Source organism: Chryseobacterium sp. Leaf405 (genome assembly GCF_001425355.1).
Classification (GTDB): domain Bacteria; phylum Bacteroidota; class Bacteroidia; order Flavobacteriales; family Weeksellaceae; genus Chryseobacterium.
Genome location: NZ_LMQN01000021.1, coordinates 69017 through 126687 on the forward strand (window position 1 = coordinate 69017; position 57671 = coordinate 126687).

Below are 57671 nucleotides of genomic sequence, written 5' to 3' on the forward strand. Positions count from 1 at the left end.
AAAACTAATGTCTATACTTATTTACTCCAATTTCTATTGGGAATTGCTTGCATTTCCTGTTCACAAAATAAAAGTATAAACGCTTATTTTTCGGAAGAAAAATTTGTCGATAGTATGAATATTGGCTTAAAAGGGAAAACTAAAGTTGAGATTGAAAAATTTCGAAATGATAGTACACAAGATAATATGATTATTTTAAACTTTTATGAACAAGACAGTGTTTGGAATTATAAAACACAGAAAAACATTGGAAATATATGGAGACAAATTAACAGATTCTATTTTGATAAAGATGGAATTACAGGTATAGGTGCTAAAATTTCAGATTTTAATAATGATGGTTTTAAAGATCTTACTTATCAAAGTGGTATTGCGGGCAGAGGTGGGAATGCAATTCAAACATTATTTATCTATGATCCAAAAAGCAAGAACTTCATTCATATTAAAAATTCAGATCATTACCCGAATTTGAGCTATAATCCAAAACTAAACTGTATCAATTCTGTAATACTTACAGGATCTACCACTACAAGTTTTCTTAAAATTAATAACGATTCTCTAGATGAGTTTGCAAGAGTAGATGTTTCAGATTCTATTTTAGTAACAGAGAAAGACGCTGTTGGGAATTTTAAAATTATTGAAAAGAAAAAGTTTGAGGGTAATGATATTGATTTTTATAACGTATTTCGAAATTATAAACCTCTTGAATACTAAAGCAAATAATTACAAAATATTATGGAACAACAATTTTTCAAAGACTTCGACTTTGCCGGTTTCTGGAATGAAAGCAGTTATTCGGAAAGAGATTATATCGAAGAATTTCCCGATGATGAAATGATAACTTCAATTGAGCAAGAATTAGGGTACAAACTTCCTGCATCTTATATCGAATTAATGAGAATTCAAAACGGAGGCTTAGTTGATAAATCCTGTTTTCCAACAACTGAAAACAATTCCTGGGCAGACGATCACGTTGCCATTACGGGAATTATGGGAATCGGGCGGGAAAAAACCTATTCTGTATGTGGAGAATTGGGGAGTCAGTTTATGATCGACGAATGGGGATATCCGGCAGACGGAGTTTATATTGCAGACTGTCCTTCAGCCGGTCACGATATGATTCTTCTGGATTATTCAAAATGTGGAAAAAACGGAGAGCCCGAAGTAATGCATGTTGATCAGGAAGATGATTATAGGAAAATTTTTCTGGCAAAGGATTTTGAAACTTTTATTAAAGGATTAAAAGACGAAGAAGAATTTGAGACAGAATAAATAAACTGTACCTTTAATTATTAATTCAACCTAATTTAAAATATTATAAAAATGAACGAAAACTGGATGCAGAAGTATGAAGAAGTAAAAGATATTTTGGTTTGTCCGACTGACTTGGAAACTTACTTTACTTCAGATGAAATTGCAGGGCAGCAATTAGAAACGATGAAAATCGGAAATGTTTCTCTTCCATCGGGAAAAGTTGTGGTAAGAGATCCTCTTGTTTCTCTGAACGGAAATCAGTCTCCATATTTTATTCAGGCTCCGAAAGGGAATTTCCCAGTGACAATCGCCGTGGTAAAATCTGAAGACTGGGGTGACCGTTATGCTGTGGTAAAAGTTGAATTTACAAAAGAAAAACCTGTTATTTATAGGGAAGCTTTAGTCGGGATTGAAGAACTGGAAGACGTAACCGAAGACGATTTTTTTGGATTTGGAGTGGATGCCGGTTTAGGCTGTATCACCGATGCGGAAGTACTTCCTTTTGTGGATAAGTTTGTAGATGAATCAGATGTCGACAATATGTACGATGATTATTTTGCCGAACTTTTTGAACAAAGCTATAGGGATAATCCCAACAATCAGAGAGAGGCAGGTGACTGGATCAACTGGATAGTTCCAAATACCGAGTATCAGATTCCGATGTTTGCCAGTGGTTTTGGGGATGGTACTTATCCTGTGTATTTCGGGTATGATGCTAATGAAAATGTTTGTGGTTTATACATTCAGTTTATTGATATTGAATTGGCTTTAAGCGAAGAAGGTGATGACGAAGACTATGATGACGATGATAGTGATGATCAACCTGAAAATTTCGTTTTTCTTAAAGACTAAATATGAATAAAACTTTTGCTGAAGAAGTTGTAGAATTTAATCAGAACTTGAAATATTCTGGGAAATTACCGGATGATTTTCAGGTTTTAAACCCGTATTGGGATAATCCTGAAACATTGGTTGTCATGCAGAGGTTCTATGAAAAATATTATAATGATTCAGAGCAAAGGAAATTCTTAATAGGCATCAATCCGAGTCGTCATGGAGCAGGAGTTACAGGAGTTCCGTTCACCGATACAAAACGTCTGGAAAGTGTCTGCGGAATTAAAATGGAATCTGCTTATACGCATGAAGTTTCTTCGGTTTTTATCTACGATATGATTTCAGAATATGGCGGAGCGGAAGAATTTTACAAAGATGTTTATATCAATTCTCCGTTTCCTCTGGCAATTGTAAGAAAATCAAAAGGAAGCTGGATTAATGCCAATTATTACGATGATAAAGAATTGTTCAATGATGTAAAAGATTTTATGATTGATTCTTTGAAGAAACACCTCAGTTTAAATCTCGATACTTCCGAAGTATTTATTTTAGGAAAAAAGAATGCAGATTTTATTTCAAAATTAAATAAAGAGGCCAATCTTTTTGAAAGAATGACCGTGTTGGAGCATCCAAGATATATTCAGCAATATAAATCGAAAGAGAAAAAATTGTATATCGACAAGTATATTTTAGCCTTGAAAAAATAAAAAATCCCCTGAAGATACTTCGGGGGATTTATCACACTTATGTATTAGAATCTTTCAGGATACAATCATATGAATATTATTGTATCAAAAGGTTTAATGGTTATTAGTTCTTTTTTGATAAGTTCTTATTGCTTAATGATCTTATAAGATTCGGAAGGAGACTTTATGATATAATTTCCTGTTGGCAATTCTGAAATATCGGCTTCATTTTCACCTTTTCTAGCTTCGATGGTTTTCACCAACTGAGCTGACTGGTTGTATACCTCCAATTTCGAATTATTCTCTGATGTAATATATAAAGGTCCTTTCGTTGGGTTAGGATAAATATTTACTTCTTTTTTTACAGATTTTGCTTCGTTGGTTGCCAGAACAATTCCGCTGTCTTTTACCCAGGTAAAGGCATCGAGACCTCCATAAGTATAAGCTCCGCCCAGTGTTATCTGAAGCTGATCTATCACAATATTACTGTAGTTCTGCCCGTTCAGGTTGGTCAGATCAATAAGCGTATATCCATTTGTAGCTCCAAGAGAGGTGACAAATCCTGTCGTTTTGGTTTGCGTATACTTTGTAACACCGGATAATTTTCCTGTGATGGTAAGTGTTCCGACAACAGCTTGGTTCAGGGTGGTATTAGATAAGAATATCCAGAATCTGTTTACTTTAAACAAATTAGAGGTAGTTTTTATACTGAATGACGCGCCTGTAGCAATATTTCCCGTTCCGGAATTATCGATATATCTGTTGTCATTAGCTGTTCCGCTCCATCCTGTTCCGGGATAATTTCCCTGGATATCAAACCCACCTACGTGGGAAATGATGTTGAAAATCACTCCATTATCCGTGAAGCTGGTACTTCCGTGACTTTCAGTTTCAAATAATTCTGTACTGGTCTGTCCAAATGAGAAAATCGAAATGAAAAGACTACAGATTGTAAAGAGTAAGGTACTTTTCATAATTTTTAGGTTTTAAATTTTTAGTTTTTTTATGATCTTGAAGGGTAAATCCCTGAAGTGCAAATAATATAGTTGATCCCCAGGTAAGGCGACATATTATTTACCGGTTGATTGCCCCCTGTAAACGTCACGGAAGCTGCATCAATAACAGTATTCGGAGCATCATCTACAAAGCTTGGCACCGCCGTAAAGTCTCTTCCTACCGTAGTTCCTGATACAGCAAGTGATGAAGCTGCAGAGGGTGTTGAAGAAGTTGCATTCACGTTGGATACTCTTAGCTGACTCATGATCGGAGGTAAGTTTTGGCTAAGAATTGTTGTCGTTGGCGATCCGCCTTCTTCTCCAAGAAGAACATTCATTCCTGTAGTAGAGTTTCCTGCGCCGATAGGTGCACGCCCGTTCAGGTTGGGTAAGGCAAAAGTTGTGGTGCCGTTTCCTCCGTAAGTCATTCCCAGAAGCGAAAAAAGAGCCTGGTTTTGTGCAATACTTAATATTGCTCCGTTGCAGAACAAATAGCCTTTCGGTGCAAAGTTACCGGCGAACATTTTAATGGTTCCTAAATATTCATCCATGATATTTAATTTTTGGTTATTAATACTGGTTTTAATTATGGTCTTGAAGGGTAAATTCCTTCTACACAGATGATATAGTTCATTCCTAAATACGGAGACATATTATTAATCGGGATGTTTGCTCCTATGAACATCACAGATTGTGGGTTTATTGTCACCTTTGTAGAAGGATCTGCATTATCTATAAAACTTGGCACCGCTGTAAAGTCTCTTCCTACGGTAGTTCCCGATACTGCTATAGATGAATTTAGAGAAGGTGAAGATGAAGTCGCATTAGAATTTGAAACCTTCAGTTGGCTTGCAAAACTTGGTAGGTTAGCTGTTAAAATTGTATTTTGCGTTGTTCCTGCCTCTTCTCCTAATTTATAGGTTTGTCCCGTATTGGCAGTTCCGGCTCCGATAGGCGCACGCCCGTTAAGATTTGGTAAAGCAAAAGTAGTGATACCGTCACCTCCATAAGTGGTTCCTAAAAGTGAGAAAAGCGCTGAGTTTTGAGCAATGCTTAAAAGCGCTCCGTTGCAGAACATAAAGCCTCTTGGCGCAAAGTTTCCTGCAAAAGATTTAATTACTCCGATCATTTCTTCCATGGTTAATATTTTTTCAGTTTTTAATAAATTCCTACTCTATTTTTGGCTTTTCGGATTTCGCCGTTATCTTATAAATAGTTAAATTTTTTGTGTTATTTAACTGTTCAAAGAAACAACTTAAAAGAAAACTGCAATAGAGTAGAAAATACTAAATTCAAAATTACGTATTTCTACGGTACGGTGAATTCTTTTTGAAAAATTATTTTATATTTTTTAATTTATATCTATTTATAGTGCGAAAATAATATCGTTTATCGATTTTGTTTGTATATTTAATAGTGGTAAATTTTTATTATGTTAAAAATAATGATCCGTTTCATGACAGTTTTACAAGCAAATTCTTTACGATGTCTATAAAATATTAGATATTGATGAGCCAAAATTCATTAAATTTATACTTACAATGACCGCTGAAAGTTTCGTATTTAGTACTTTTGTATAAATCCAATTAAACTAAAAATGAACGAATTCGTAGTTTCAGAAATTAAAAATAATATCGCCGAAATCACTTTCGGAACTCCAAAAAGTAATGCCCTCCCTGGAGCTATTCTTGAAAAATTAGCCCAGACTATTTTGGATGAAGGTGCAAAAGATGAGGTAAAAGCAATTTTGTTAAAAAGTGAAGGTGAAAAAGCTTTCTGTGCAGGGGCAAGTTTTGATGAGCTTTTAGCGATCGAAGAACTGCAGGCTTCTACAAAATTCTTTGGCGGTTTTGCAAAAGTTCTGAATGCGATGAGAAACTGCGGTAAAATTGTTGTAGTTAGAGTTCAGGGAAAAACAACTGGAGGTGGAGTAGGTTTGGCGTGTGGTGCTGATTACTGCTTTGCAACGAAAGATTCTGCTTTGGCTTTAACGGAGATCAATCTGGGAATCGGACCATTTGTGATCGGACCTTATGTAGAAAGAAAAATCGGAAAATCTCAGTTTGCTGCAATGGCTATTGATGCAGATTTCAGATCGGCAGACTGGGCAGAACAACATAATGTATATCACTCGGTTTCTGATAATATTGAGGAAATGGATGTTAAATTAGAGAAATTTATGCAAACATTAGCTTCAAGAAGCAGTGATGCTTTAGCCTTAATCAAAAAAGTTTCGTGGGAAGGGACAGATCATTTCAATGAATTGATGCCCGCAAGAATTCACATGAGTGCAAGTTTGATTCTTGAAGATTCTGCAAAGAAAAGCATTGAATCTATTAAAGAGAGATTGAGAGCAAAATAATTTCAATCATCTAAAATTAAATATAGCCGTTGAAATTTTCAGCGGCTTTTTTGTTTAATAAAAATCTTTCTACATTTTTGAAAAAATAGTTTGCAGTTTAAAAATAAATAATAACTTTGTATTTCAAAGTTCTTTTTATGGATTCAAAAAACTATCACGAAGACTTATCACATATTCGTTCTATGATGGAGCGTTCTTCCAGATTTATTTCACTGAGCGGGTTGTCCGGAGTTGTTGCTGGTTTGGCAGCGCTTATTGGTGCCTGTTATGTGTATGTTGTTTTTCAGAGAGAGGGAATTAACTATTTTGATGGTAACAGAAATATCTTTAGTCCGGCTTTAGTTCGTGAATTGGTTATTATTGGAACTTTGATCCTTTTTGTTGCTGTTCTCAGCGGATATTTTTTCACAGCGAATAAAAGCAAAAAGAAAGGGCTTAAAATCTGGGATGCTACAACCAAACGACTGTTATTCACATTTTGTGTTCCTTTAATCACGGGTGGATTGGTTTGTTTAGCACTTTTATACCATCACTTTTTTGTTTTGGTAGCACCCGCAACATTGATTTTTTATGGATTGGCTTTAGTAAATGCCGAAAGATATACTTTAACAGACGTAAAATACTTAGGATATTGTCAGATTGCTTTAGGATCACTTTCCATATTTTTCTTAGGATGGGGATTGTTGTTTTGGGCGTTTGGCTTTGGAGTTCTGCATATTGTTTACGGATTGATAATGCATAAAAAATATAAGTAAACATTTTACCATTCGGATATTCCAACCTTTTATTTATTTCTTAACTATGATCAATATAAATCAACTCAACAAAGAATTCGAAAGCCGTGTAAGATTGGGCATTATGTCCATTCTGATGGTCAACGACTGGGTTGATTTTTCGGAAATGAAAAACCTGCTGGAAATTACAGACGGTAATCTGGCGAGTCATAGCAATGCGTTAGAAAAAGTTGGATATATTGAGGTTAAAAAAGAGTTTGTAGGTAAAAAACCGAGAACATCGTATCGGGTAACCCAAAGTGGAAGAGAAGCTTTTACAGAACACATTAATGCATTAGAAAAATTAATAGGCAGGTAAAAGTATATTTTTTTGTTTTTTAACTTTGTAATTCAAAGTTCTTTGTTTAATGATAATTAAATGTAATGAATAGAAAAACTTTTTTGAAAAGATTGGCTCAGCTTTCCGTAATCGGAGCTTTTCCGATGTTGTATTCGTGGCAGGTCGAACCCTTTTGGCTGGAATTTGTGGAAAGAAAACTTCCGATCAAAAATTTACCTGAAGAATTGGAAGGGAAAATTCTCATGCAGATTTCAGATCTCCATGTTGGAACCCGTTTCGACTGGAATTTTTTAATTGATTCTTTTCAGAAAGCGAAAAAATGCAATCCGGATTTTGTAGTCTACACCGGCGATTTTACAAATCACGGCAATGCCGACGAAAGAGAAGATCTTAAAAAAGTAATGAAACATTTGGTCTTAGGAAATCTGGCAACTTTCGGAATTCTCGGAAATCATGATTACGGAATCGACTGGAAGGAATTGGATGTTGCGGATAAAATCTGTGAAATTGCGGAAAACTCCGGAATTACCATGCTTAGAGATGACCAAAAAGAAAGTCACGGATTACATTTTATTGGTTTCGAAGATCTATGGTCGCCCAATTTTGCGCCACAAAAAGTAATGGAAAACTACGACTCATCCAAAGCAAATATTATCCTTTGCCATAATCCCGATGCTTGTGATGCAGATGTCTGGAATAATTATCAGGGCTGGATTTTAAGCGGTCATACGCATGGAGGACAATGCAGAATTCCTGGAGTGATAACACCGCTTCTTCCTGTGAAAAATCGAAATTATACTTCAGGAGAAATTGATCTGAAAGATGGGAGAATGCTTTACATCAACCGTGCGTTGGGACATTCTTTTCAGGTTCGGTTTATGGTTCGCCCGGAAATTACTGTTTTTAAACTTTGTTTAGAGGAGAATGTATAAAGTAAATAAAATTGTGCTTATCTATTTCTGTATGAGCTGGCTAATCGGACTAATTATTCTTCTTGCAATATTTGCAAATGCTATAGAAGAAGTATTTAATTTTTTTGTTTTCATTTCTTCAATTAATATCATTATCAATATGATTTTGATGCTTATACTCTTTGTATTTTATCACCTTTTTCCCGAAAATAAAATTGAGTTTAAGAATTCTGTTGTTTTATTGATTTTTAATTTTCCGATTTTGAGTCTTCTGTACTTTTTAATATTAACAATTTAAAAATATAAACTATGAAAAAACTACGTGTAAAATTTCTTCTTTTCGTGTACGATAAAACTCAAAAATTATACAGAAAATATTTTAAGAAAAAGAAAAGGCAATGGCAGTTCACAGAAAAGCAGTTGTTGGAATTTCAGGAAGATTCTTTAGGACGAAAATTGGGTGAATTTTACAAAAAATATGGCTTTACCATGATTCCGAAAATGGAAGACCACGATGTTCATCATCTGATCACGGGTTGCGGAACTAACTTCGAGGATGAAATCGCCATGCAGTTTCTCCTTTTTGGAAACGGAAAGTTAAATGCTCATCTTTTGGCAGCTATCGTTTTAGGCTCACTGATTTTACCGGAATATTACAAAATCTACAGAAAAGCATATCAGAAAGGAAAAAATATGCGGCCGTTCTATCATTGGGATTTTGAGGCGTTGCTTTGGCAGAATTTCGAACACCTGAAAGATTTTATTCAACAGAAAAATGCTCCGGTTTTATATTAATAAGCATATAGTTTAAGACTTCTCAATATTTGTGAGTCTGCTGTATTTTTTCGTTGATTTTCTAAATCTCTCAATTTCTAAATCTTTTAATTAAAACAACATGAAAACACATCATTATATATTTCTTACCACCTTATTATTTGTCATTGTATTTTACGATCAGAATGTCGGACCGAATCTTGGTATTATTGGAATAATCTACGCCATATTGACGCTTGTTAAAACGCCGGAAAAAAATAAAACCAAAACCTTTCTTTTTCTTTTCGTAACGAGCATTTTGTCGAGTATAGCTTTTGCATGGTATGGCGATTTTCCTTCCTTTTTAGCTGTTGTAAGTTCAATTTTGCTATTAGGATACAAATCGAAAAACAGAAGAATGAAGATCCTTTTTCTGATTCCCGTTTTTGTATTGAATTGTATGACCTCATTTTGCCGGGTTTTCAGTTTTGATCAATGGCTTCCGAAAAAAAATGTTCCCGGATTGTGGCAGAAAACATTGGCTTTTGTTTTAATTCCGTTGATTTTAATTTCTGTTTTCTTCGGAATTTATTCTGCAGGAAGCGATCATTTTGCCAGTCTTTTTACCGATTTCGAATTAGATATTAATTTCTGGCAGCTTGTTGCGATGATTGCTTTAGGATTTTTTATTGCTTTTAATTACTGGAATTATGCGGTCGAAAAATTCATCTACAAAAACAATTATATGTTGGATAATGATTTTAAGGAAAAAGATAAAATCCAAAAACCAACGTACTCTTTTCTTGATTTGGATGCGGAACGAATGAGCGGCGTTATTTCTTTCTTTTCATTAAATATTTTGTTGATCTTCTTTATCATTACTTACAATTATGAACAGTTTTATGAAGTAACGAAAACGTCCGTAAAGCTTTCTGAAGAAACTCATGAAAGAGTCAATGCGGTCATCATGTCGATTGTAATGGCAATTCTGGTGATTATGTTTTACTTTAAATCTAATTTTAACTTTGATCCGAAAGCCGGAAAAATGAAAATTTTAGTCAACATCTGGATTTTTCTGAATGCCGTTCTGGTAATTTCTGCGATGATAAAAAATTCAGAATACATTATGAATTACGGTTTTACCTATAAAAGATTAGGCGTTTATGGGTTTTTAATTTTATCGTTAATTGGCTTGATCATGACTTTCATTAAAATTCAGACGAAGAAAAGAAACGCTTTCCTTTTCAATACGATGACCTGGTACGTTTACGGTGTAATACTCATTTGCAGCTACATCAATTGGGGCGGAATCATCACTTCCGAAAATATGAGACGTAAAAGTTTTGATATAAGTTATCATCGTGACGAAGTTAATTTCAGTGAAAAATTGCTTTTAGAATATGCAGAACAGAAGAATGATTCATCACTAAAGACTGAAATTTTAAACAAAGTAAAACCTCAGAAGGAAGAAAAATTTTTATCTAAAGTTTTGTACTATCAAACGATGAAATAAAACCGTTTGAATCGAAATTCTAATAATTTTTTAAGAATAAAAACTAAGTAATGGAATGGTTTTAGCTTAAAAACAGTATCATTTAAAATAAACAGTATGAAAAAATCCTTATTGCTAATCCCTTTGATCATTATTTCATGTAAGAAAGATCCCAATGTAGAACCTGCGGAGAGAAAAGATTCAATTGTGATTACGGAACAACCCGATACTGCGTTGAAAATGGATTCTGCTGCTGTTCGGCTAAAGGATTCTGTTATCAATAATGCTCCGAAAACCAAAGAAGTGTTGAAAACCGGAGTGATGAGAAATGTGAAAGAGGGACAAATCATCAGAATGGTAGATGCGGAACAGTTTCCTTTGACGCTGGGTGAAGAATTTACGAAAGATGATCAGGAATTTATTTTAAAAATAACAGATTTCGACAAACCAAATATTAAGGCAAAAATCAATACCAAACAAAAAGATTTTAATATCAGATTTAATCAGATCAAATTACCGAATGGTGATTACGACGGACCTTTCGGCAGAGAAATTACTTATGATGTAAAGGGGAAAGGAGAAGTCTGGCTGATGATCGGAAAAAGCAATATGGCTTCAGGAAATACGAAAGGAAGCTTTACGGTGAGCTTAGAATAATTTCAACAGATTTGGTATAATTTGTGCAAACAAAACTTTAAAATTTATCATTATGAAAAATATATTTTTGACAGCGGCGGTGGCTTCAGTAGCATTGGTGAGTTGCGGTACCGTACAATCGTTGGTTCAGAATACATTTCCCTATACTGCCAATGTGTTAGTATCCACGGGAGTTCCTGCGGATAAAGAGGTTTCTTCTACATCTACTGCTACCAATGTTCAGACTTGGTTTGGTGGTAATAACAATGCAAAGATTAAAGATGTAAGAATTTCCGATGCAAAAGTTTCTGTAGTTTCTCCTTCGGGCGGAAGTCTTAATGCTTTTAAATCGATTAAAGTGTATGTTTCTTCAAGCGGAACGGGTGAAAGACTGGTTGCTTCAAGATCCAATATTTCTACCGATGCGTCAAGCTTAAATCTTGATCTTGGAAATTCAGGTTTTTTAGATGAAGTGGTGAAAAGTACGGGGCTTACAGTAAGAACGGTTTACGAATTGAAAAACCAGACAAGTTCTGATATGAACATTAAAATAGCACTTAATTTCAGCAGTATTCCTGCGAATTAATTTTATAAAAGTTATTATTGTTGAAAAAACGACTTTCAGAATTCCTGAAAGTCGTTTTTGTTGTATGAGTGTTAGCTTGATTATTTAAAATCTACTAATTCTACATCAAAAATAAGTGTTGCTCCCGGAGGGATTACTCCGCCTGCACCGTTGTCTCCGTATGCTAATTCTGAAGGAAGATAGAATCTGTATTTTGCACCTTTTGTCATTAGCTGAATTCCCTCTGTCCATCCCGGAATAACACTGGAAAGGTTCAGTTCTACTGGTTTTCCACCATTTTTATCTGTTGAATCAAAAACTGTTCCGTCCATCAGTTTCCCGGTATACATAACGTTTGCCGTACTTGAAGCGGCAGGTTTTGTTTTTCCGTCACCAGCTTTCAACACTTCGTACTGTAAGCCGCTAGCTGTTGTTTTGATATTTTTGTTAAGCTTATTTTTTGCTAAAAATTCTGCTCCTTTTTTCTTGTTTTCTTCTGCTTTTAATTTTGCCTCAGCTTGTTTTTTTTCATTCTGCTTCTGCATAAAACCCTGTAGAAATGGTCCCATTTCCTCTTTAGAGAATAATTTTGCTTTATCTGAAAACTCGTCTTTTAGTGCCTGAGTCAAAAGTTCTGCATCTATAGGAAATCCTTGTCTTTTAAGATTTTGAGCAATATCGAGACCGATATAATAAGATGCTTTTTGGTCGTCGGTATACGTTTTTTGAGCAAATGCAGAGCTCATTCCTGAAAGAAGAACTAAAGTAATTAAGGTTTTTTTCATTGTTTGATTTAAATTATAATCTGCTGTAAATTTAAGCTTTTGTAACGGAATCCATCACAATTGTCACCGGTCCGTCGTTAATTAATGAAACTTTCATATCTGCCCCGAAAATTCCGCTCTCTGTTTTAAGTCCAGATTTTGCTATTTCTTCTTTAAAATATTCAAAAAGAGGAATTGCTTTATCCGGTTTTGCTGCTTTAATGAAAGATGGTCGGTTGCCTTTTTTATAATCTGCAATCAAAGTAAACTGGCTGATACAAAGGATCTCACCCTTGATGTCTTGTACAGAAAGATTTAGTTTGTCGTTTTCATCACCAAAAATTCTCAGGTTTAAAATTTTCTGAACAAGCCAGTCGGCATCGCTTTTTTCATCGTTTTCATGAATGCCTATTAAAAGCATCAGCCCTTTCCCAATTTCTCCTACAATTTCTCCGTCTACTTTTACGCTGGATTCGGAAACTCTTTGTATGACGATTTTCATTAATAATTACTGTCTAATTTATTTTTCAGAAATTCTACCTGTTCTTTTAATTCCTTAATACGTTCTTCATACAATTCAATCATTCTTTCAGATAGCTGATTAATAGTGATATGGGTATCGTTGTTAGTATTATTCTGAATTACTGATTCGTTATCTTGATTATTCTGTATTAGATTATCTGCGCCAATAAAAAGATCTTCAGGTTTTATATCTAATTCTTTGCTTAATTTTTCAACATGATTAACCCAAGAGTTTGTCTCTCCGTTTTCTATTCTACTATATGCTGAGCGTGAAATTTGTAGTCTTTCCGCCATTTCTTCCTGAGAAAAACCTTTCGTTTCTCTGAGTCTTCTTATTTTACTTCCTACCTGAATGTTCATAATGAGAATATATTTATAACAAAAGTAGCAAAAACTCTAACGATTTGAATAAAATTTTTTCGCTCGATAAAAGGGCGTGAAATTCCCGAAAATAGAACAGTATGGAATGTAATTATAAACTATATTTGTGCCGTTAAAATATAAATCAAAATATGATGAAAAAAAATTATTACCTGCTTTTATTTGCAGTAGTTTTGTTACTGTTCGGTTGCAGAACAGAAGACCTTTCAGAAAAAGACAATCCTGTAAATCTTACGGGCTCTTCTTCCCAATTTATTTCCCGTAAAGTTTCTCCGATTGAATTTCAAAAAATTAATGGGCTTAATGAAAAATTCAGCAAAAACGAAAGTCTTCTTTCTCAAAAAATATCAACAGGAAAAAATATTCTGGATGGTGCTGTAATAGACTCTGCCTATGCCATGGAAACGACGGATGGAAATGTAATTTCCTATACATTTCCTGTATATAGAAACAATCAAAAAGATATCTTTGAGAATTTGGTGTTGCAGAGAAAAGTGGGCGAGCAAAATTTTAAATCATATCTGTACCAATATCATCGAATTGGGGCGAACAGCTATAATAAAAAAAATATAGAAGTTTTTAATTTAGACTTCATTGATACTACTTCTAGTGGGAAAATGATGTTTACTACCATTAGTTCTACGGATGGTTGCATAGAGATACAAGCAACTACAGTAGATTGTGGAGAGGGAGGTCATCATACCAATGGGGCTTACTGTCCAAGCTTAGGATATCATGTGCCTTTTGATTACATTACCTCTTTCAACAATTGCCCGGCAGGTGGCGGCGGAGGTGGTGGTGGCGGGAACACAAATCCCGGAAATAATAATCCATCTCCAGGTGGAAATAATAATGGAGATTACGGAGTAACAATTCCGGTTCCCAATTATCCAAAATGGGGAATGTGTCGTGAAAGAACTGGGATGCATTGGGATGCATTAGATTTAAACTCAAACCAGCTGGCTTTCATTAATGCATCTGAACAAAATGCACTGCGAGGGGAAATGACAAGGTTTCTAACAAATAATGAAGTTTTTACTTTTGACTGTAATGCTCCGAGAGAGGTCTCACCGGATGTAAAATCTGTTGGATTATGGATAGTAAATTATGCAATGACCAATCCTGATTTCTTGAACTCGGAATTTTGGACAGATTTTGTAAACTCTGATTTGCAATTTCAACAGTGGGCTATGAATTTCCTTAATCAAAACTCCAATGTTTCTCTTGATGAACTTTTATTTAATAGATACTCTTCTGAACCCAATGCAAGTATTGATTTTAACGATAATGAATCAGGAAATTATGATGAAACAGATTTTGAAGATTTTAATTTTGAAAATCAACAAACTCAATGGTCAACTGTAAACAATGTTATTCCTGTTTCTGACTTTGTAGGCTGGAATGCACCTGGGATTAGAAAAAATTGTATGGATTATGCTAAAGCTCAAATAGCAAAGAAAGGTTATAAAATTTCAAATTATTATGATGTTGATTCACAGGGGAATAAACAGACCTTTCAAATTTATACAGAACAAAATGGAGTAAATTTGAATGATCTGTATAAAGGAGTAAGTTATATAAAATACGCTTTATCTCATGGAATACCTGTTATTGTTGGAATAGATGATGCGGTAGGAGGTCCTGGAAATATTGATGGTTCAACTAATCATTTTGTTGTGATTGTAGGAATGGGAACTGATTCAAAAGGGAATTTTTTTAGGTTTTATGATAATGCTTCAGGAACTGATCCAATAAATCAAGGTGCAAATCCAGAAAATAAATTATATTATAAATATCCAGAAAGAATATTTACAGGAAAAACATATTGTACTGCTTACAGAGCTGGTACTGAATATGATTATATAATAACAATGATTCGAAAAAGTAAATAATTATGATTAATAATAAAACAAAATATTTTTCTTCTTTTCTTTTTGTACTATTCTTTATAACTACATGTTCACAATCAAATGACACTGTATTTATAAAAAAAGATAAATATCAAAATATATATATAGTAAAGGATAGAAATTCCGAACAATATAATTCTCTGATTAATTATTCAAATTTTGATACAACTAGGAAAATACAAAAAATTGAAGCCTTGGGATTAAATTCAAAATGGCTTCCCCTTTATAAATATATAGGAAAATATTATTTATATATTCCTTGCGATAGAATGAATGATGGAAAATATTTAATTGATGACAATACTATTCAAATAAGTTCATCGGAAATTACAGATTACGATATAGATTCTTTAGAAAAACAAAAGAATAGTCTGATTATTAAATATTCAGAGCCAAATTCTAAAATGGAGTTTAATTTAACAATTATTCCGATTGATAAGAAAAAAGGTATTTATAAATTTATTACCTATCAGGAAAAAAATCATTATGAAGTTTTAATGCTTAACACTGAATATTATAAAAATTATGATATTATTGTAAATGAATGTATAGATAGTAAAATTACTGAATTTAAGTTTGATAAGTAAAACAAACCCCAGAAACTTTCTGCGGGTTTAGAGTTTTAATAATAAATATTTTAAAACACTGGTTGAAGGATTATAAGTATACAAATATGTCACCAGAAATATACAGACCGGATTGGGTAAGTGTAAAAGATTATCCTGTAGAAACTCAAAATGGTTGTGCGTTAAAAGTGTCGAGAGCATTAAACTATTCAGGTGTCATAATACCAAATATTCCTGGAAAAACGCTAAAAGGAGCAGATGGAAAATACTATTTTCTAAATGCTAAAGCATTAAATGCATGGATGAGAAAAACCTTTGGAATTTCACCAACAAATCTTAAACACAAAAACTTTACTAAATTAGATGGTGGTGTAGGCGGAAAAAATTTCCCTAATTTAATTAAAAATAAAAAGGGTATATTTTCGTTGGTTTCACCGCCAAATAGTCCATGGGCTTCTGGTCACGCAGACATTCTATATCCTAACGGAACCTGTAAAGCGGGGTGTCATTTTTTTGACGGAGATATCTTATACATTGACTTTTGGGAGCTAAACTAAAAATAATACATATGAAAAGTATACTTATTCTAACTTTTTCTTGTCTATCTATAGCAATCTTTTCACAAAATATAAAATGTGAAATAACTGATTATGTTAAAAGCATTGATAATAAGGAATATTCTACCTATCACTACATTAATTCAAGCTACAGTCAATCAAGACCATTTATTGTATTATTAACAAGTCAAGATATCTTTATGGAAGTCCATCAAAAAGTACCGATGATGTTTTCATCTAAACAAGAATATACCGATGTGTATTTATTGGGAATAAAGAACTTCGATAAAAATAATGTTAGTTTGCTTGATGAAAAAATTATTAAAAATTTTATTGATGATATTGTAAAATATAGAATTTATAGTGATTTGCCAGGTAATAATCTTGAATATGTTTCATCACAAATAAATTATCTTTTAGATAAAGATTTATGTAAATTCTTAGTTTGTAGAAAACCAAAAAATATTAAGGTTTTGAAAAAGTAAATAATTATGAAAAACTACTTTATTGTATTGCTTCTTGCAATTGTTAGCTGCAATCAAAAATTACAAGTAAAAGAGAAACCTAATAATCATGCCATTCATATAGATTATAAAAATATAGATAAATCTATTTTTTTTAAGACTCATTCAAAAATGAATACTACGTATTCTATACAAGGTTATGATTTTTACCAATCTAAATATGTGATTCCTTTTGACGAAAAAGATAGTGAAATTTTAGAACTATATAAAAAGAATAATTTTAAGGAAATAACAACAATTTTCTCATTTAGCAATCTCAAAAAAGATACTATCTATTCTTTCCCCTTGACAGATTCAGATAAACTCCCTGTATTTGGAATGAAATATAAGAATGCTAAAAATGGTCATATTGAAGATATTATCAAGGTTTATTTCAAAATTTATGGAAGTCAGGAAGCTAGTAGAGTTGCTGTTATTGATAGTATTAGGTAATATTTTTAAGAGTTTAGTAAAATAAAAATGCTTCAGAATATGTTGATGTAATAATGTTTGATGCCATTTGTGTAAATCTTAATATGGCAAAAGTCAATGACGTTGCTAGAGGAATAAAGTCAATTCGAATTTGGGAATGTACACCTTAAAATAAAGATTATGAAATTATTTAATACACTATTTTTCAGCGTTATTTTTTCTTTATCCTATGCACAAGAAATCTCTAAAACGGAGAAAATTAAAATCGGAAAATACAATTATGAGATTTTTTTAAAGGACGCGTATTTTTATGAAGATGATGAATATGCTATGAATTATTATATTCGATTAAGTGAAAAAAAACAATTTATAGGAACGCTATTGACATATAGAACTTTTATAAAGTCTAGAAATTTCCCAATAGTTGATAGAGATTTACCGCCAAACCCATTACTAAAATTTAAAGATCGAGAAATTACAGGTGAAGGTAAAATAGAAATTGTAAAAAGTAAAAATGAAATTATTAGTACTTTTAAAAAGTATGTAAAAAATAATGAAAGTGATTCTGATTCAACTAAAACCATTTATAGACAAAGAAAAAACGGATTTTTTGAAACGATTTTTGTCGAAACTTACATAAATGGAAAAAGTAAAGTTTTGCTTAATAAGTGATTAAGAACATACTGATGTGTATTTATGAGGGATTAAAATTTTAATAAAAATAATATCTGTATGATTGATAAGGTAAAGATTACAATATTAAATAATTACAATCATATGAAAAAAAAATATTTATTCATAATTCTATTGTTGAGTTTTCTTAATTTAATAAATTCACAAACCTTCTCAGAAGCTCATTATTTTGTTGGTTCCGATGAAATGCATGTATATAAGCAATCTCATGACACTTTGTATACCTCAACAACATTTTCTATAGAACCATTTGATACAAGAAAATATAAAAATCATTATAAGATTTGGGAAGTAATTGACAACCCATCCGATTTTATAGTAATAAAACTAGAAAGTCTGGATAGCATTCCATTAACAACCGATCCTTATCCAAAAGATAGATTTAAAATTTCTGTTTACAAGAAAAAAAATAAACAAGAAATTACTTTATTGATGGATGTTTCACATCTAACAAAAGAGCAAATGGTAAATTATAATATAGATTTTGCACAACTGAAAAATAATTTTGGAATGAGTTTATATAGTTTATCATATATGAAAGAATTATTAAAATTAAAAAAAGTCACGACAAAAAAAGATGCCAATAAAATTAATAATGAACTCAGCAATCCTAAATATTTGAAATTTGCTGAAAATTATATAAAGCAAAATAAATTATCGGATTCTTATGCTTCTATTTTAACAGCAAATCTAATTAATACTGCTTGTTTAAATCTTGGATATAGTCCAATTGGAGCAAGTTTTTCAATCAGTATTATAAACTCTAATAAAAAAACTAAAGAGAAAGAAGAGTTGATCAGTGAATTTTATAAACGAATAATCCATAAGAAAAAACCGCAGAAACTTTCTGCGGTTTTATAAATATATAGAGGAGGGAATGCTAATAAGATACCAGAAACAACTTATAGAACAAACAATTTATTTTTTTGATAATGGAAATTATAATATTCTTTTTATTATTACTACAATTTTAATGGGCATGTTAAATTGGTATTTATTTAAAAGATGGATTAAATTTAACATATGAAAATATAACAAGAATATTCATTTTAATTACTATGTTTTTTATTTATGAAACAGCATTTTCCCAAATAAATAAAAACAACTGTTCATACGAATTAAGTTTCTTTGCATATAATCTACCTATTGATGAAGTAGATTGGTATGTACCTATTAAATATAATATCACAGGAGAATTTATAGATTTAAACATTCGAAAGGAAAATAAAGATGAATTATATATTCTATTTAAAATAATTGAAACTTTAAAATGTGATTTTAGAGACGTAAATGACTGTGATCTGAAATATAAAATTTTGACATATGATGAAGATACAGATAGTTTTGGAGAAAGACAATCTGAAATAGAATTCAAATTTTCCGATGGAGAAGGCAAAATTTATGTTCGACATCCTAATTTTCCTGAAATTAGTAGTGACGCAACAACATTTGAAAAAGAATGAAAAACCAATAACAGCTTTAGGATGTCATTAAAATTATATACAATTTTATTATCTTTTTACTTACATATCATCAATATTTTTATTTTCAATATTGATGGCTACAATAATGTGTATTATACAACTCAATACTGAATTCTGGTTCTTATATGTAATACGAATTATAAGCCACGTTTTTGAAAATTATAATTTATTTTGTATTACTATTTATTTTATTTTATTTAATCTAATAACATTTTATTTTGAAAAATTTAGAAATTTATTTTTCATTATTTTGGTAAGTATTATATTAGGTATTGTATTAAATGATCATGAATTGAGAGGACTATTTATTTACAAAAACCAACCTATCGATCAAAATTTTTATGTTTATTTAACTTCTTACACAATTGTAATAGTATTGTGGTGTATAATGTTAAAAAAACTATGGAAAAATGTATTATAATAGACTATCTTAAATAAATAAAAATGAATAAAAATATTACCTTAATGTTTTCACTATTAGTATTTTGTAGTTGTAATTCATTACAAAATAAAATTATTGGAATATGGAGAGTAACTGGTGAGATTCAAAGTGATAATACTTACGCAACACGCTCTTCTTTAAAAGAAACGAAAATAATTAGTGAAAAAAAAAATTACAATAAACAAGGATAGTACTTTCACTTCAAATTTAAGTTTGTGTAATGAATGGCATCCTAATGCTGATTATATTTCTAAAGGTATTTATCATTTTAAAAAAACAAATCCTGATAAATTATTTTGGTTGGAATGTAAAGGAATGTATCCGGATCATCATTTTAAATTAAATGGTAAAAAATTAGAATTATATTATCCATTCGTAACTGGGTATCGAATTCAGATATTTGAAAAAATAAAATAATTAGATAAAACCGCAGAAAATTTTCTGCGGTTTTCATTTTAAAAATAAATATTTAAATTATTTGTCGCCGGATTATACGTGTATAAATACGTTTTCGGTGGAACGTTGGCAACTGCGGTTGGCTGTCCTGTCAGTAAAATCCATTGTGCATTATCTTTTGGGCATATAATGCTATTTCCATTTTTTACTTCGAGTGTTGTGTTGCTGTCTGGGCAAATATGAGGAGCATTTCTGTCATAAATTTTAAAATCATTTCCTGAACGTACAACAATAAGCCCTCTCGATCCTGATTGCTGTTCATTAATATATTTCCATCCTCCACTGTAGGTAAGATCATAGTAGGCTGGAAGGTTGAGATTTAAGGTAACATTAATAGGATTGCTTGGGAAACAGCTTACGGTGTCATTTCTGTTACCGCAAGAATTTATAATTAAAGTATTGAAAATCAATAAAATGATGATAGATAATATAGAAAAAGTTTTTTTCATTTCAATTTAAATTTTTATATATTTGTAGAAATTAAACGATTACAACTCGAAAACATTGTCCGACAAATGTCGGATTATTTTTTTATACTAAAACTAAATTTTGAAAATTATGGCAAGCTATGTTACAAAGGAGGGGTTAGAGAAAATGAAAGCTGAGCTGGAACAGTTGGAAACTGTAGAAAGACCAAAAATTACTCAACAAATCGCTGAAGCAAGAGACAAAGGAGATTTGTCTGAAAATGCAGAGTACGACGCAGCTAAAGAGGCGCAGGGAATGCTTGAAATGAGAATTTCTAAACTTAAAGATGTTGTTGTTTCTTCTAAAATTATAGATGAAAGCCAAATAGATACTTCAAAAGTTTCCATCCTTACAACGGTGAAACTTAAAAATAATGTTACCAACCAAGAGCAGATTTTTAAATTGGTACCTGACAATGAAAGTGATCTCAAAACAGGAAAAATTTCTGTAAATACTCCTATTGCAAAAGGATTACTAGGAAAAGCTATTGGCGAAACGGCTGATATCACGTTACCCAACGGAAACAAACTGTCTTTTGAAGTATTAGACATTACTTTATAATTAATGAAGAAATCCAAATCTAACTTCTAATCTCCAATATCTTTAGAAAAAATGAGTACTATATTCACAAAGATCATTAATGGTGACATTCCGGCTTATACAATTGCTGAGGATGAAAACTTTATCGCATTTCTGGACGCTATGCCTTTAGTAAAAGGACACGTATTAGTTGTTCCAAAGAAGGAAGTCGATCTTATTTTCGATCTTGAAAGTGATGAGTATAAAAATCTTTGGGGTTTTACACAGGAAATTGCAAAGAAGATAAAGAATGCAATACCTTGCGTGAGAGTTGGAGTTGCAGTAGTAGGATTGGAAGTTCCTCATGCACATATTCATCTGATTCCGCTTAATAAAGTGGAAGATATGAATTTTAAAAATGAAAGATTAAAATTAACGGGCGAAGAATACACAGAAATTCAAAACTCAATAATTAATTCTTAAAATAACAACAACTCGTAAAGCTCATTTTTACGAGTTTCTTTACCTTATATATTACATATAAAAATGAATTCAAACCAATGTTCTTTCTGCGGAAGAAAAAGAAATGAAGTTCAGATGTTGATTTCCGGTCAGAATGGCTTTATTTGTGAAAACTGTATCGAGCAGGCTCATGTTATTGTAAAAGACGGTGCTGCTTCCCAGGCAGGATATTCTCCGGCAGAAAATATAAACGACCTTAAGAAACCAAAAGAAATTAAAGAATTTCTTAATCAATATGTGATTGGTCAGGATCAGGCAAAAAAACAATTGTCAATCGCTGTTTACAATCATTACAAAAGATTGCTTCATGCAAAAGACGAAAACAGAGAAGTAGAGCTGGAAAAATCCAATATCATCATGATCGGTGAGACGGGAACAGGGAAAACTTTATTGGCAAAAACAATTGCAAGAGAATTAAATGTTCCTTTCTGTATTGTGGATGCAACGATTTTAACGGAAGCCGGATATGTTGGTGAAGATGTTGAAAGTATCTTGTCCAGATTATTAATGGTTGCAGATTACGATGTAGAAAAAGCAGAAAAAGGAATTGTATTTATTGATGAAATTGATAAAATTGCGAGAAAATCTGATAACCCAAGTATCACAAGAGATGTTTCAGGTGAAGGAGTTCAGCAGGGTCTGTTGAAATTATTGGAAGGAAGTATTGTGAATGTTCCACCACAAGGAGGAAGAAAACATCCTGATCAGAAATATATTCAGGTGAATACGCAAAATATTCTTTTCATTGCAGGTGGTGCTTTCGACGGTATCAAAGAGATTATCGAAAGAAGAATGAACAAGCAGGCAATAGGCTTCAGTTCTGAAAAAATCAATAAAGTTGATGAAGATGATTATGTATTAACAAATATTAATGCGATCGATCTTCGTACTTTCGGATTAATTCCCGAACTTTTGGGAAGATTTCCAATCATCACTTATCTTGATAAACTCACGAAAGAAGTAATGGTAAGAATCATGAAGGAGCCGAAAAACTCTATTGTGAATCAATTTGTAGAACTTTTTAAGATGGATGGTACCATTTTGAAGTTTACCGATGAAGCAATTGAAAAAATTGTGGAAGAGACAATGGAGAAAGGTTTGGGAGCAAGAGGACTTCGTGGAACAACTGAAAAAGTGCTGGAAGATTATATGTTTTCAATAGGTGAAGAGAAGGAAATCATATTAACGGGAGATAATATTTTTGTTAATAAATAAAATGTTTTTGTTTTTTAATAAAAAAAACATAACTTTGCAATTGAGATATTGTATTAACACACAAATAATTATATACAATGAGAAAAAGTTTATTTGCTATTGGCTTATTAGCCATTACTTCTGTTCAGGCGCAGAATGTTTTAGTGCACGTTGATGACGCTGCCACTACGTATGTAAGCAAAGGTACACTGGTTTACAGTGGAGGAGGCTTACAGATGAAAGGAAATGGAATTGTTGAAAATCACGGTAATTTTATGGTTACTGGTAGTGCAACAGATTCTTTTAGAACCATTGATGCTTCAGATGTTGATAAAACAGAATCCAATGGTGGTGGCAATTTCATTAATAAGTTAAATGAGCCGGGAGCTTATGCAACTTATAACGTGAATGATCCCTTAGTTGCTCCAGCTTACACGTATGGACAATTATTCATTTCTAACATACCTCAGGCAAATCTTACAGGTATTGTTGATCAGGAATTTAAAGCAATCAATCACGGCTCTTATCAGCAGATAGGATTACCTTTCTATGATAAGTCAGCTTCTACTTTAAGTACTGAATTGGGGAAAACATTTTCTAATGTGAGATATTCCCAAAATGAAATTCTTTCTGCAAACAATACTAATATTGTTTCTGTTAATTTTCCGACTTGGTCCAAGTTGGGATCAGCACTTCCGGGGTATACTTATTATATGTTAGGAGGTTCTGGTTTAGATCTAAGTACTACTACAAGAACACTTAAAGGACGCCCTTTGACTGATATTGGTACATCTGTTACACTTCAGGGTGCTGCTGCTGCAGTTAACTTTGGTACAAATGGGAATGCTACCAATCAGTACAATGAGAAATATTATACTTATGTTCAGGACGAGTTTGTAACGACACCTTGGCAGGGAACATATGGTAGATATATGTATCAGTTTGCAAATCCATTCCTTACAAATCTTGATTTGTCACAAATTGCTGTAAACGAAGCAAATGGAGATGGAGTAAATTTAACAACAATCCAAGGGGTAAGACTTGAAGTTTCTCCTAATGCAGTTCAGACCACTACTGGCGGAACTACTGCTGTTGGAAGTTCAGCATATAAATTCGTGACTTTTGCATCCGGAGCTCCTACAGGAGATGTCGATTATATGTCGGTAAGACCAATGGGAACATTTGTTATTAAACTTAACAGTGATGCTGCTACGGATCAGTTAAATTTTGCTAATTTAAGAAGATTTAATTATTATACAAGAGACGCAGGTACTGCTTATAATGTTGCTGCTAATAAAAATACTGCAGGTAACGGATCTGTTAAACAGCTTGCCGTTATCGGTCTAGATAACAATGGTAACGAAATTGCAAGAACTTATTATGTTGTATATCCTGCTGGTACAACGGGACACTCTGCTACACAAGCAAAAACTCAGGTTAAGGCAGATACAAGTGATTTGTTAGGTACTTATGAGGAAGCTTTAGCAGGAGGATATGATACTAACTATACAAACCAATACTGGTTATATATTAATGAGGCTAACGAAAATACCTTTCAAGGAAAGAATATTAAGTTAGTTAATTATGATCTTGCAAAAGTAAAATCATATAAATTTGAAATCAGAGAAAATGCTCAATTAGTAAGTAATGGAACGCATGCTCTGTCTAGTGGAATTGGTTTTTACTATAAAGCTGCAAACGGAACTGTACAACAAGCTATTCAAGGAGCAGTAGTTCCTGTTGCTGGTACAGAATATGATTTATACTATGGTGAACCTAGTAATGTTGTGTTAGCTGCTAGTGAAAGTAAATCTCCATCATCAAGAACGGTAGTGGTGTATAATCCTGGTATTGAGAATTATATTGTAAGATTTGACCCTAATTGGAAAAAAGCAGATATTGAAGTTTATGATATGAGTGGTAAACTAGTTATCTCTAAAAAAGCAGTTGCTGCTTCTACAGATTTTGTAATTGAGCTTGACGGTAAAATTAAAAATTCTTATGTAGTAAAAGTAGTCTCTGACAAAGGAGAAGTCGTTAACACAAAAATATTGAGATAATATGAAAGCTTTAAATAAATTAATATCAACTTTTTTTCTTTTTGCAATTTTAATGGTTAGTGCTCAGTCGCGACCTGCTGTTCCGGCACCTGGTGAAGAAACTAGTCGTGGTATTGTGGGACCTGGAGCTCCTGCATCGCCCATCGATATGTATATCTTAGCTTTAGGTATTATAGCAGTGATGTTGATCGTATTTTTCACTAAAAAATATGCAAACAAACATATATAAAATTTTATTAAAATAATATTAAACTCTCTGATTAGTCGGAGAGTTTTTTTATTTTTACGTTATGAAAAAGATTTTTACAGTATCGGCATTATTAGCTGCATTTTCATTACAGGCACAATTTACAGTTTCTATTCAGGCACCAGCTGAATTCAAAGATCAGGATGCTATTTTATATACTTTAAATGGTTCTAAAGATATTATTGTTTCACAAGAAAAAGCTAAAAACAACACATGGACTTTTAAATATCCTCAAAATTATATGGGGATGATGAAAGTATATTTTCCGGGATCAAATAATACTTTTAATTTTATTTCGGAAAATAAAAATGTTAATGTAAAGCTTGAGACGCAAAACAATAAAGTGACCAACATTGTTTATCTCGATGAAGCAAATGATATTATGAGTAAAACTCAAGAAGGTTCTCAGAAGAAAGAACTAATATTGCCTGCTTTATCACAGATCAAAGAGTATTATAAAGATAATACAGAGTTCGGAAAAGCGCTGAAAGCTGAGATTAGCAGACTTTCCGGTGGTTCAAGTAATATCGACCAGGCTCAGCACCCTTTTATTTTTTATTATAACACAAACTCGGCTAAATATCTTTCCAACGATAATTCTAAAAAAGCAACACAGGAAGAGATTATCAATTTTATTGATAAGTCTAATGATATGCTGGAAACGTCATCACTGTTAAGACCTATTTTAGTTAGTTATTTAAATACAGGAGGGAATACCAATGTTGGTGCTTCTGTAGACAAACTGCTTGACAGATTAAAAGTTGAAACGCCACGTGGACAAACTGTTCTTTCTGAATTGATAGATATTTTTGACGTGTATGATATGAAAGAATATAAAGATAAATATCTTAGTCTTGCTAAAAATCTTAAGTGTACAATCACCGACAGACTTGCATCAACATTAAAATCTAATGCAAATGTTGAAATTGGCGCTGTTTTCCCGAATAATAAATTCCAATCGGCTGTTAATACCACTGCAAAGTCTTTGTATGATATTAAGGCTGATAAAAAAGTCATTGTTTTCTGGTCATCTACATGTTCACATTGTGAGACCGAACTTCCGCAGTTATTGGCAAAGTATACTGATTTAAAAGCTAAAAATATTCAGATTGTAGGATTATCTTTAGATGTAGACAAGGATTCTTATACCAAGAAAATCTCCGCGTTCCCTTGGGTAAATGATTCAGAATTGAAGGGCTGGAACAGCAGTTATGTTGATACCTATAATGTTCATGCAACTCCAACATATTTTATTTTAGATGCTAACAATAAGATAATCAATAGACCAGAACATGTTGGTGATGTTTTAGAATATTTTAAGTTAAAATAAATTTGGTGGGAGCAAATATTTTCCTATATTTGCACCACGAAAAAGGCGAGGTAGCTCAGTTGGTTAGAGCGCAGGATTCATAACCCTGAGGTCACGGGTTCAATTCCCGTCTTCGCTACAATAAAAAATCCGTATCATGTTGATTAAAAACATTTTACGGATTTTTGCTTTTGTATCATTCCCGGCATATTCCCGGTAATACAAAAGTTTTGAAAATATTGTTTGACTAGATCGAACAATTTTTATTCTTCTATATCAAAATCAAAAACTTTATAATCTGGTTTCCTAAAATATGGATATCCTACATTTATCATTTTCATGTGGTCATCTTCGTCAATTACGACAGTAAAAGTTTTATCCTGAAATGTATTTTCAACTACTTCTTTAAACCATTTAAGTGTATACAGTCTATAAGTATTGTTATACATTATGAAGGTTGGAGTATTAATTATAAAAATGCCTTCTAGATTAGATTCTCCAAATTCGTACAGTCGGTTATTTAAATGCACTTGAAAGTGTTCTTGTAATGCATCTTTATTGCTAGATAGAAAATCTAGTTTTCTTTTCATTGTTTTATTATAGTTCTTTTTGTTTGTTTCAAAATAGGCATAATCGTTTTTCCAATTATTCATATCATATCGACTAATTAAATGCTTACTATCTGCTATGTAAATTTTATTATTTAGAATAAAAACAAAATCTAATTCTCCACAGTCATCATTATGTATATTTATGTTTCTATTGTTCCACTTTTTTAATTTTGTTATGTTTCTATCATAAATAATATTGTTTGCCTTCAGGATTTCTTCAATAGCGTCTTCTAGTATTTTATCATTTTTTATATACACTGATTTTATGTAATTATCGAAACATGTACTTTTCCACTCAATAGGATATTTATCCCAGCCAAAAGCATTTGTGGACAGTGAAACCATACTCTCATTAAATGATTGTCTACCTACTATAGCATAATCCTTACCATCTACATTCCATACAAGAATAGGTCTGTATAGATACCTATTAATTAATTGAGGTTTGTAAACCTCTTCATCTATTGTCATTTTATTATCTTTTGACAATGTAAGTCCATCAAATATAATGTTCCCAGTCTCAATTGGTACTTGAAAAAAATGGTTTAGGTTTATGGCGAAATATTTCCATTCTATAAAACTATATTGCCCTCCTTCTAATGAATTATGAATCTCCTGAAGTGTTGCCGGAATGTTATTAAAATCTGTTTCAAAACATTTTTTAAATGCGTTTTTAAATTCATTGAAATGATTTTGGTCTATTATTGCTTCTTTTAAGTGTTCTGGATGCATAGTTCCAAATTCTTTAAAAATCATTTCGTAATGATGTTTATGATCGAAATAAAATAGATCCTCATCCGTAAATTTTAAATCTATACAATCTTCTACCAAATGTTGTTCAGCTAAAAGATTAGAGATTGTAAACATAAAATCACCTAAGTATAGTAATTCATCAATAATCAATTCTTTTTCTTTAAGGTAATGTTCACTTCCATGTCTATGGGAATTAAGTTCTAAATCACATGCTTGTGTAAGACATAGTTTTAAAACTCTTCGATAAACGGCGAAGTCTTGATTTCTCATTTGAGCTATTGGAGAATAATTTGGATTTTCAGAATGAAAATCGCAAGAGTAATCATGTAAAAAAAATAATCCTAGATAAAACGCTGAATCAGTTTGCGACCTGATTACTTCTAGAAATTTTTCTTCAAACCAATCTAATGAGAAAAAAAGAATGTTTTTCATCTCATCTAGTGAGTAATTTCCTTTTCCAAATTTTTTAATCAATTCTATAGATAATAAGGGTCTGTACTTATTTATTGCTATTTCGTTGTACCAAGAAATTAATCTTCCGTCTGGTGTAAAATATATAGGCATAAATTAAATGTTATACGTGTAGATTTATTAATGAGATTTTAATTTAACTTCATCTTCAAATTTTGTAAAATAAACTTTCTTAAGATCAGTTGTATTTCTGTCGGCGATATAAACAACTAAGTTTGCATCAGCTCTCAACTTTACTTCTTTCCAGAATCCCGGTTTTACCTCATCATCATGCGAAACATTTTTTACAATTAGATCTGCTTTGGTTTTATCTTTCGTAATGTAAATAACCAGGTCGGCATCATTCTTAAATTTGGTATAGTAGACTTTTTGAGCAGAAATTTTTGAGCACAATATTATAATTGTTACAAAACTGATTCGGTATTTACTAAAAAATTGCTGATATTTTATCATAATATCTAAGATTTAAAACCATATTTTTTTTCTCTCTTTCTAAATGCTTCTTCTCCTCCCTCAACAATATCTGCGATATGTTCTCTTATTCCCATACTTTTCAACAAATCTTTTTCACTTTTATCGTATTGTTTGGTTTCTTCAATTGCTCCATTTATATAGTCAAAAGTATAAATGCTTGAAGTTTCTTTATCATTTTGACCTTTTTGATGTGCAATAATAATATTTTCGGCATCAGCATTTACAACTACGTTTGCATTGTGGGTAACTAATATTATTTGTCTTTCTAATTTCTTTTTTCTTAGATATTCTACTAAGTCTTTTGTAATAGAACGGTTATCTAAATTGTCTTCCGGCTGATCTAAAAGTATAGGGGCATTTGAATTGCTTAAACCAATGATGAGCATTAAAATAACGAAACTTGCTTTTCCTGTAGACATCTTATCCATTTTATCTCCATCATATAATGTTTCCCAATAATCTACAAAATAATCATCCAATAAAACTTTTACTGCATTTGCAGGGTTTCTTCTGTTTTCAGAGTTAAGAACGAAATCCTGTTTTTCTACTATTGAGGAAAATAATTCTTTTATTTGGTTTAAGTGAGTATTATTATCAAATAGTATCAAATCTTCTTTCTCCTTAAAAAGAGGGTAATTGTTTTCCGGAAAACTTCTTAAATCACTAATGCTTCTTATTCTCTTATTGAACTTTGATGCATTAAATTTTGCAGAACCTTCAATTATTAATTTGTCTTCTTCTGTCAATGATGCTCTCTCTTTTAAGATCTCAACGATTTTAGGATATTCGTTGAAATTATCTGTATAAAGTTTAAATAGTTTTTCCTTTTCTTTTTGAAGTTCCTGCTTATTTAAAATAATTTCATCTTTTAATTTTTGTGTTTTTTGTAATGTAATTTTGTCATCACTAACTGTTTTCTCAATTTTGGAAGTCTCCACCCTAATTTGTTCATTTTTTTGATATTCTTCCAGATCTTTATTTATGCCATGTCTTCTTTCTGCATAATTATTATAGATAGTTTTAAACAGATTATCATTAACGAATCGTTTTTCTTCAATTTTTAATAGATCTCTAAAAGAAGTAAGTTCATCAAATTTTTGCTCTATGAAGTCAAATTTTGAATTAAATAGGGATTTTACTTCTTCTTTATTAATAGATTTTTCTATTAATGCTTTTCTACTCTTTAGTTCTTGTAAGGCATTAATAACTTCCGTATTAAAACCTGTTATTCTTTTGTAGTCCTCATTAGTCTTATTAATTTCAGAATTAATTACTTCTAGTTGTTCTTTTTTTAGATTGTACTCTTTGATTTGTTCTTCACTTAAACCTAATCCTTTTTTTAATTCTTCAATCCTTTTAGAATTTGATTCAATGCTCTTTTTTAATGCTTCTTCATTTCCAAGTTCTTTGAGTTCCTTTTCTTTCTCACTGATGTAATTTTTTATCTTAAAATAGTTATCAATAATGTCGTTGCGTAATTCGTCATTAGAGCGGATATTATACAAAAATTCATTATATTTTTCATAATGTTCAGGTGATTCTAGCAGTAAACCTCTGACATATTTTAATAGTTCATTTCCCTTTTTGTTTTCAGTAGGCTCTGCAAGTTTTGACAGATAGTTTTGAGGGATATATTTTATATTTGTAATAATTGAGTTTTCTCCATCATATAACCTTTTAGTTGCACCAGACAAAGTAGTAACTTCAAAATCAAAGTCTTTATCTTTTTCTCTGAAATTATATTTTTCATCACCATTTATATTTGTTATTTTGGAAACCTCATCATCCATTTCTAAGGTTTTTGCAATATTATACAGCAAAATAGATTTTCCAGAAGATTTTCCACCAATAATGACATTTAAATTTTTATTTAAATGAATTGTTGCAGAATTAAAGAGATTATTATTTGAGATGTATTTTACTGAATCAATTATTAGTTTATCCTCTTTAAAATCAGGTTTATGATTTTGTATTTTCACTCTATCTTGAGGTTCATAAATAATATGTTTTAAACCTTCAAATGTTGGCTCTGCTTTTATCCAAAGGCTTTGTTTGGGAATATAGTTTTTGATATCATGATTGTCAGAGCATATAATCATTGGGAGTCTTTGGTTTATTGCTGGGAAAACAATACTGTTATAATCATTCTGATCATTTTCTTGTCCTAATTCATAGATGTCAATGTAACCCAAAACTAATTCTTTTTTTTGAGCCATTTTATAAGGCAATGAATTAGTAATATTTTCAACAGTATTTGTTTTACTTCCTGCATGAACAGAAACCAGACCACCTAGACTATGAATTAGATCACAAGTTTCTTTAAAATCACAGTAGATATTATTATCTCCTCCTTTATCTTGAATATCTTTCGCAGTAATTCCACACTTTGATTGAATTTTAATCCAAATATCATAAATATCAGATTTTTCTGAAAAAATCCCGATATAATGGATAGACTCACTTCCTCCTAGTTCTGCTCTAAATTCTATTCCCGGTAAGATTGTAACTTTTCCATTTCCTAACCTTTGGAGTTCTTTAATTCTATCTACATCAATGTAATGATGATCGGTGATAGCAACTACTTCAATATTATTTGAAATTAATATGTCGATAATTTCTTGATTAGTAATTCCTTTGTTTTTGTAGTCATAAGATGATGGTGTATGAAAGTGTAAATCCCATTTTCTCCATTCTGAACCGCTTTTTCTCATTTTAAAAGTTTTTTATATATGGTTATTAATTTTAATTATTATTTTTTATATAAAAATATGATTATTGTGAATAAATATATTACGGCTAACCGTAAAAAGTTTAGTTTTCTCAAATTTATAATTTACTGTTTGATTTGCGTTTTATAACTTAATTACAATTAGATTATATTATGGCAGATGAGGTTACTATGATTTTCAAAAATCGGCTTTCGAAAATTCAGATAGGTCAAATCTTTAAAATCTACTTCTGATTTTCGTCTGTCAAATTTTAATTTCTATAAAATTATATTCTTCGGTTTACTTATATTTGTAATTGAAAATAAAAACCAAATTATTTGGTAAAATAATATTCGTACTAAAATAGTCTTGTAAGTAGAAATCGGCAAAATTTCAATTATAGAACAAGACGGATTTGTTAGTACGCCTGTAAAGGCGTATTCGTTCCGTTGTTCTATATGGCTTTGCCGAGCCTCTACTTACAGCGTGAATTGAATACGCTGTTTTTTTTCTACTACGGTTTCCCGTAAGGAATTTTTATAGCGTTTTAATAGCTTTAAAAATTAAAAAATATGGGAACAGCTTACTTACTGCATCAATTAGAAAAAATAATAGAATATAAAACAGTCTTTGTTTTACTATTATTTTTATTTCCGAACTTTAGTGTCAACAATCTTAATGCACAAAAATGTTTTACAGAGAATAAACCAAAATTTTTTACTACTAACTGCAAAGACAGAAGAGTTGAATGGAATGGAAATTCAAAGAAAGGTTATGTAAATGGAATAGGTACATTAAAAGTTTTTGAAAATGATAATATAGTATATGTTTATAAAGGAGAGATTTTCAACGGTCAATTACACGGAAAAGGAAATATAAAATACGAAAATCCTTATGAAGAATGTACCGGGAATTTTGAGAACGGTTTAATGAATGGTAAAGGAAAATGTATTTATGAAAATGGCTCTGTCTATGATGGAAATTGGATTAATGATGAAAGAGATGGATATGGGAAAATTGTACTTAAAAGTGGAGATACTTACGAGGGTTACTGGAGAAATAATTTTCCGGATGGACAAGGAAAACATACACAATTAGATGGGACAAAATATGAAGGATCTTGGAAAGAAGGTAAAAGAAATGGGCAAGGAAAATATACAAAATTAGACGGAACAAAATATGAAGGACAGTGGATTGATGATATGCAAGATGGATATGGTAAACTGGTTGTTCTTAATAATTATATCTATGAAGGGCAATTTATTAATGGTGTTCCCGAAGGAAGAGCAATTATTAAATTTGATAATGGAGATATTTATGATGGACAAGTTTTAAGAAGTAAACCAAATGGTCTTGGAAAAATGACTTATTCAAATGGTCATATTTACAATGGGCAATGGTTGGATGGAACAAAACACGGTAACGGTATATATACTTGGAAAGATGGTTCTTTTTATGATGGGAGCTGGTATCATAATTTGAGAAATGGAAAAGGAGAATATAAATCCTCAAAAAATAGTCCAGTCGTTTTACAAGAATGGATAAACGATAAATTGGTCAAATAGGTAAAACCTTAGAATATAAATCTATTAATCTTTTATAATATCAGTATGAAAACAACTATTACAATTTTTTTAATTCTACTTTTCTCGTTTACCTCATCTCTCTTTTGTCAGAGTACAAGTACAAAAGAATATTTAATTGCTAGTAATAACCTTTGGAATATCTGTTATGATTTTAGGGTGATAAAAGATTCTGATAACTCAAATACGGATAGAAATTCCGCTCTACCTACGATAAAAAGAAATATTGAAAATGCAAAGAAAGAGTATGGTTCGTTAAGTTCTAAATTTCCAAATGATCCAGATGTGAAAAAATTAGATGAATGGATTAAAACGGTTGAGAGCTGTTATGTAAGTTTGAAAGGGGAGAAGTGGCAAACAGAGCCAGTTTGGCAATTAGGGTTCTCTCTCATAGAGATGGATCTTAAAGATTTCGTAAATAATAATCTTTAAAAACTGACATAAAATATTAACTTTTAAATCCGGAAAAATTTCAGCAATATGTACTTTACCTAGTAATGATTTTTGTCTGCATTTTCTTGTTTAAAGGGTGGGGTAAAAAATATTACTGTACTTTTTAAGTTTTCAAAAAATAAAAAATTATAGATCTCACCTAGTGTAATTTGAAAGTCTCATAGATAAGAGTGTCAGTTTCTAGGTATAATTTGCACTTGTCCTAGGTAAATAGTGCATCAGTATTGAAAAGTATAAAAAAGAGGTTTACTAATATGTAAACCTCTACTTTTGTGCTTGTCCTACCCCTCTATGGTTTTCGTTTCCCTTTATTAATGGTACTTGCAAGATTGTTTTGCTGAGTAGATGTAAGATTCAGAGTTTTTACAAAAGACAGCAAAATTGTTGCTTTTTTATCCATTGGAATTACATTAAGGTATGTGCTTAATTTTCTGAACTCAGGATATATCTTTTCATAAATGAGATTTTGTATCTCACTCTCTTCTTGTGTAAGATTTGCTTTTGGTAAAACATAGGGTAAAATACCAATTAGTAATCTCATTCTCTTCTCATAATCCATAACAGGAAAGTTTCTTACTTCTTTAGTAAACTGTTCCATAAATAACTCTGTGAGTTCCTTTCTCAGTTCTTGTCTGATTGTGTTTCTTGATCCGGGTTTTCTCCCGGCATTTTTTGAATTTTTTGAAGACATTTTTATATTATTAATAATTTTCCAACGCTCCCTAGATGCTCAATAATTTCATTTGCAAAATCAGCTTTTTTTCGTGGATTATAGTTCTTAATAGTATATAAGTGAAGAATCCTTCTTTTCGGATTGTAATACACTATTAAAAAGTCTTTCTTACCTGTCAGTTTTACATTGTCGCCATAATAATAGTTTTCTCCTAAAGATATTAAACCTGTAAACAGAACTTTCTTATTATTTTCAAAACTTTGGAGTACGAATTCTGCCCGCTGTTTTTTTAAAAATTCCTTATTGGGGAGTTCAACTCTGATAAATGAAATATCAGATACTTTCTGGTTTTCTACTAAGTCGTAGATGTTTGAGTCTCTTCTTTGCGAAAATTTGCTACGCTGACAAATAATTTTGTTTTTACTCATTTTTTAAATTTTTGAGTTAACTTTTTGTCTCAGCATAGCTTTTTCTACATCGTCGAGTTTGTAGAGGATTCTCTTTCCAATTTTAAAAGGAATAAGAATTTCATTTTTTTGCCAATTGTTTAATGTAACTAAAGATACTTTTAACTTTTGGCTGACTTCATTTCTTGTCAGAAATTTGTCTTCAATTGGTTTAACGCAGGTGGAAAAATTTTCTTTTTGGGAATCAACCTCTGTTGTTTTTTCCATTATCTCCTGTACTACTTCCCTAATAACAGATTTAAGTAATTCTTTACCCTCATCTGTAAGAAGTAAAGAGAACATAATACTTTACTTCTTTAGGTTAAAATTGTTCTCATAATGATGTAAAATTAATTTAAAAAAAGATGAGTGCCAAATTTTTTTAATCTTATTTAACTTACAAATTATTGAAAATTATATACTTATCCTAGGATAAGTATTTGTAAACGCCTATAAATAAAGTGTTTTTAAATACTAGAAATTTACACTTTTTAGAGTTGGGTTAGGTACTATAATTTCATTTTGAGAATCCCACAACTTCTCCAAATTTTTAGCGTGTTCTTCCCGTGTTGTTTTAATGTATTTCATAAATTGGGTATAACTTTTATGCCCAGTAATTGCCATTATAGTTTGATCTTCAATCTGACCATAATGATTAGTTGCAAAACTTCTGCGTGCTGTATGGCTAGATATAAGTTTCCATTTTGGATAAAATCCTCTTTCTTTTCTATTAGTTTTAGGGTTTTTAATACTGCCGAGTGTCATTTGGTCAATTTCGGCTTTTTTACAAACCTCTTTAATATATTCGTTAAATTTTTGTGAAGAGATTGTTTTTGGTGTCTGATTGTTTCTTTTAGCAAGAATCTGTTTTATTTGAGGATGGATAGGTATTTCAATAATACTTCCTGTTTTTTGTGTTTCGGCAACTATAATACGATTTTCATTAAAGTGTAAGTGCTGTATTCTTGATAGATCTGATATTCTTAAACCAGTCCATAGTCCAATAATAAATAAATCTCTAGCGTTATCTAATCTTTCATCTTGCGAAAGATCTAAATTAAAGATGAGGTCAATTTCTTTACTATTTAAATAAGTGTCAATTGGCTCATCCCTAGTAAAAGTAAATTTTTTACTTTCTGCTTCTGGATTTGTTTCTAATTTTTGCTCCTTTGCTTCTTTAACAAAACCTTTTATTGTAGAAATGTTTTTTTCAATTACTGTTTTAGAATATTTCTTGTTTGTAGTTAGAAAAGATGTAAATTTTTTGTGAAAGGCTAGGTCAATGTCGGTTATTTTTAGGCGGATTTTTTCAAACTTTTCAAATTCTTCAATTACGGTTTTAACTGTATTATATTTTTGAATTGTTCTAGGCGAAATAATCTTGCCAGATTTAAAGTTAACCCTTGTTTTTGATTCTTTTGCAAAATATTCGATAAAAGAAGAAAAGTAGATTTTATATTCCTCAATCCCCTCTGGTCTTTTCTGGAAATTTGCAACAATTTGTTTTAGCCATTTAGAAGTTATCTTTTCACCATTGCTATAATCTATGTTGAAGTTTTTAATAATTTCCTTTTTCAGATTGTCAATAGCTAAATTAATTTCATGTTTTGTTAGGATGTCAACAGTATTTTTAAATCCATTATTTTCCTTATTCCAATATTTAGGATCAATTAAAAGATTTGAAGGTGTAGAGCAATCTACATTTCTCCCATGCACAAGTCTGATGTTTAGATTTGATGGATTTTTCTTTCTATCTAATACTCTAAATGCTATATATGTCATAATAAGTAGTGAATATTTAGCAAAGGTAAATATTCCCGGCATATTCCCGGCAAACTTCTTTATTTTAATTTATTTAACTTTTTATTATTGAATATTTATATGTGTGTAATGTGCTATAAATAAGGGATTTTTAGTTTTATTATGAAAAATTATGATTAATTGTAATTAAAAGTATGCTAGTCCCGTCTTCGCTACTGGTAAAAGGTTGTAAGATATTTCTCTTACAGCCTTTTTTATTATTTCAATATCATAATATTCTGTTTCGGGGGAGTGTCATTATGTACAATAAAAAACCGAAACAATTTGCTTCGGTTTATATGTAAAGTTACTTTTAACTTTGATACCCTAATAATTTTCTCATTTGATAGAAAAAACGTTCAATCAGTCGGAGATCTTTGGTCACGATTTCTGCATTGCCTTTTAATTCTTTATCAAAAACAAGATTTTTGTCGTAGCTGGTTTTTAAACCTTTCGGAAGAAAAACATCCACATAATAATTTCCGTCTTTATCGGGCGATAAAGAAATATTCTGTACTTTCCCTTCTACGATTCCATATTCCTGATATTGATAATTGTCTAATTTAATTAAAACTTTTTCACCCGGAATGATCTTCCCTGAATTAATTGCCGGTACAGACATTCTTCCGACTAATTTTTCTTTGTTTTTAGGGAGAATAGACAAAATAGCATCTCCCGATTTTACAAACTGATTTTCACCCAAAAACTGCTGAAAACTTGCCACGCCTTCCGTATTGGAAATGATAAGATAATTCTGTTCCCATTGTTTCAGCGATTTTCTCAACTGTTCGAACAATTGTAACGTCTGAGAAGAGTAGGTTATTTTATCTTTTTCTGTATTGATGGCGGTTCCGCTTTTTGTTTTGTTAAGATTAGAAATACCTTCCTCCATTTGTGAAAGAGAAATAGTAATGCTTTGTAAATTTTGCTGAGCCTGTAAAAATTTTATTTTTTCGTTTTCAAGTTCCAATGCTGCGATCACTCCTTGATTATAGAGTTCCTGATAACGCTGATAATTTTTCTTCGTCAGATCATATTTTGCCTGTTCAAGGCTTTTTTGCTGCTTCGTTGTAGCAATCCTTATTTTGTATTCAGACAAACTTTGATTGGCTGCTAAGTTTTCGGGAACATAAGGCTGAAGTCTTGTAAATAAAGCTTCGTCCTGAAATGCTTTCGCAAAACTGTTATAATCACTCTGTAATTCACCTAACTTGTAATGAGAAACTTCATTCACCGGGAAAGCAATCAATTGATTGGGAGTGATAGAATCCACCATTTTTTTTAAGGCCAAAACATCTTCATAGTTTGCGGTCGACTGCATAACCATTAAAACTTCATTTTTTTGAACTTCCTGATGATCTTTAATTAAGATTTTCTCAATTTTGGAATTAACTCTTGCTTCCAATTTCTCAGGCGGATTTTGTGAGGTCACTACAATAGGAGCGGGGATGAACTCAGGATATCGGATGATATAACTCATTAATAAAATAAGGAGCAGAATAACAAATATAATGCTGTTGCCCCAACGGATCATCCAATGTGGAGGCTGGGTAAGAATATCCTGAACGCTTTCGGAGCGTAGTTCAATATTATCTAAGATGTCTTTTTCCATAATTTAAATATAAAAATTTCCCCTAAAAAGGGGAAATAGTTTCTACCCTAAAGGACAATTTCCGTCCCAGTCAGAAGGTGGGGCTGTGTCTGAATCTGGTGGACAAGCAAAGTGATGAACCCTACAAGGCATGTAAACACCATTACACCATGAACCACAACAATCAATCGGATTGATAACTGCTCCTCCCTGCAATGATTTTAAATCTGCTCGTGATAATTTTTTTAAATTTTTCATAGATAATGATTTATTTGGTTTCCTACTCTGTAAGCTTTTCGGTTTCCGCTTTATTTTTAATTCGATTGTAATTAATTCCCAAGTTCCAATTGGTTTTTTACCAATCTGTAATACTCGCCCCGAAGCGCAACCAATTCTGTATGGCTTCCTTCTTCCACAACTTTCCCTTTGTCTAATACTATGATTTTATCGGCATGTTTTACTGTTGAAAGTCTATGGGCAATTACAATAGCTGTTTTTCCTTTAAAGAACTGTTCAAGATTCTCCATGATCACTTTTTCATTATTGGCATCCAAGGCAGAGGTTGCTTCATCGAAGAAAATATAATCAGGAGACTTATAGACAGCTCTGGCAATGAATAATCTCTGCTTTTGTCCGCCGCTTACGCCAAGCCCTTCATTCCCGATTTTTGTATTGTAACTTAGAGGAAGTTCTTCAATAAATTCTTTAATATTGGCAATTTCTACGGCTCTTCTTAATTTTTGTTTGTCGACAAAATCTTCACCGATTGCGATATTATTTGCAATCGTATCATTAAAAACATAGCCTTCTTGCATCACCACACCACAGTGATCTCTCCAGAATCTGGGAGAAATATTTTTCAGTTTTGTAGCTCCCAATTTAATTTCGCCTTCTGTCGGTTCATAAAATTTCATTAATAACTTTAAAAGGGTGGTTTTCCCACTTCCGCTGGCACCTACGATGGCAGTAGTTTTCTGAAAAGGAATACTTAGATTTAAATTTTCAAATACAAAAGCATCTGAACCGATATATCTGAATGAAAGATTTTCTATTTCAATATCTTTTTCAGGAAGATCATGCGTATATTGCTCGTCTTTGTTTTCTTCATCATCTTTATCATGAATTTCTCCTAATCTTTCAAGGGAAATTTTTGCATCCTGAGTCTGTTTAATAAAATCGATTAATTGTAATAACGGACTGTTCAATTGCCCAATAATATATTGAACGGAAAGCATCATTCCCAGCGTTAAATTCCCTTCTATTACCAATTTTGCAGAAAGAAAACTTACCAGGATATCCTTCATTTGGTTGATGAAATTCCCTCCAACAGACTGCCATTGTTCGAGTGATAAAGACTGTATCCTTATTTTAAATAATTTCACCTGTAAAAATTCCCAGTCCCAACGTTTCTGTTTTTCGGCGTTATGCATTTTAATCTCCTGCATTCCGTTGATGAGCTCAATAACTTTACTTTGTTCCTGAGAAACCTGAGAGAATCTTTTATAATCTAATTCTTTTCTTTTGCTGAGAAAAAAACTGATCCAGCCAATATAAGCCGCTGCCCCGACAAGATAAACGATAAACAGCCTGTAGTCATAAAATAAAAGTACAATACTGAAAATAATAAGATTGACTAATGAAAACAGTGTGTTCAGCGAAGAACTTGTTAAAAGTTGCTCGATTCTATGGTGATCGTTAATTCTCTGCATAATATCTCCAGTCATTCTTGTATCAAAGAAACTAATGGGAAGTTTCATGAGCTTGATAAAGAAATCTGAGATAATGGAAATGTTAATTCTTGCTGAAAGGTGTAATAAAATCCAACTTCGGATAACTTCAATTCCCATTCTGCCTATGAAAAGCATAATTTGGGCTAAAAGAATAATATAGATGAAATTAAGATCCTGATTCTGAATTCCGACATCGACAATACTTTGCGTTAAAAATGGAAATATCAGTGAAAGTAAACTTCCCGCCATAAGTCCGACAGCCAATTGAATGACCAAAGATTTATATTTTAATAAATACTTTGATAAAAAGCTGAAGCTTGCCTTACTTTCCTTATCGTCAAATTCTGTTTGAAAGAATGCAGGTGTTGTTTCCAGAATTAAGGCAATACCTTCTTCTGTTTTTTCGTTGGCATTCTGCCCGATCCAGAGTTTAATAAATTCGTCCCGGTTGTAGGTGATTAATCCATAACTGGGGTCGGAAATGTAAATTTTATTTTTTTTATCGATTTTGTAAACAACAACGAAGTGATTTTTGTTCCAGTGCACAATACACGGAAATGGCACTTCTGAAGCCAAGGTCTCAAAATCAATCTGAATTCCCATCGAGCGATACCCCAAATCTTCGGCGGCATCACTTAACCCAAGCATGCTGCTTCCTTCTCTGGTAGTTTCTGAAAGGTTACGGATTTGTTGTAAGGAAATGCTTTTTCCGTAATATTTACTTACGATACGAAGGCAGGTAGGGCCGCAGTCTTTAGAATCTGGTTGGCGGTAAAAAGGAAAGGATTTCAATGATTGAAGTTTTTATTTAAAACAAGTTGCCGCCAGTTTGACGACAACTATTTTTATTTTAAAAGTAGTGAAACTTTTTAAGAAAATTCTAATTTTACATTATAGTAGGTCAGCATTCCATCCCGCAGGGAAGCAATAGCTATCTTCTGAATAATAACATGGTAGTCCTGTTGCTAATTCACATTGTTCTTGTGAAGCATAAGGGCGATACTTTGGATGACCAGGTCCTGGGCAACCTTCTTTGGTGCCACCTTTTACATTTTTTAAATTTTCTCTTGATAATTTTCTTGAATTTTTCATAGTAATAATATTATTTAATTTGTATTAAAATGAACATTGTGTTTGCATCTGTTGCGGACTTCTACACAAACCGTCGAATTGACCGCCATTTCTGCAGCAGACAGAAGTTCCAGGACAGTAATCGTCATCGGATCTGCAAGCTAACCCACCCGTAACGGACTTTAATTGTCCTCTATTAAGCTTTTTTAGATTTTTCATAATATTAAAATGTTTTGGTTTTCCTACTCTATTATAGCTTTTCGGATACCGCTAAATCTTTTCCTAATATAGTGAATTTTAGAATTCGAAAATAATTTTCGAATTAAATTTCGTCATCTTCTATTAATTCATCAATAAAATAATAAATGTCTTCACGATCATACTGATCCGGAAACTGATATCCGTTGATTAAAATAATCGGGGTAAAATTCAGTCCTGCATTTTTATTTTCTTCAGACATCATAATTAATGGATTCAAGTTTTCCTGATTTGAAGTTGTTCCGGCTTTCTCTCTTATTTTGCTTTCATCTTTGGTTTCATACCAATATTCAACACTTTTCAGGAAATCCTGTTGAGATTTGTTGTTATAAATGTGTACAAAATCGGAGATAAGATTTGTAGACTTTTCATTTTTTGGATCTGGAGAATAATTGAATCTCATCTGAGCAGAGATATTTTCGGGATATTTTTCTAATAAATTTTCAACAATTTTGTGGGCATCTTTACAGAAACCGCAGTATGGATTTGAAACAATTGACAGATGAATTTTGGCATTTCTATTTCCAACGAATAAAGTTTCATTATCGCTGAATTCTATTTTTTCCTTTTCTAAAAGCTGTTTTCTGAAGATTTCAAAGTTTCTTTTAAACCTAAGATTTTTTGCATTAGATTTTTGTAAAGTTTCTTTTTCCTGTAAAGTATTGTTTAAATATAAAACAACAGAAAAAGCAATTACCCATAAAAGAAGACTCAGTAAAGCAATTTTAACGTCAAAATGAATATTCTCAAACCAGATAATTCCTAAAGCCAATTGTACTGCCAGAGTTGAAATGATCAAAATACAGACACGACAAAATGTTTTTTCAACAAAAGCCTGGATATATAAAGAATATCCAATCGCAATAACTGATGCAAAAGTGAACCCTTTAATGATGAAAGATGTTTCTGGTAAAAATAAACCAAGAACTGTAATTCCGACGAAATATATTAATGAAAAGTCTGCAAATTTTAACCCGAGAATGCTTGTTTTATCCTGAGTGATAATTTTATTGCAAGAATTTACCGTTTGATTCGCTGTTGTATCACCACAAATACTTCCGATAACTGCAGATGTATTTCCGAATTTTTGATTAAAAATTTCCAGAGAAATATAAACTCCGACTAATGAGAGTACATTAAATACTGTTTGAAACCAAGTTAAATTTAATAATGAGTAAATAGCTACAATGGCAAAAACTGCATAAATAAAAGGTTTATAACTTATCGCTGTTTTACTTTCAACTTTTTCTTTTTCGAAAAGCAATACAAAATCGGTTGATTTTTTATGAAGTTCCTCTTTATTCAACGTTTTCGCCTTATCTGAATATATGGAATAATTGGTTCCCGCTTTTTTTACCAACGAGAAAGAATTATCGACAATAGCAATAAATTCTTCTGGCAGCTCATCCCAGTATTCTTTATCCAGTTCATAGGCGTCATTTCTTACTCCCATGAAGTTTAAAGTATCACTGAAAGCCAATGCGGACGGGTAATTTGGATGTGAATTGAACTGAAACAGGAACTCCTGTTTATCAAGTTTAAGATAATGAATGAGTTTGTCCAATAGCATATTAATTTTTTATCTAAAATACGGAGATGTTTGAAAAAAACAAATATTTTTTCAATTTATTGTGATTTATGGATTGTTTGTGAATTGTTGTTTGCTTTAATGATTTGTAAAACAATTATTTGGATTTTTTGAAAACTTATCATTTATTTGTTTGTAATAAAGCTTTGAAGGTCTTTTTCGGAAGATAAACCGACTGAAGATTTCAAAATTTTCATATTATTATCTACTAAAACAGTATAAGGAATTGCAGCGTTAAGTCGGAAATGCATCTGGATCTTCTCATAATTAGGATCTTTATCATTAACGATAAATTGTTTCCAGTTCATTTGTTCTTCATGTAAAGCTTTTTTCCAAGCCTTTTTATCCTCATCAATTGAAATTGAAACAAATTCTATAGCATCATTTTTATCATTGTGATTTTTTTTCAAAAGCGGAATTTCTTCTCTGCAAGGTCCACACCAACTTGCCCAAAAAACTACCAAATGCTTTTTGTATTTCGGATCTAAAATTTCAGATTTTTTACCTGTTGAATCTTCAAGCAATGGCAAATCATTATTCTTAACGGAAAATCTCTTCTGGTTATATACGGATAGTTTTTTGTAACTATCACTTTGAGTAATTTCTCCTTTGAATAGCTTTAAATATTCGTCGACCTGTTGCGGTGAGAAACTGTTTTTATGATCACTGATTTGATATAACAAATGATAAGAATAAGGATATTTATTAATTTTATCTCGTACAGTTTGGATAGTTTTACTATCTATTTTATCAAATAAATCACCATCTATATTGTAATATGCTTCTGTTTGTTTACCTGCCTTTATAGCAACACCAGAAACATCTTTTATATTATATGGTAACTTATAGCCTTTTATTGGAGGATTTTCTTTAAATTTTCCATTCAGAGAAATAATTGTATCAGAATAAAAAACATCTGTACTCCATCCTGGAGTACCTTTATACTTTGCATTTGTTGTAAAGGAAAAAAATCTCAATATTCCTTTTTTATCGATGTGATTTACCTTAATATATGTAGGTTCTTTTTCATTCCATTGATGGGTTATAGTAAAAATGCCCTTTATAGTTTTAGCACTATCAATCTTGTCGCCCTCAGGATTAGAAAGATACATAATCCCATCAGGTAAATTCGGGATATTGCCTTTAATTATTGTTTGGTTTTGACTCTTTTTACAACAGATCGAAAATAGAAGAGTAGTGGCAAAAAAAATATTTTTAATTTTCATATAGGATTGATTGAAACCAATAATTTTTTATTCAATTTTTTAAAAATAATTTTAAATCCTTCTCAGAAGATAATCCTACAGAAGATTTTAGGATTTTAAAATTATTATCCATCAAAACAGTATAAGGAATTGCACCATTAAGCTTAAATTGCATCTGTATTTTTTCATAATTAGGATCTTTATCATTCACAATAAATTGTTTCCATACCATTTTTTCTTCATTTAAAGCTTTTTTCCATGCATTTTTATCCGAATCAATTGATACCGAAATAAACTCCAACGATTCGTTTTTATTAATATAATTTTTTTTCAAAAGTGGAATTTCTTCTTTGCAAGGTCCGCACCAACTTGCCCAAAAAACTACCAAATGCTTTTTGTATTTCGGATCTAAAATTTCAGATTTTTTACCTGTTGAATCTTCAAGCAAAGGCAAATCATTATTCTTAACTGAAAATCTCTTCTGGTTATATACGGATAGTTTTTTGTAAGATTCACTTTCTGTAATATCACCTTTAAAAAGCTTTAAATATTCGTCGACCTGTTGTGGTGAGAAACTGTTTTTATGATCACTGATTTGATATAATAAATGATAAGAATAAGGATATTTATTAATCTTTTCTTTTACAGTTTGGATAGTTTTGTGATCTATTTTATCAAATAAATCTCCATCTATATTGTAATACGCTTCCGTTTGTTTACCCCCATAAATTTTGGCAATTGTTGCTAACTTAGTGTTATTATAAAGTTTTAAATCTTTTGTATCCCATTCTTTCAAATTTCCGGATATCGAAATGATGGAGTCAGAAATGAATAATGGGGTATTCCAATTTGAACCTCTAAATTTAGCCTTTGTTGGAAAATCAATGAATCTTTTAATTCCTTTTTTATCTATATGATATATACCTAAATATACAGGCTCTGTATTTTTACTAAATTTATGTTGTAATTTAAAAAGTCCATTTTTAGTTTCAACACTATCAATCTTATCGCTGTATATATTTTGGTAAACGTATAGAGTTCCATCTGGTAAATTATTTACATTACCTGAAATAAGTATTGTTTTATTATTTTTAACACAGGATGTTAATATTAATAGAAATAAAAAAAAAATATTTTTCATAACCTAGTCATTAAAAGGCTTCTTAATTTAAGAAGCCTTTTAAAATTAAATATTTTTTAATTAATCATTGCAATGGGAAACTCCTCCGTTAGAAGAAAGTGATAATTGTCCTAATCCTGTTTCACAGTATTGAGTTAAGCCGTGAAATGGACCTACTGTTACCGTTGTTAATTCGCACGTTCCAATTACGGTATGATATCCATCTGCTAAGTGAACCACTACAGAACATGCTTTTTTTCCTCCGGTTATTTCTTTCAAATCATTTCTCGAAAGTTTTTTAAAATTTTTCATCTATTTATTTTTAAAATTAATACTTTGCTTTTGCCATACAATCCCTGACAAGGGTTTCTGATCAGTTTTCAATTTATACCTGCGCAAATATAAATTGGTAGTAAAAGCGCTTTATCAATATTGATTTTCAAAACTAAGAAAATATATGTCATGTAGATGAGAAATATATTGCGATTTTTTTGCAATTTCTTTACAAATATTGTTTGATTTTTGCATAGATTTGTAGTAAACATAAGTGAAATGATGCAAGAAAAATTAAGAAACTTAAGAAAAGCGAAAGGGATGTCTCAAGAGAAAATGGCAAAAATATTATCAACAGATACTTCTAACTATTCTCGTAAAGAAAGGGGGGAGACTAAGATGCGTGATGAAGAATGGGAAAAATTAGCTAAAGCCTTAGATGTTCCTGTTGAAGAAATAAAGGAAGAGAATAATTCTGGTATTGTACATAATGACAATTCTACTTTCAATGATAATTCGGGAAATTATTATAATCAGAACTTTACTATTCCAAATTCTATCATAGAAAATCTACAGGATTATATAAATCTACTGAAAGAGGAAAATAAATCTTTGAAAAAAGAAGTAGAAGATCTAAAATCTCGATTTTAATAGTCAAAATTATAAAATATACAAAGCATCTAAATTTAGATGCTTTTTTTGTTATTGTAATTTCACATCGTTATTAAAATATTAGATCATTATGAAAAATAAACGATAAATATGATTTTTTACGATAGAAAATGTCTCAGTTTAAAAAGGTTCATATTTAAAATAACTCCACCTTATTACAAAATTTTCGAAAAAATTAAAATTAAATTTTCTTAAATAAAGATATTGAATAATTAATGTTTAATTTATAAAAAGATAGTTGATTTGTTGTATTTTAATAATTTAATTCCACTTTTGGTTGTATTTTTTACATGGAAATAATATCATATAATTATTCATTATTTGTTGAATAAAATCTGAAAAACTTAAAATAATCTTAAAATTTTCATAAACTTTCAAAAAATAGGATAAATGTTTTTGTAGTTATAAAATAAATTGTACTTTTACAACGCCTTGAATGAGGGAACAAGTCAAGGTAATAAATTTTTTTTCATCATTTGTGTTTTTAGAATCGTATCGCCTGATACGGTTCTTTTTTATTTTATACCTTTTCATAGTTCAAAAGCAAGTCTATAAAGTAGGAATAGGTAACAGATCCTTCCTGTTGATTACTTTTTAAAAACAGATTATTGGTAAATCCAAAAAAATCATCCAGTACACCTTGGTGTTTTACGATAAAGTTCCGCTCGTACGATCTGTCTCTTTTCATGGCGGGAGAATAGTTTTTTAAAGCAGATTTTACGAATTCAGGATCTTCGTTGGCAATAAAATTCAATAAACTTTTTAAGGTAAAATATTCGGTGCTGTATTTGAGTTCGGTATTTTTAGAATCAATTCCAATCAAATATCCAACAAAATTAGCTTCCTGTTCTCTGGCAAAACCCAGTTGATGAGAACTTTCGTGAGCTGATGTAAAAGGAATGTAAGTATTGGGTAATTCCGAGTTGTATTGAGCTTCTGCAGTAAACGGATTGTAATAGCCCAAAATTCCCGTAAAATTCATCACATTCTTAAATAAACTGGGTTTAAAAGAATTGACTTGAGGAGCTTTTTTATCCGAAATATATTGGGGTAATTTTGATTGTTGATAAAGGATTTCTGTCTGAATTGCTTTTAAATCTGTAATGATGAAAATTCCGTTTTTGTCTTCTGTCAGTAATTTTCTTGTTTCTTTACATTTAGTTAAATATTGTAATGCCAATACTTTTGCCTTTTCTGTTGTGGGCTCATTCTGGCTGGATAATTTCTTTATAATCGGAGTTTGGAAGTAAAGCATTCCCCAAAATATCTGATACGAAAAATAAAAGATATTAATGATTATTAAAATTTTTAACAAAGAAGATTTTCTGCTTTTCTTTTTGAAAGATTTATTTATAAAATACAAAAGAAAAATCCCCAATACAATATAAAGAACATCGCCAAAGGAAAAAGGAATCCATGAGAAAATAATCTGGTGAATTGATTTCTGAATTTCAAAAAAACGTTCAAAAAAAGAAATCATTATTCGTGATTTTGAGAAAGTATAGAACAAAAGAAATTGGGCAAGTAATAAACCTGCCCAAAATCTTTTCTTATGTATTATTTTTGTAGTATTAATGACCACTTCCTTTTGTAATTTTATCCAGGTCAATTCCCTGAGATTTTAAGATTCCGGTTACTCTTATCGCATAGAAAGCAAGATAAGCAAAACAGATAACACCCACAATATAGCTGAAATGAATATTGGTAAGATCTGCAATGTACCCTTGAATGAAACTTACAATTCCACCTCCCATAATCATCATAATAAGGTATCCTGATCCTTGATTGGTGTGTTTCCCAAGACCGTTAATTGCCAACGCAAAAATACAAGGCCAAAGGGTAGAGCAGAACAACCCAACACTTGTGAAAGCATAGACAGAAACCATTCCTGAAGTAAACATTCCTATTAATAAAGCTGCAATACCTGCAACGGAGAAAATCAACAACATTCTTGCGGGATTTCCTTTACTCATAATGTCGCAGATAATCATTGCAATAATAATTAATCCATATACATAGAAATGGGAAAGATCATGCTTAGCAATCGCATTTACCAATAAAAATACTCCGAAAGCAAGATAAGGTGCTAAAAATCTTAATATCTTTTTGAATCCCGCACTCACATCGAAAGCTTCAACAGCGCCCGTCCAACGACCGATCATTAAAGAAGCCCAATATAAAGAAATGTAAGGAGCAACATCTTGAGTTTTAAAACCTAAACTTTTTTCCATATAAGCAGGAAGATTACTTGCGGTAGAAACTTCCACTCCTACATACACGAAAATAGCAATCATTCCCATAATCAATTGGGGATATTGGAAAGCAGATTTTCTATGTTCACCAGGGGTTGAATCATCTTTATCTTCCAATACGGTTGGTGTAATAGCAGGAAGAGATGAAAATTTCAACATAATTGCTACTAAAACAAAAGCCACCCCCAAAATAAGATAAGGTACTTTTACACTTTCAACACTTACTTCATTATTCGCTACAGCTGCAGATCCAAAAATTGCAAAAGAGACGATCAATGGACCAATCGTTGTTCCAAGATTGTTGATACCACCTGCCATAGTCAGTCTCTGAGAACCTGTTTCGGAAGGTCCTACTTCAATGGCTAAAGGATTGGCAACAATTTGCTGTAAGGAAAAACCAAGTCCAACAATGAAAAGACCTGAAATCATTAACGGAAATGAGGCCATATTAGCTGCCGGATAAAACAGTAAAGTTCCCGCTGCCGAAATAAGAAGTCCTACAATTAGACCATTTTTATAACCGATTTTGTTGACTAAATCCTGTTTTATTCCTTTTGAAATTGCCATATATATTAATGAACCCACCGTATATGCGACATAGAAGCATATTTGTACCAGCATACTTTCGGTTTGGGATAAATTAAAGGCTTTTTGAAATACCGGGATAAGGATGTCATTACTTGCTGCCACAAATCCCCAGAAGAAAAACACAGTAACCAATGGGACGAATTGCCCCCAATTGGTTTGTTTAGAATAATTTGACATATTTGTTGAAAATTTCTGAAAACAAATATATATTATTTCTATTGATTATAATGGTTTAACAAGGTTTTTTTTATTGTCTCAAAAGCGGACAATTTGAGTTCTTTCGGAGAGGTCGAAGGTTCTATGATTCCGTTGAAGTACACTTTAGCTTTTCCGGGATATCCTTTTGAATTGTCAAACGGAAACATTTCCTTTAAACCAATAAAAGTGAAAACAATAATGGGAGAGTTGTGTTTTGAAGAAAGAGTAAAAGCACCGTCTTTAAATTCATCCAAAATAATAGAGGTGTCATCAGGAACTCCGCCTTCAGGAAAAATCACAATACTGTTGCCTTCTTCCATTTTTTCTGCACATCTTCTGTACACATCGGCTCGGCTTCTCGCACTTTTACGGTCTACCATCACACATATCCTTTTATATATGGTCCCAAAAATCGGAATTTTCACCAATTCTTTTTTACCCACAAAACACACGGGATGATCTGCACATAAAATACACATCAGCATAATATCCATAATAGAAGTATGGTTGGAAATAAAAACATACTGTTGGTGTTTATCCAGTTTTTGTTGCGATAATTTTGTTAATTGGTAGCTGAGACCCATTCCGTAAAACATACAGTAGCTCCAATATCTGATGAATTTGTAAGCATATTTGTAATGTTTTTTATTGAATGACAAAATATAAACAGGAATCCCGAAAAGTATGGTGAAAACAAATGCCAATAACAGCATCCAGAATCTCCAGAGATAATTTAAAATTTTCGTCACAGTTTATCCGTTAAAAATTACTTTTTTCTTGACAGAATAATTAAGAATAGAAACCAATAAAATGGCAGCGATCTTACTTATCATTTCCGGACTCAAGGTATAAATAATTAAATCAATATTATCCTTAAATATATAACTGTAGAAAATCTGGAAAAATCCTAAACTTAATAAAGTCGAAATAAAAGAAACCATCATAAAATAAGCAAATTCTTTCCTCTTGGAATGCTTTCCTCTTTCAAAAACAAACCAGATACTTAGGAAGTAATTGGTAATGATTCCGCAGCTGGTGGAGAAAATATTACTTAACGGATAATGGATTCCGTGAAAATCTGTTTCTCTCGGAAAGAAGTGGGGAAGGGAAGTACTAAAGAACTTAAAGCTCCCGATTTCCACTATGGCACTCAGCCCTCCTGCTATAATGAAGAACAAAACCTGTTTCTGGCGTAATATTAAATCTCTCATCTAAAGGATAATGATATGCAAATTTATAACTATATGTTAAACAGTTAAAAAAAGATGTTAAATATTTTTGTACATTCAAAATAATTTCTAAATTTAATCCTCCAAACAATATGGAATTCACCTGGTAATAAATTCATTTTCAACGACTTGTTGAAGGTTTTTCTATCTTGTATACAGAATTGAAATACATAATAACCAACGCCATTTTACGGTCACTCACTAATAATATTTGTATGAAAAGTCAAAACAAATACAGAAAATTTCAGCTTCAACAAAAAAATATTGAAGTTCTTGAGCAGCAAAATTCTCGTTTCAAACGGGTCTATTCAGAATATGAAAATATGTCTGACGAACTTTGGAATCTTGAAAATTCCACAGGAGATCCTGTGCCTGATGATTTTATCAATGCCATGATTGTTCAGACTTCTTATCTGGAAGATGAAATCACAGACTGGCTGATACAATACAATGATAAAAAAGCTGAGATAAAACAGTAATGATTTTAGACAGCTTACCCATGGTTTTTAAAGGCTCTTTAAAGATAAATTCATAATTTAGCATCCTTAAACTAAAATCTAAAATATGGTTGCTATTGTTGATGGTGGCTCTACAAAATGTGATTGGGTAATTTTGGATGACTTTCATAAGGTCTTTTTAAAAACTGAAACCATTGGTTTTAATCCTAATAATATCGCAGCCGAACTTATTGTTCCGGAAATTGAAAAGAATATCAGTCTCGGATCGGTAAAAAATTCTATTACAAAAGTGTTTTTCTACGGTTCCGGCTGTGGAATACCTGAAAATTGTGCTATTATAGAAAGAGAGCTGAATAAATTCTTTACTCAGGCACAGATACATGCTAAAGAAGACCTTACTGCCGCAGCTTATGCTGCATACAGAGACAAGCCTGCAATTGTTTGTATTTTAGGTACTGGCTCAAACTCTTGCTATTTCGACGGAAAAAATTTAAAAATAAAATTACCTTCTCTCGGTTTTCTTGTAGGAGATGAAGGGAGCGGAAGTTCAATTGGAAAACAATTGGTGCGCAGATTCTTTATGCAGAAACTTCCCGAAGATTTATCCCGTGAATTTGAAGAAACGTATAAGCTAACGGTGGATGAAGCATTGAAAAATATGTATCACACGTCACGCCCGAATGCATATTTGGCTGATTTCAATAAATTTGTCGTAGAAAGAAAAAATCATTCTTATTTCCAGAAAATGGTTTTTGAAGAAATGCTTAATTTCTTCGATTATCAGGTTCTTCCTTACGAAGAATCCAAAAACGCCGAGATTAATTTTATCGGCTCTATTGCTTATTATTACGAAGATATTCTACGTTCTGCAGCAGCGGAACTTAACCTGAATGTAGGACAGATTGTACAAAAACCTATCGAAAGTTTAGTCGATTACCACATTAAATATATATTATAATTACAAACAAAATTCATTATATGTCAAACAAAACTCACCGCGACGAAAAAAACTTTAGTCAGGCAGCATTAGATTATCATAAAGCTGAACCTAAAGGAAAAATCGAAGTTATTCCTTCAAAACCACACTCATCTCAGAGAGATTTGTCATTGGCGTATTCGCCGGGTGTTGCAGTACCTTGTATGGAAATCTACGAGAAACCGGAAACTGTGTACGATTACACAGGAAAAGGGAATTTAGTGGCTGTTATTTCTAACGGTACAGCGGTTCTTGGATTGGGAGATATTGGTGCTGAGGCTTCAAAGCCGGTTATGGAAGGGAAAGGTCTTTTGTTCAAAATTTTTGCAGATATCAACGTTTTTGATATTGAAATCAACGAAAAAGATCCTGATAAATTTATCGATATTGTAAAAGGAATTGCCCCGACTTTCGGAGGAATTAATCTTGAAGATATTAAAGCTCCTGAAGCATTTTATATTGAACAGAGATTAAAAGAAGAACTTGATATTCCTTTAATGCACGATGATCAGCATGGAACGGCGATCATTTCTGCAGCAGCATTAATCAACTCTCTGCAAATTGCCAATAAGAATATCGACGAAGTAAAAATGGTGGTTAATGGAGCCGGAGCTGCTGCAATTGCCTGTACTAATCTTTATATTTCTCTTGGTTTGAAGAGAGAAAACGTGCTAATGTGCGACAGTAAAGGTGTTATCAATCATAAAAGAGAAAACCTCACGCCGGAAAAAATAGATTTCATTGCCAATACAGATATCGATACATTAGAAGATGCTGTAAAAGGGTCAGACGTTTTCATCGGATTATCGAAAGGAGATGTTATGACTCCTGAAATGTTGTTGAGTATGAATGAAAACCCGATTGTTTTTGCATTGGCAAATCCGGATCCGGAAATTGCTTACGATTTGGCATTGGAAACTCGTAAAGATGTGATCATGGCGACAGGAAGAAGTGATTATCCTAATCAGGTGAACAATGTGCTTGGTTTCCCTTATATTTTCCGTGGCGCATTGGATGTTCAGGCAAAAGGAATTAACGAAGCAATGAAATTGGCAGCCGTTCATGCGATTGCAGATTTAGCAAAAGAACCGGTTCCTGAAGCAGTAATTTTAGCGTATAATGTTCAGAATCTACAATTTGGTAGAGAATATTTTATTCCGAAACCATTTGATAACAGATTGATTACTAAAGTTTCAAGTGCAGTGGCAAGAGCTGCCATTGAAAGTGGTGTTGCAAGAAAAACAATTACCGATTTCGACGAATACGAAAACAGCCTTCTCGACAGAATGGGAAGAGACGAAAAGCTGGTAAGAATGATGCAGAGCCGTGCAAAAGCAAATCCAAAGAGAATCACTCTAGGAAATGCTGAAGAATATAATGTGCTGAAAGCTGCTCAGATTTTATATGAAGAAGGAATCGCTTATCCAAGTTTGTTAGGAAACAAAAAGTACATCAAAGAACAGATGGAACGTTTCGGAATCACTCTTGATGTTCCGATTATCGATCCTAGTGATGACGATCAAAAGGAAAACAGAAAGAAATACAGAGAAACCCTTTGGAAACTTCGTCAGAGAAAAGGGATGAACGAGTACAAAGCGAAAAGATACGTTCGCCAGAGAGATTATTTCGGACCGTTAATGTTGAGACATGGTGATACAGACGGTTTGATTATTGGTTTTTCTAAAAACTATGTGTCTGTTCTAAGACCCGTTTTAGAAGTAATTGAAAAAGATAAAGGTGTTGATAAAGTAGCAGCAATGATGATGATCTTGTCTGAAAAGAAACCGATTTTCTTCGCAGATACATCCGTTAATCAAAATCCGACTGCTGAAGATTTGGTAAATATTGCTAAAATGGCAGAGTTTACTGTAAAATCTTTTGCTATCGAACCAAGAATTGCGATGTTAGGATTTGAAAACTTTGCAGCAATCTCTGAAACTTCTAAGAAAGTTGCAAAAGCAGTAAGCATTCTTCACGAAAAATATCCGAAGATGGTTGTTGATGGAGAAATTCAACCTGATTTTGCGATGGATGCAGATCATTTGAGTGATTATCCTTTCTCAAAATTAGGAACGACTCCTGCAAATACTTTTGTTTTCCCAAATCTTGAATCTGCAAATCTTTCATATAAAATTATCAGAGGAATGAAAGTGGCACAAGTTATCGGACCAATCCTGATGGGATTAAAGCAGCCGGTTCACGTTTTACAGATGCGTTCAAGCGTTGATGAGATTGTAAACCTGGCAACAATTGCTGTTCTTGATGCTCAGAGAAGAGAGAAAAAAGATAAGAAATAAATAGAAAATCTATTCTTAAGATAAAAAGCAGTACACAAAATTTTAGTGTACTGCTTTTTTATTTTATCTAAATATGTCCTAATGTCACAATTTTGTGATATTAGGACAACTAAATTGATAGTTGATAAATCCTCTCAAATACCTTTCTATATTGATTTTTTTAAACCGATAAAAAATTGAAAAAATAGTTTTTTAAGTTTTTCCTAAAAACAATATATTGACTTTGTAAGAAAATAAATACTTTAGGAGAACTAAAAAAATATTATGAAAAACATCAAAAAACTTTCAAGAGAGAATTTAAAGCAAATAACAGGAGCGGGACAAAGTCAGCCTATTCAGTCTCCGGATGGTGGTTATTATTGCCTTAGGACTCAAGGTCAGCTGTGTTTGGTAAATGGTTGTACGCCAATGTGTGTAAGTGGTGCATGCCACATAAGTATGTGTTTGGATATATATCCATAAGATATTCCTTATATTCACTCAAATTATAAACCTGTCCGTTTTGGATGGGTTTTACTATTTATATTAATTCATTCAATTTATAATCAAAAAATAAGTTAAAAATCATTCGTGCCTCAAATGAAAACATTAATTAGTTTAATTTGCTATATTTGGGAGTTTTAAAAATTAATAATGATATTTTCACTACAAGGTATTGTTCAGGAACTTACGCCAACTTACGCAGTGATCAACGTACAAGGAGTTGGTTACTATGTAGGTATAAGCCTAATGACCTCACAAACCCTCATTTTAAACAAAGAAACCGTACTTTTTATACAGCAGATTATCAGAGAAGATGCCCACCTGCTTTTTGGCTTTAAAAGTCGTTTAGAAAAAGAAATGTTCAATCTGTTAATAAGCGTTAATGGAGTGGGAGCTGTTTCTGCTTTGATTTTGCTGTCAACATTGAGTCTTGAAGAGATCGCTTCAGCCATCCTTTCCAAGAACAGTGCTTTGATTCAAAAGGCCAAAGGATTAGGGGTAAAAACAGCAGAAAGAATTATTGTAGATCTTAAAGATAAAGTACAGAAATTCAGCAATCCGGAAGAAAATATTTCTACGTTTGCGAATAATAAAGTAAAGGAAGAATCGTTATCTGCATTAGAAGTTTTAGGCATTCCTAAACGAATGAGTGAGAAACTTGCAGATAAAATAATTAAACTAAATCCCGACGTTTCTGTAGAAGAGTTGGTAAAACAGATATTAAAAAACATTTAACATTTGGTGGCAAAAATTAAGTACCTCAATATATTCCTGTTCCTGTCGTTCCTGTTGGTGTCCGTAAGTACATTTGCACAAAGACGACCTGCGGCACAGGTACGTGATACAGCAATTATAAAAAAGGATTATCAGCTGGCAGATCCTACGCAGTTTGAAGCCTATTATGATATAAAATCCGGGATGTATTTCGTATATCCTAAGGTTGGTAATACAATAACCGGACCACCAACTGCCATGTCTCCTGAAGATTATAAGGAATTTATGATGGCGGCTCAGACAAGGGAATATTACAAAGAAAAATCAGACCGATACAGTCTGATGTTCAGAAAAGATAAATCTGATGCAGCACGAAAAGGTTTGATACCATCATTAACGATCAATAACAGGCTTTTTGAAACCATTTTTGGAAGTAATAAAATTGAAATTATTCCTTCAGGATATGCTTCTTTCGATTTTGCAGGATTGTATCAGAAGATTGATAATCCGTTGATTTTACCTCAAAACAGAACAAGTTTTACGTTTGATATTGACCAGAGAATTCAGTTGGGATTAATTGGAAAAGTGGGTGAAAACCTTCAGTTAAAAGCCAATTATGATACCCAAAGTGGTTTCGCCTTTGAAAACAGAATGAATTTGGTCTGGCAGGCAAAAGGAAGCTGGAAAGATCTTCAGCAAAAAGGTCTGAATGATGTTGATAAACCAAGTGCGGGAGGCGAAGATAAAATAATCAAAAGAGTAGAATTTGGTAATGTAAGTATGCCGCTGTCAACAAGTTTGATACGCGGTTCGCAGTCGTTATTCGGGGTTAAAACCGAATTCCAGATGGGTAAAACCTTTGGGACGGTTGTACTTTCGCAACAGCAGGGTGAAGCAAGAAATATTACCGTTCAGGGTGGCGGCGTGTTGAATAATTTTAAGATTAATGCAATTGACTATGAAGATAATCAGCATTATTTCTTAGGACATTATTTCTTGAATAATTATGACGGATCATTACTAAATTATCCTCAAATCAACTCAAAAATTAATATTACAAGATTAGAGGTTTGGGTTCTTGATCAGGGAAACAGTAACTTACAATATCAGAAAAGTATTATTGGTATCAGGGATTTGGGCGAAGGAGCATCCGGGCTTCCTGATAATACTCAGAACGGATTGTACAGCGCTGTAAATAGTGCTGTGGGAACACCAAGAGAACAAGGAAAAAATTATCTTCCGGTTTTTCAGGGACAGTCTTTTCCGGGAAGTACGTTGCCTTACGATAACGGGGAACATTTTATTTTTAACACAAAAGCAAGACGATTAAATACCAATGAATATACCTTACAGCCACAGTTAGGATATGTTTCATTAAATCAAAAATTAAATGAAAATCAGCTTTTAGCAGTTTCATATTCATATACGGTTAACGGAAGCAACCAGGTGTATAAAGTCGGGGAATTCTCTGAAGAAAGCCCGGTTTTGGTGACTAAATTATTAAGACCAAATAATAAAGTTAATACCGCTTCGCCGATGTGGGATTTAATGATGAAAAATATTTATTCTCTTGATGCCGGACAGGTAAATCAGGACGGATTTATCCTGAATGTTCTTTACCGTGATCCTAAGTCAGGAGGTAAAGTAAATTATCTTCCGGTTGATAATAATACTGCAGTAAGCAGTGTGCCTTTAATTAAATTATTGAACTGGGACCGTCTTAACGGGAACGGCGATTTACAGAATAATGGTTCCACTACTGGGGATGGTATTTTTGACTTTGTGCCTGGGATTACCATAAGACCGGAAACGGGTAGGGTGATATTCACCAAAGCGCAGCCTTTCGGGAACTATATTAGTCAGGTTATAGGAAGTAGTGATCCGCAGTTTGTGTTTAGTGATTTATATTCTCAACAGAAACAGGTAGCTACAAATAGCAATTTATCTCAGCGTTACACGATTGAAGGTCGATATAAAGGAGTTCAGGGACAAGGGATTTCTTTGGGAGCTGTAAATGTTCCGCAGGGTTCCGTAAAAGTTTCCGCAAACGGCGTACAATTGACCGAAGGTATCGACTATACCGTAGATTATATGCTGGGAACGGTAACGATCATTAATGAACAGGTAAAACAATCCGGGCAGGCAATTAATATTTCATTGGAAAATCAATTAACATTTAATACCCAGAGAAAAAGATTCTTAGGATTAAATTTAGAAAGAAGATTTAATGAAAACTTTATTTTAGGTGCTACGGTTGTTAACTATTCAGAATCTCCGCTTACTCAAAAAGTAACGTATGGGCAGGAAGCTGTAAACAATACAATGGCAGGAATCAATTTGATGTATAACAATCAATTGCCTTTCCTGACGAGATTAACAGATAAAATACCGTTGGTAAATACCGA

The 57671-nt window shown here is 32.0% G+C and carries 63 protein-coding genes and 1 tRNA gene (2 of these 64 running past the window's edge); 37 read left to right on the forward strand and 27 right to left on the reverse strand.

Annotation, left to right across the window (positions count from 1 at the left end):
* The 4 genes in view from ASG22_RS20305 to ASG22_RS20320 are tightly spaced (at most 51 nt apart) and all read left to right on the forward strand, a layout consistent with a single transcriptional unit that may run on beyond the window.
* Positions 1 to 714: the 3' portion of an XAC2610-related protein gene (locus ASG22_RS20305; RefSeq protein ID WP_131726225.1), read on the forward strand. 9 nt of this gene lie to the left of the window's left edge; only the last 714 of its 723 coding nucleotides appear in the window; the start codon falls outside the window, past its left edge; the stop codon is at positions 712 to 714.
* A 21-nt stretch (positions 715 to 735) separates the two neighbouring features.
* Positions 736 to 1272 (forward strand): SMI1/KNR4 family protein, encoded by a 537-nt coding sequence (locus ASG22_RS20310; RefSeq protein WP_055988541.1) that lies wholly within the window; start codon positions 736 to 738, stop codon positions 1270 to 1272.
* 51 nt (positions 1273 to 1323) lie between these two features.
* The gene (locus tag ASG22_RS20315) at positions 1324 to 2106 is read left to right on the forward strand and encodes a DUF4241 domain-containing protein (RefSeq protein WP_185113832.1); all 783 of its coding nucleotides are present in this window, start codon (positions 1324 to 1326) and stop codon (positions 2104 to 2106) included.
* A gap of 2 nt (positions 2107 to 2108) precedes the next feature.
* Positions 2109 to 2795 (forward strand): SMUG2 DNA glycosylase family protein, encoded by a 687-nt coding sequence (locus ASG22_RS20320; protein ID WP_055988545.1) that lies wholly within the window; start codon positions 2109 to 2111, stop codon positions 2793 to 2795.
* 125 nt (positions 2796 to 2920) lie between these two features.
* On the opposite strand, the gene ASG22_RS20325 is transcribed toward ASG22_RS20320, so the two are convergent.
* The 3 genes from ASG22_RS20325 to ASG22_RS20335 are packed head-to-tail and all read right to left on the reverse strand — an operon-like array spanning position 2921 to position 4907.
* Positions 2921 to 3748, reverse strand: coding sequence for a T9SS type A sorting domain-containing protein (locus tag ASG22_RS20325; protein ID WP_055988547.1), 828 nt, complete (start codon positions 3746 to 3748; stop codon positions 2921 to 2923).
* Positions 3749 to 3777: 29 nt separating this feature from the next.
* A complete protein-coding gene (locus ASG22_RS20330) occupies positions 3778 to 4320 on the reverse strand; it encodes a phage tail protein (RefSeq protein WP_055988549.1) in 543 nt (180 codons plus the stop codon).
* Positions 4321 to 4355: 35 nt separating this feature from the next.
* Complete coding sequence (locus ASG22_RS20335; RefSeq protein WP_055988551.1) at positions 4356 to 4907, reverse strand: phage tail protein; 552 nt, start codon at positions 4905 to 4907, stop codon at positions 4356 to 4358.
* A 459-nt stretch (positions 4908 to 5366) separates the two neighbouring features.
* On the opposite strand from ASG22_RS20335, the gene ASG22_RS20340 reads away from it, so the two are divergent.
* The 8 genes from ASG22_RS20340 to ASG22_RS20380 all read left to right on the forward strand — a co-directional run bounded on the left by ASG22_RS20340 (position 5367) and on the right by ASG22_RS20380 (position 11583).
* A complete protein-coding gene (locus ASG22_RS20340) occupies positions 5367 to 6131 on the forward strand; it encodes an enoyl-CoA hydratase/isomerase family protein (protein WP_055988553.1) in 765 nt (254 codons plus the stop codon).
* A 137-nt stretch (positions 6132 to 6268) separates the two neighbouring features.
* Positions 6269 to 6886 carry a hypothetical protein gene (locus tag ASG22_RS20345; protein ID WP_055988555.1) on the forward strand — a complete coding sequence of 206 codons (618 nt, stop codon included), beginning with the start codon at positions 6269 to 6271 and terminating at the stop codon, positions 6884 to 6886.
* Positions 6887 to 6932: 46 nt separating this feature from the next.
* Positions 6933 to 7223, forward strand: a complete 291-nt coding sequence (locus ASG22_RS20350; RefSeq protein ID WP_055988557.1) for a winged helix-turn-helix domain-containing protein — start codon at positions 6933 to 6935, stop codon at positions 7221 to 7223.
* Between the two features lie 65 nt (positions 7224 to 7288).
* A complete protein-coding gene (locus ASG22_RS20355) occupies positions 7289 to 8137 on the forward strand; it encodes a metallophosphoesterase (RefSeq protein WP_055988560.1) in 849 nt (282 codons plus the stop codon).
* 288 nt (positions 8138 to 8425) lie between these two features.
* Entirely contained in the window at positions 8426 to 8911 is a 486-nt protein-coding gene (locus tag ASG22_RS20365) for a Coq4 family protein (RefSeq protein ID WP_055988564.1), read from the forward strand.
* Positions 8912 to 9011: 100 nt separating this feature from the next.
* Positions 9012 to 10382 carry a DUF4153 domain-containing protein gene (locus ASG22_RS20370; protein ID WP_055988567.1) on the forward strand — a complete coding sequence of 457 codons (1371 nt, stop codon included), beginning with the start codon at positions 9012 to 9014 and terminating at the stop codon, positions 10380 to 10382.
* A 96-nt stretch (positions 10383 to 10478) separates the two neighbouring features.
* Complete coding sequence (locus tag ASG22_RS20375; RefSeq protein ID WP_055988569.1) at positions 10479 to 11018, forward strand: hypothetical protein; 540 nt, start codon at positions 10479 to 10481, stop codon at positions 11016 to 11018.
* Positions 11019 to 11070: 52 nt separating this feature from the next.
* Entirely contained in the window at positions 11071 to 11583 is a 513-nt protein-coding gene (locus ASG22_RS20380; protein ID WP_055988571.1) for a hypothetical protein, read from the forward strand.
* An 80-nt stretch (positions 11584 to 11663) separates the two neighbouring features.
* Here the strand turns inward: ASG22_RS20380 and ASG22_RS20385 are convergent, their stop codons facing one another.
* The 3 genes from ASG22_RS20385 to ASG22_RS20395 are packed head-to-tail and all read right to left on the reverse strand — an operon-like array spanning position 11664 to position 13208.
* Entirely contained in the window at positions 11664 to 12347 is a 684-nt protein-coding gene (locus ASG22_RS20385) for an FKBP-type peptidyl-prolyl cis-trans isomerase (RefSeq protein ID WP_055988573.1), read from the reverse strand.
* A gap of 31 nt (positions 12348 to 12378) precedes the next feature.
* Entirely contained in the window at positions 12379 to 12828 is a 450-nt protein-coding gene (gene dtd, locus ASG22_RS20390; RefSeq protein ID WP_055988574.1) for a D-aminoacyl-tRNA deacylase, read from the reverse strand.
* A complete protein-coding gene (locus ASG22_RS20395; protein WP_055988575.1) occupies positions 12828 to 13208 on the reverse strand; it encodes a helix-turn-helix domain-containing protein in 381 nt (126 codons plus the stop codon). The genes dtd and ASG22_RS20395 overlap by 1 nt, the downstream gene beginning before the upstream one ends.
* A 152-nt stretch (positions 13209 to 13360) precedes the next feature.
* On the opposite strand from ASG22_RS20395, the gene ASG22_RS20400 reads away from it, so the two are divergent.
* The 9 genes from ASG22_RS20400 to ASG22_RS20445 all read left to right on the forward strand — a co-directional run bounded on the left by ASG22_RS20400 (position 13361) and on the right by ASG22_RS20445 (position 20233).
* A complete protein-coding gene (locus ASG22_RS20400) occupies positions 13361 to 15121 on the forward strand; it encodes a hypothetical protein (protein ID WP_055988577.1) in 1761 nt (586 codons plus the stop codon).
* Positions 15122 to 15123: 2 nt separating this feature from the next.
* The gene (locus ASG22_RS20405) at positions 15124 to 15726 is read left to right on the forward strand and encodes a hypothetical protein (RefSeq protein WP_055988579.1); all 603 of its coding nucleotides are present in this window, start codon (positions 15124 to 15126) and stop codon (positions 15724 to 15726) included.
* A gap of 86 nt (positions 15727 to 15812) precedes the next feature.
* Positions 15813 to 16262, forward strand: a complete 450-nt coding sequence (locus ASG22_RS20410) for a T6SS effector amidase Tae4 family protein (RefSeq protein ID WP_055988581.1) — start codon at positions 15813 to 15815, stop codon at positions 16260 to 16262.
* 11 nt (positions 16263 to 16273) lie between these two features.
* A complete protein-coding gene (locus ASG22_RS20415; protein WP_131726226.1) occupies positions 16274 to 16747 on the forward strand; it encodes a hypothetical protein in 474 nt (157 codons plus the stop codon).
* Between the two features lie 6 nt (positions 16748 to 16753).
* The gene (locus ASG22_RS20420) at positions 16754 to 17218 is read left to right on the forward strand and encodes a hypothetical protein (protein WP_055988585.1); all 465 of its coding nucleotides are present in this window, start codon (positions 16754 to 16756) and stop codon (positions 17216 to 17218) included.
* 159 nt (positions 17219 to 17377) lie between these two features.
* Positions 17378 to 17869, forward strand: a complete 492-nt coding sequence (locus ASG22_RS20425) for a hypothetical protein (protein ID WP_055988587.1) — start codon at positions 17378 to 17380, stop codon at positions 17867 to 17869.
* A 60-nt stretch (positions 17870 to 17929) separates the two neighbouring features.
* A complete protein-coding gene (locus ASG22_RS20430; RefSeq protein ID WP_055988588.1) occupies positions 17930 to 18751 on the forward strand; it encodes a hypothetical protein in 822 nt (273 codons plus the stop codon).
* Between the two features lie 197 nt (positions 18752 to 18948).
* A complete protein-coding gene (locus tag ASG22_RS20435) occupies positions 18949 to 19353 on the forward strand; it encodes a hypothetical protein (protein ID WP_055988590.1) in 405 nt (134 codons plus the stop codon).
* Between the two features lie 622 nt (positions 19354 to 19975).
* The gene (locus ASG22_RS20445) at positions 19976 to 20233 is read left to right on the forward strand and encodes a hypothetical protein (RefSeq protein WP_055988594.1); all 258 of its coding nucleotides are present in this window, start codon (positions 19976 to 19978) and stop codon (positions 20231 to 20233) included.
* 38 nt (positions 20234 to 20271) lie between these two features.
* On the opposite strand, the gene ASG22_RS20450 is transcribed toward ASG22_RS20445, so the two are convergent.
* Positions 20272 to 20721, reverse strand: a complete 450-nt coding sequence (locus ASG22_RS20450; protein ID WP_055988596.1) for a hypothetical protein — start codon at positions 20719 to 20721, stop codon at positions 20272 to 20274.
* A 109-nt stretch (positions 20722 to 20830) separates the two neighbouring features.
* Between ASG22_RS20450 and greA the strand changes: the two genes are divergently transcribed.
* From greA to ASG22_RS20485, 7 genes are all read left to right on the forward strand, one after another.
* Complete coding sequence (gene greA / locus ASG22_RS20455) at positions 20831 to 21301, forward strand: transcription elongation factor GreA (RefSeq protein WP_055988598.1); 471 nt, start codon at positions 20831 to 20833, stop codon at positions 21299 to 21301.
* A 51-nt stretch (positions 21302 to 21352) separates the two neighbouring features.
* Complete coding sequence (locus ASG22_RS20460) at positions 21353 to 21742, forward strand: HIT family protein (protein WP_055988601.1); 390 nt, start codon at positions 21353 to 21355, stop codon at positions 21740 to 21742.
* Between the two features lie 63 nt (positions 21743 to 21805).
* Entirely contained in the window at positions 21806 to 22996 is a 1191-nt protein-coding gene (gene clpX / locus ASG22_RS20465; protein WP_055988603.1) for an ATP-dependent Clp protease ATP-binding subunit ClpX, read from the forward strand.
* Positions 22997 to 23073: 77 nt separating this feature from the next.
* Positions 23074 to 25035: a T9SS type A sorting domain-containing protein gene (locus ASG22_RS20470; RefSeq protein ID WP_055988604.1), complete on the forward strand. Its 1962-nt coding sequence runs from the start codon at positions 23074 to 23076 to the stop codon at positions 25033 to 25035.
* Between the two features lies 1 nt (position 25036).
* On the forward strand, positions 25037 to 25264 hold the full coding sequence (locus ASG22_RS20475) for a hypothetical protein (RefSeq protein ID WP_055988606.1): 228 nt from the start codon (positions 25037 to 25039) through the stop codon (positions 25262 to 25264).
* 61 nt (positions 25265 to 25325) lie between these two features.
* The gene (locus ASG22_RS20480) at positions 25326 to 26612 is read left to right on the forward strand and encodes a peroxiredoxin family protein (protein WP_055988608.1); all 1287 of its coding nucleotides are present in this window, start codon (positions 25326 to 25328) and stop codon (positions 26610 to 26612) included.
* A 44-nt stretch (positions 26613 to 26656) separates the two neighbouring features.
* Positions 26657 to 26730 (forward strand) — tRNA-Met (locus ASG22_RS20485).
* A 124-nt stretch (positions 26731 to 26854) separates the two neighbouring features.
* Here ASG22_RS20485 and ASG22_RS20490 read toward each other — a convergent pair.
* The 3 genes from ASG22_RS20490 to ASG22_RS20500 are packed head-to-tail and all read right to left on the reverse strand — an operon-like array spanning position 26855 to position 31611.
* Positions 26855 to 28519 carry a hypothetical protein gene (locus tag ASG22_RS20490; RefSeq protein WP_055988610.1) on the reverse strand — a complete coding sequence of 555 codons (1665 nt, stop codon included), beginning with the start codon at positions 28517 to 28519 and terminating at the stop codon, positions 26855 to 26857.
* A 27-nt stretch (positions 28520 to 28546) separates the two neighbouring features.
* The gene (locus ASG22_RS20495) at positions 28547 to 28879 is read right to left on the reverse strand and encodes a DUF6150 family protein (protein ID WP_131726227.1); all 333 of its coding nucleotides are present in this window, start codon (positions 28877 to 28879) and stop codon (positions 28547 to 28549) included.
* A 5-nt stretch (positions 28880 to 28884) separates the two neighbouring features.
* Positions 28885 to 31611, reverse strand: coding sequence for a TrlF family AAA-like ATPase (locus ASG22_RS20500; protein WP_055988615.1), 2727 nt, complete (start codon positions 31609 to 31611; stop codon positions 28885 to 28887).
* Positions 31612 to 32180: 569 nt separating this feature from the next.
* Between ASG22_RS20500 and ASG22_RS20505 the strand changes: the two genes are divergently transcribed.
* Positions 32181 to 33173, forward strand: coding sequence for a hypothetical protein (locus ASG22_RS20505; RefSeq protein WP_055988617.1), 993 nt, complete (start codon positions 32181 to 32183; stop codon positions 33171 to 33173).
* 45 nt (positions 33174 to 33218) lie between these two features.
* Complete coding sequence (locus tag ASG22_RS20510; protein ID WP_055988619.1) at positions 33219 to 33623, forward strand: hypothetical protein; 405 nt, start codon at positions 33219 to 33221, stop codon at positions 33621 to 33623.
* 310 nt (positions 33624 to 33933) lie between these two features.
* On the opposite strand, the gene ASG22_RS20515 is transcribed toward ASG22_RS20510, so the two are convergent.
* The 13 genes from ASG22_RS20515 to ASG22_RS20565 all read right to left on the reverse strand — a co-directional run bounded on the left by ASG22_RS20515 (position 33934) and on the right by ASG22_RS20565 (position 45438).
* Positions 33934 to 34335, reverse strand: a complete 402-nt coding sequence (locus ASG22_RS20515; RefSeq protein WP_055988621.1) for a hypothetical protein — start codon at positions 34333 to 34335, stop codon at positions 33934 to 33936.
* A 2-nt stretch (positions 34336 to 34337) separates the two neighbouring features.
* A complete protein-coding gene (locus tag ASG22_RS20520; protein ID WP_055988623.1) occupies positions 34338 to 34745 on the reverse strand; it encodes a hypothetical protein in 408 nt (135 codons plus the stop codon).
* Positions 34746 to 34748: 3 nt separating this feature from the next.
* On the reverse strand, positions 34749 to 35066 hold the full coding sequence (locus tag ASG22_RS20525) for a helix-turn-helix domain-containing protein (RefSeq protein ID WP_055988625.1): 318 nt from the start codon (positions 35064 to 35066) through the stop codon (positions 34749 to 34751).
* Between the two features lie 171 nt (positions 35067 to 35237).
* Positions 35238 to 36545: a site-specific integrase gene (locus tag ASG22_RS20530; RefSeq protein ID WP_185113833.1), complete on the reverse strand. Its 1308-nt coding sequence runs from the start codon at positions 36543 to 36545 to the stop codon at positions 35238 to 35240.
* Positions 36546 to 36876: 331 nt separating this feature from the next.
* The gene (locus tag ASG22_RS20535) at positions 36877 to 38175 is read right to left on the reverse strand and encodes an HlyD family secretion protein (protein WP_055988629.1); all 1299 of its coding nucleotides are present in this window, start codon (positions 38173 to 38175) and stop codon (positions 36877 to 36879) included.
* A gap of 42 nt (positions 38176 to 38217) precedes the next feature.
* The gene (locus ASG22_RS21710) at positions 38218 to 38412 is read right to left on the reverse strand and encodes a bacteriocin-like protein (RefSeq protein WP_409991391.1); all 195 of its coding nucleotides are present in this window, start codon (positions 38410 to 38412) and stop codon (positions 38218 to 38220) included.
* A gap of 71 nt (positions 38413 to 38483) precedes the next feature.
* On the reverse strand, positions 38484 to 40676 hold the full coding sequence (locus tag ASG22_RS20540) for a peptidase domain-containing ABC transporter (protein ID WP_055988631.1): 2193 nt from the start codon (positions 40674 to 40676) through the stop codon (positions 38484 to 38486).
* A gap of 99 nt (positions 40677 to 40775) precedes the next feature.
* Positions 40776 to 40976 carry a bacteriocin-like protein gene (locus ASG22_RS20545; protein WP_055988633.1) on the reverse strand — a complete coding sequence of 67 codons (201 nt, stop codon included), beginning with the start codon at positions 40974 to 40976 and terminating at the stop codon, positions 40776 to 40778.
* A gap of 24 nt (positions 40977 to 41000) precedes the next feature.
* Entirely contained in the window at positions 41001 to 41174 is a 174-nt protein-coding gene (locus ASG22_RS21715; RefSeq protein WP_409991392.1) for a bacteriocin-like protein, read from the reverse strand.
* 103 nt (positions 41175 to 41277) lie between these two features.
* Entirely contained in the window at positions 41278 to 42783 is a 1506-nt protein-coding gene (locus ASG22_RS20550) for a thioredoxin domain-containing protein (protein ID WP_055988635.1), read from the reverse strand.
* A gap of 143 nt (positions 42784 to 42926) precedes the next feature.
* Positions 42927 to 44027, reverse strand: a complete 1101-nt coding sequence (locus tag ASG22_RS20555; protein ID WP_055988636.1) for a TlpA disulfide reductase family protein — start codon at positions 44025 to 44027, stop codon at positions 42927 to 42929.
* Positions 44028 to 44058: 31 nt separating this feature from the next.
* Positions 44059 to 45147 (reverse strand): TlpA disulfide reductase family protein, encoded by a 1089-nt coding sequence (locus ASG22_RS20560; protein ID WP_055988638.1) that lies wholly within the window; start codon positions 45145 to 45147, stop codon positions 44059 to 44061.
* A 60-nt stretch (positions 45148 to 45207) separates the two neighbouring features.
* Complete coding sequence (locus ASG22_RS20565; protein ID WP_055988640.1) at positions 45208 to 45438, reverse strand: bacteriocin-like protein; 231 nt, start codon at positions 45436 to 45438, stop codon at positions 45208 to 45210.
* Between the two features lie 240 nt (positions 45439 to 45678).
* On the opposite strand from ASG22_RS20565, the gene ASG22_RS20570 reads away from it, so the two are divergent.
* Positions 45679 to 46050: a helix-turn-helix transcriptional regulator gene (locus tag ASG22_RS20570; RefSeq protein ID WP_055988642.1), complete on the forward strand. Its 372-nt coding sequence runs from the start codon at positions 45679 to 45681 to the stop codon at positions 46048 to 46050.
* Between the two features lie 541 nt (positions 46051 to 46591).
* On the opposite strand, the gene ASG22_RS20575 is transcribed toward ASG22_RS20570, so the two are convergent.
* The 4 genes from ASG22_RS20575 to ASG22_RS20590 form a co-directional block, all read right to left on the reverse strand.
* Positions 46592 to 47551, reverse strand: coding sequence for a DUF3810 domain-containing protein (locus ASG22_RS20575; RefSeq protein WP_317038864.1), 960 nt, complete (start codon positions 47549 to 47551; stop codon positions 46592 to 46594).
* Between the two features lie 91 nt (positions 47552 to 47642).
* A complete protein-coding gene (locus tag ASG22_RS20580; RefSeq protein ID WP_055988644.1) occupies positions 47643 to 49088 on the reverse strand; it encodes an MFS transporter in 1446 nt (481 codons plus the stop codon).
* Positions 49089 to 49126: 38 nt separating this feature from the next.
* Positions 49127 to 49858 carry a lysophospholipid acyltransferase family protein gene (locus tag ASG22_RS20585; protein ID WP_238586953.1) on the reverse strand — a complete coding sequence of 244 codons (732 nt, stop codon included), beginning with the start codon at positions 49856 to 49858 and terminating at the stop codon, positions 49127 to 49129.
* Between the two features lie 3 nt (positions 49859 to 49861).
* Positions 49862 to 50320 (reverse strand): GtrA family protein, encoded by a 459-nt coding sequence (locus ASG22_RS20590; protein ID WP_055988648.1) that lies wholly within the window; start codon positions 50318 to 50320, stop codon positions 49862 to 49864.
* A 233-nt stretch (positions 50321 to 50553) separates the two neighbouring features.
* Between ASG22_RS20590 and ASG22_RS20595 the strand changes: the two genes are divergently transcribed.
* From ASG22_RS20595 to sprA, 6 genes are all read left to right on the forward strand, one after another.
* Complete coding sequence (locus ASG22_RS20595; protein ID WP_055988650.1) at positions 50554 to 50817, forward strand: hypothetical protein; 264 nt, start codon at positions 50554 to 50556, stop codon at positions 50815 to 50817.
* Positions 50818 to 50902: 85 nt separating this feature from the next.
* A complete protein-coding gene (locus tag ASG22_RS20600; protein ID WP_055988652.1) occupies positions 50903 to 51754 on the forward strand; it encodes an ATPase in 852 nt (283 codons plus the stop codon).
* Between the two features lie 20 nt (positions 51755 to 51774).
* Positions 51775 to 54069, forward strand: a complete 2295-nt coding sequence (locus ASG22_RS20605; RefSeq protein ID WP_055988653.1) for an NADP-dependent malic enzyme — start codon at positions 51775 to 51777, stop codon at positions 54067 to 54069.
* Between the two features lie 264 nt (positions 54070 to 54333).
* A complete protein-coding gene (locus ASG22_RS21720) occupies positions 54334 to 54531 on the forward strand; it encodes a bacteriocin-like protein (protein WP_409991393.1) in 198 nt (65 codons plus the stop codon).
* A 171-nt stretch (positions 54532 to 54702) separates the two neighbouring features.
* Positions 54703 to 55287 (forward strand): Holliday junction branch migration protein RuvA, encoded by a 585-nt coding sequence (ruvA, locus tag ASG22_RS20610; protein ID WP_055988655.1) that lies wholly within the window; start codon positions 54703 to 54705, stop codon positions 55285 to 55287.
* Between the two features lie 6 nt (positions 55288 to 55293).
* On the forward strand, positions 55294 to 57671 hold the beginning of the coding sequence (sprA, locus tag ASG22_RS20615) for a cell surface protein SprA (RefSeq protein ID WP_055988669.1). It continues 4726 nt past the right edge of the window; the window shows 2378 of its 7104 coding nt (coding positions 1–2378); the start codon lies at positions 55294 to 55296; the stop codon falls past the right edge of the window.

Excerpts from the sequence above, each read along its gene's own strand:
- ASG22_RS21720 (WP_409991393.1), top strand. The coding sequence starts at position 54,334 with ATGAAAAACATCAAAAAACTTTCAAGAGAGAATTTAAAGCAAATAACA.
- ASG22_RS20520 (WP_055988623.1), bottom strand. The coding sequence starts at position 34,745 with ATGAGTAAAAACAAAATTATTTGTCAGCGTAGCAAATTTTCGCAAAGA.
- ASG22_RS20385 (WP_055988573.1), bottom strand. The coding sequence starts at position 12,347 with ATGAAAAAAACCTTAATTACTTTAGTTCTTCTTTCAGGAATGAGCTCT.
- ASG22_RS20355 (WP_055988560.1), top strand. The coding sequence starts at position 7,289 with ATGAATAGAAAAACTTTTTTGAAAAGATTGGCTCAGCTTTCCGTAATC.
- ASG22_RS20515 (WP_055988621.1), bottom strand. The coding sequence starts at position 34,335 with ATGTCTTCAAAAAATTCAAAAAATGCCGGGAGAAAACCCGGATCAAGA.
- ASG22_RS20575 (WP_317038864.1), bottom strand. The coding sequence starts at position 47,551 with ATGATTTCTTTTTTTGAACGTTTTTTTGAAATTCAGAAATCAATTCAC.
- ASG22_RS20565 (WP_055988640.1), bottom strand. The coding sequence starts at position 45,438 with ATGAAAAATTTTAAAAAACTTTCGAGAAATGATTTGAAAGAAATAACC.
- ASG22_RS21710 (WP_409991391.1), bottom strand. The coding sequence starts at position 38,412 with ATGAAAAATTTAAAAAAATTATCACGAGCAGATTTAAAATCATTGCAG.
- ASG22_RS20555 (WP_055988636.1), bottom strand. The coding sequence starts at position 44,027 with ATGAAAATTAAAAATATTTTTTTTGCCACTACTCTTCTATTTTCGATC.
- ASG22_RS20580 (WP_055988644.1), bottom strand. The coding sequence starts at position 49,088 with ATGTCAAATTATTCTAAACAAACCAATTGGGGGCAATTCGTCCCATTG.
- ASG22_RS20460 (WP_055988601.1), top strand. The coding sequence starts at position 21,353 with ATGAGTACTATATTCACAAAGATCATTAATGGTGACATTCCGGCTTAT.
- ASG22_RS20475 (WP_055988606.1), top strand. The coding sequence starts at position 25,037 with ATGAAAGCTTTAAATAAATTAATATCAACTTTTTTTCTTTTTGCAATT.
- ASG22_RS20590 (WP_055988648.1), bottom strand. The coding sequence starts at position 50,320 with ATGAGAGATTTAATATTACGCCAGAAACAGGTTTTGTTCTTCATTATA.
- ASG22_RS20535 (WP_055988629.1), bottom strand. The coding sequence starts at position 38,175 with ATGGAAAAAGACATCTTAGATAATATTGAACTACGCTCCGAAAGCGTT.
- ASG22_RS20310 (WP_055988541.1), top strand. The coding sequence starts at position 736 with ATGGAACAACAATTTTTCAAAGACTTCGACTTTGCCGGTTTCTGGAAT.
- ASG22_RS20345 (WP_055988555.1), top strand. The coding sequence starts at position 6,269 with ATGGATTCAAAAAACTATCACGAAGACTTATCACATATTCGTTCTATG.
- ASG22_RS20495 (WP_131726227.1), bottom strand. The coding sequence starts at position 28,879 with ATGATAAAATATCAGCAATTTTTTAGTAAATACCGAATCAGTTTTGTA.
- ASG22_RS20330 (WP_055988549.1), bottom strand. The coding sequence starts at position 4,320 with ATGGATGAATATTTAGGAACCATTAAAATGTTCGCCGGTAACTTTGCA.
- ASG22_RS20335 (WP_055988551.1), bottom strand. The coding sequence starts at position 4,907 with ATGGAAGAAATGATCGGAGTAATTAAATCTTTTGCAGGAAACTTTGCG.
- ASG22_RS21715 (WP_409991392.1), bottom strand. The coding sequence starts at position 41,174 with ATGAAAAATCTAAAAAAGCTTAATAGAGGACAATTAAAGTCCGTTACG.
- ASG22_RS20370 (WP_055988567.1), top strand. The coding sequence starts at position 9,012 with ATGAAAACACATCATTATATATTTCTTACCACCTTATTATTTGTCATT.
- ASG22_RS20320 (WP_055988545.1), top strand. The coding sequence starts at position 2,109 with ATGAATAAAACTTTTGCTGAAGAAGTTGTAGAATTTAATCAGAACTTG.
- ASG22_RS20340 (WP_055988553.1), top strand. The coding sequence starts at position 5,367 with ATGAACGAATTCGTAGTTTCAGAAATTAAAAATAATATCGCCGAAATC.
- ASG22_RS20375 (WP_055988569.1), top strand. The coding sequence starts at position 10,479 with ATGAAAAAATCCTTATTGCTAATCCCTTTGATCATTATTTCATGTAAG.
- ASG22_RS20420 (WP_055988585.1), top strand. The coding sequence starts at position 16,754 with ATGAAAAACTACTTTATTGTATTGCTTCTTGCAATTGTTAGCTGCAAT.
- ASG22_RS20560 (WP_055988638.1), bottom strand. The coding sequence starts at position 45,147 with ATGAAAAATATTTTTTTTTTATTTCTATTAATATTAACATCCTGTGTT.
- ASG22_RS20315 (WP_185113832.1), top strand. The coding sequence starts at position 1,324 with ATGAACGAAAACTGGATGCAGAAGTATGAAGAAGTAAAAGATATTTTG.
- ASG22_RS20545 (WP_055988633.1), bottom strand. The coding sequence starts at position 40,976 with ATGAAAAATTCAAGAAAATTATCAAGAGAAAATTTAAAAAATGTAAAA.
- ASG22_RS20550 (WP_055988635.1), bottom strand. The coding sequence starts at position 42,783 with ATGCTATTGGACAAACTCATTCATTATCTTAAACTTGATAAACAGGAG.
- ASG22_RS20325 (WP_055988547.1), bottom strand. The coding sequence starts at position 3,748 with ATGAAAAGTACCTTACTCTTTACAATCTGTAGTCTTTTCATTTCGATT.
- ASG22_RS20415 (WP_131726226.1), top strand. The coding sequence starts at position 16,274 with ATGAAAAGTATACTTATTCTAACTTTTTCTTGTCTATCTATAGCAATC.
- ASG22_RS20605 (WP_055988653.1), top strand. The coding sequence starts at position 51,775 with ATGTCAAACAAAACTCACCGCGACGAAAAAAACTTTAGTCAGGCAGCA.
- ASG22_RS20525 (WP_055988625.1), bottom strand. The coding sequence starts at position 35,066 with ATGTTCTCTTTACTTCTTACAGATGAGGGTAAAGAATTACTTAAATCT.
- ASG22_RS20530 (WP_185113833.1), bottom strand. The coding sequence starts at position 36,545 with ATGACATATATAGCATTTAGAGTATTAGATAGAAAGAAAAATCCATCA.
- ASG22_RS20400 (WP_055988577.1), top strand. The coding sequence starts at position 13,361 with ATGATGAAAAAAAATTATTACCTGCTTTTATTTGCAGTAGTTTTGTTA.
- ASG22_RS20380 (WP_055988571.1), top strand. The coding sequence starts at position 11,071 with ATGAAAAATATATTTTTGACAGCGGCGGTGGCTTCAGTAGCATTGGTG.
- ruvA (WP_055988655.1), top strand. The coding sequence starts at position 54,703 with ATGATATTTTCACTACAAGGTATTGTTCAGGAACTTACGCCAACTTAC.
- ASG22_RS20410 (WP_055988581.1), top strand. The coding sequence starts at position 15,813 with ATGTCACCAGAAATATACAGACCGGATTGGGTAAGTGTAAAAGATTAT.
- ASG22_RS20430 (WP_055988588.1), top strand. The coding sequence starts at position 17,930 with ATGATTGATAAGGTAAAGATTACAATATTAAATAATTACAATCATATG.
- ASG22_RS20470 (WP_055988604.1), top strand. The coding sequence starts at position 23,074 with ATGAGAAAAAGTTTATTTGCTATTGGCTTATTAGCCATTACTTCTGTT.
- clpX (WP_055988603.1), top strand. The coding sequence starts at position 21,806 with ATGAATTCAAACCAATGTTCTTTCTGCGGAAGAAAAAGAAATGAAGTT.
- ASG22_RS20480 (WP_055988608.1), top strand. The coding sequence starts at position 25,326 with ATGAAAAAGATTTTTACAGTATCGGCATTATTAGCTGCATTTTCATTA.
- ASG22_RS20395 (WP_055988575.1), bottom strand. The coding sequence starts at position 13,208 with ATGAACATTCAGGTAGGAAGTAAAATAAGAAGACTCAGAGAAACGAAA.
- ASG22_RS20350 (WP_055988557.1), top strand. The coding sequence starts at position 6,933 with ATGATCAATATAAATCAACTCAACAAAGAATTCGAAAGCCGTGTAAGA.
- ASG22_RS20595 (WP_055988650.1), top strand. The coding sequence starts at position 50,554 with ATGAAAAGTCAAAACAAATACAGAAAATTTCAGCTTCAACAAAAAAAT.
- ASG22_RS20500 (WP_055988615.1), bottom strand. The coding sequence starts at position 31,611 with ATGAGAAAAAGCGGTTCAGAATGGAGAAAATGGGATTTACACTTTCAT.
- ASG22_RS20600 (WP_055988652.1), top strand. The coding sequence starts at position 50,903 with ATGGTTGCTATTGTTGATGGTGGCTCTACAAAATGTGATTGGGTAATT.
- ASG22_RS20435 (WP_055988590.1), top strand. The coding sequence starts at position 18,949 with ATGTTTTTTATTTATGAAACAGCATTTTCCCAAATAAATAAAAACAAC.
- ASG22_RS20450 (WP_055988596.1), bottom strand. The coding sequence starts at position 20,721 with ATGAAAAAAACTTTTTCTATATTATCTATCATCATTTTATTGATTTTC.
- ASG22_RS20365 (WP_055988564.1), top strand. The coding sequence starts at position 8,426 with ATGAAAAAACTACGTGTAAAATTTCTTCTTTTCGTGTACGATAAAACT.
- ASG22_RS20425 (WP_055988587.1), top strand. The coding sequence starts at position 17,378 with ATGAAATTATTTAATACACTATTTTTCAGCGTTATTTTTTCTTTATCC.
- ASG22_RS20510 (WP_055988619.1), top strand. The coding sequence starts at position 33,219 with ATGAAAACAACTATTACAATTTTTTTAATTCTACTTTTCTCGTTTACC.
- ASG22_RS20490 (WP_055988610.1), bottom strand. The coding sequence starts at position 28,519 with ATGCCTATATATTTTACACCAGACGGAAGATTAATTTCTTGGTACAAC.
- ASG22_RS20505 (WP_055988617.1), top strand. The coding sequence starts at position 32,181 with ATGGGAACAGCTTACTTACTGCATCAATTAGAAAAAATAATAGAATAT.
- dtd (WP_055988574.1), bottom strand. The coding sequence starts at position 12,828 with ATGAAAATCGTCATACAAAGAGTTTCCGAATCCAGCGTAAAAGTAGAC.
- greA (WP_055988598.1), top strand. The coding sequence starts at position 20,831 with ATGGCAAGCTATGTTACAAAGGAGGGGTTAGAGAAAATGAAAGCTGAG.
- ASG22_RS20405 (WP_055988579.1), top strand. The coding sequence starts at position 15,124 with ATGATTAATAATAAAACAAAATATTTTTCTTCTTTTCTTTTTGTACTA.
- ASG22_RS20570 (WP_055988642.1), top strand. The coding sequence starts at position 45,679 with ATGATGCAAGAAAAATTAAGAAACTTAAGAAAAGCGAAAGGGATGTCT.